Below are 55404 nucleotides of genomic sequence, written 5' to 3' on the forward strand. Positions count from 1 at the left end.
ATATTGTAAGATGCCGACATGGTACAGCGGCAGCCGTTTAGCTCCTTCCGCAAACAATAATAGCGGCAAAGCCGTCAACACACCGGCAAAAAAGAGAAGCATCCAAGTCCCGCCGCTTCCCGCACCCGCGGGATGGATATGGCCGCTCAGCAGCAAATACCCCAAAGCAATCGGCATAATCATGAATGTTTCCAGCGTTAAACCAATAGCGCTTGACAGGCTTGTTCTTTTTTTGCTGAACCCGTACAGCCCGAAGCTGAATGCGAGCAGAAGCGCAACATAAGGAATGGAGCCGTATTGGAATGCTGAGATGATAACGCCGGCCGCCGCAATCGAAACCGCCATCAGTTGCAGGCGATTCAGCTTTTCCTTTAAAAATAAAATACCGAGGAGCACGGATACAAGCGGATTAATGTAATAGCCAAGACTAGCCTCAAGCAAAAAGCCATGGTTGACGGCCCATATGTATACAAACCAGTTAATCGAAATCAGGATGGAAGCGAGAAGTAAAGAAAGGATGCCGCCCTTGTTTTTCAAAGTGCGCAGCTCCTGCCACCCCGTTTTCCATTGACGCAGGAAAAAAAGCACGATACACATAAAAACAAAAGACCATATGATACGGTGAGCCAAAATATCAAGTGCCGGCAGCTGTTCGAGAAGCTTCCAATAAAGCGGAAACAGCCCCCACATGATAAAGGAAACGGCTGTGAAGAGAACACCTTTTTTAGTTTCTGAATATTGCATTGATATCCCTGCCTTTCTTTAGAGCATCTTAGATTATATCACGTGAAAGATCGGGTGGGCATATACTATTTTGTCCGTGAAGAAAGGGTGTGACGACGATGTTTGAGTGGAACAAGTACTTTCCTTTCCACAATCAATTTTCCAAGGAAGCATTAAAAAAAGCAGATCCAAAAGAAGTTGAAACATATGTAAATCGTGTAATGGAAAGTGTGTTCGGCAGTGATCATGCGGCGCAATTTCCTTTCCGCGATCCTCTCCCCAAAAAAGACCAGCCCGCCAAGTCTGACGCTAAACCTGATATCGATCTATTTGAAACAACAGACCATGTGTTTGTAAAGGTGCCAATCAGTGAAAGCCAGCTGGAACAGGTGAAAATTAAACACACTTCTCACGCATTAATGATAGAAAATTTCCCGAATCTGGACCATCCCAAAAAGATAAACCTGCCTTGTTTAGTCAAACGCAAAGGAACAAAAGCCGTCTATAAGGACGGCCTTCTGGAAGTGATGTTTCAGAAGCAGCATGACTACAATATGTCCGAGGTAGAAATCATTCGATAAAAAACGGCCTGCACCGATGCAGGCCGTTTTTGTTAATAGAAACCGGGGTATCCGCCGTATGGCACGCCGGCACCAAAACCGTACGGTGCGCCTCCGTAACCGTAAGGGCCAGGTGGATAAGCATAGGGACGAGGATAGTTAAACAGAGCACTCCCGAGAAAGCCGCCTAATAAACCGCCGACTAAAGGAGCGCCAAACAAGAAAGGACTTCGCGCCGGGTATCCGGCTGGACCTGGATTCCCGCGATAATAGGAATGAGGGTACATGATTTTTCCTCCTTTATGTCTGCCTATATGTAAGATATTCAACAAAGAAGAAAAACGATTGGGCTAAGACCTGAATCTAGGTATTGTTACATCACAAGCTCTGCCAATAACACACAGCCAAGCCCTGTTACTGAGAGAACTGTTGTAAGCAGCGGTCAAGCTTGAAATTTCTTTCATGCTCAAACCGAAAAATCCCTTCACCTCCAAAATCCAGCATCTTTTACATGACATGCGATGACATCCCGCTCCTGTTTGCAGTGCCATTAATGCCGGATTTACACTGCCCGCCCCCATAAGCTGCCATTCCCGCTTCAATTGAAAGAACGATTGTATTGATATCCATCCCAAGTCCGATGGCTACTAAAAATAAAACTACAATAAGTGAGACAAACGGATTTCATTTTACTTTCATAATGAGAAATAACAGAATCAGCACTCCAGGAAGAAAGCGCTTTCACTAATAACTAAAAAAATGTTTTGGCGATATGATTATTATCTTTTGGTTAAATGACATATTCAAACTAATCTCCTAATCTATGTTTTGTCAATCATACTATGAGTTTTCCTCAATCCCCTTTCACCTATCCAAATGATTTTTAGTTATATGTTGATTAACTTTTGGTTATATGTTATGTTTTTTTCAAGTTAGCCCAGTCTTTATATCTACTCATTGTCTGGAAGCAAACATGTGAAAACAGACAGACACAACTTCACAAGAGGAGGAAATTCACATGCCATTATTACGTTTTGATTTAATTGAAGGCCGTGATGAAAAAGCATTGCAATTGTTATTAGATACTGCTCACCAAGCGATGGTCGAAGCGTTCGGTGTTCCGGAAAGAGACCGTTATCAAATTGTCCATCAGCATCCGGCAAACGAGCTTATCATCCAGGACACAGGATTAGGATTTCAAAGAAGCAAGGATCTGGTCATTATCAGTATGACAAGCAAAACAAGAACAGAAAGCCAAAAGGAAAAATTGTATGCCCTGCTGGCTGAAAAGCTAGAAGCAGAATGCGGCATTTCCCCAGAAGATTTAATGGTTTCAATTACCGAAAATGGTGACGCCGACTGGAGTTTCGGTCTTGGTGAGGCGCAATTTTCGAATGGAAAACTATAAGATAATGAAAATGGCATAAAGTTTGCATGTAACAACCGGCTGCTCCATAGCAAAAAAGAGAGAGTTTCATCAGATACTCTCTCTTTTATTCACTCATTTCTTTTTTATAAAAGCGGAAATCACCAAGAAGAGGTATAGCGAAGTAATCCAAATGTGGTTGATGGAGCCTGGCTTCCCTTTTTTAAAATCCAGTTTCGATCCCAATGTAATTCCAATGGAAGCTGGTTGGGTTTTGAGCGTAAATATAAAATTCAGGCAGATAGAGTTCCGCTTTACTGATGTGCAAAACGAGATAAAACATCATCCCCATTAATCATAGGTTAGCTGCTAATAACTTTGTCACGCAATGATCATTTCCTATTTTTGTATATCATCTTCATATTAACCTTTTGCAAATCTGCAAAAGCTTATTCTAACGAATATAAAAAGTCATGTAAACGGCACGAACCGCCCCTCATATGACTTTTTCATTGAACATAGGGTCTTTCCTGGATGCCTCTTTCCTTATTTCTCTTCTTCGCACACTGTTTCACCGGGCTCGCAAAATTGATCGGCCCACGCCTGCATCTCTTGGAATACAGCTTGAAGCGCTGTTCCTTTTTCAGTCAGCGTATAAATGACTTTGACTGGCGTTTCAGGAAGAACCTGCCGTTCGACAATCTCGTTTTGTTCAAGCTCCTTAAGGCGCTCCGCCAGCATTTTTTGGCTGATCATCGGTATTGTTTCCGTTATCTCTTTAAAGCGTTTCGGCCCATCCATTAGCACATGGATGATCAGACCGTTCCATCTTTTTCCCAGCAATGAGAAAGCAGATTCCATTTTAGGGCACATAGTATTTCCCACAAGTCCTCATCCCTTCATCTATTGTTTGACATGTATTCGATGATCCATTACAATAATCTTTCAAGTTACATTTAGTAAGTTTCTAACTTTTCTATTATCATACCACGTTTATCCGAAGGAGGAAACACTATGACGAATACTCTGGATGTTTTAAAAGCACGTGCATCCGTAAAGGAATATGATACAAATGCCCCTATCTCTAAAGAGGAGCTGACTGAGCTATTGGACCTTGCCATTAAAGCGCCTTCAGCTTGGAACCTTCAGCATTGGCATTTCACAGTATTCCACAGCGATGAAGCAAAAGCGGCGCTTCTTCCTGTAGCCTATAATCAAAAACAAATCGTTGAGTCTTCTGCTGTTGTTGCCATTTTAGGCGATTTAAAGGCAAATGAAAACGGTGAAGAAGTATACGCTGAATTGGCAAACCAAGGCTATATTTCAGATGAAATCAAACAAACATTGCTCGGCCAAATTAACGGTGCCTACCAAAACGAGCAATTCGCTCGTGATTCCGCTTTCTTAAATGCTTCTTTAGCCGCTATGCAGCTTATGATTGCCGCAAAAGCAAAAGGTTATGATACTTGCGCAATCGGCGGATTTAACAAAGAGCAGTTCCAAAAGCAATTTGATATCAGTGAGCGCTTTGTTCCGGTTATGCTTATTTCAATCGGCAAAGCAGTAAAACCTGCCCATCAAAGCAACCGCTTGCCGCTTTCAAAAGTGTCAACTTGGCTGTAAGGATATGAAAAACCTTAGTCCGAATGACGGACTAAGGTTTTTTTATACAATCGCATCTTTGTACCATTCGCGAGCCTGTTCAGCTTCATGCTGCGTCAGCTGATGACCCCCACCCTGCCAGAAAACGGAGGCTGATGCCCCGCTGTCACGTAAATAGCGGTGAAGCTCTTCTGATTCTTCCTTCGTGCAGAGAGGGTCGTATTTCCCGGCACCGATAAAAACAGGGAGTCCCGTCATATCAGGCAGCTCGATACCGCGAATCGGAACCATCGGATGATGGAGAATGGCCCCTTTTAAGACATCTTTATAATGGAAAAGCAGGCTTGCCGCAATATTTGCGCCGTTTGAATAACCGACCGCAATCACTCGGCCGCGATCAAATTGATGCGTTTCTGCAGCCTCGTCGATAAAATCTTTCAATTCTCTTGTCCGCTCCACGAGGTCCTTTTCATCAAAGACACCTTCACTCAGACGTTTGAAAAATCGCGGCATTCCATTTTCAAGCACAGATCCTCTGACACCAAGCAAATGGGCATGAGGGTCTATAAACCGTCCCAATGAAAGCAGATCGTGCTCATTTCCGCCGGTGCCATGCAGCAGCAGCAGTACGTTGTCAGATGTCCCTTTTTCATAAATATGCTTCATCGTAAATTCCCCCTTTTAAAGTTCAGGCAACATGTCTGTTAACTGTTGTCTATGTTTCTCCAGCCATTCAGGCAGTTTCAATGAGGTCCCCAGCTCAGCAAACGTTTCATCTGTCATAAAACCCGGTTCATCTGTGGCGATTTCAAATAAGATACCGCCTTTCTCCCTGAAATAAACGGATGTAAAGTATTCTCTGTCAAGGATTTCTGACGAATGCTGTGACGTGATGCAATCCTTCTGTTTTTATTTTCCCACTCCTATTTATCTCGATTTCGAGATATTTATTATTTTAAACCTTTATTAAGCAGGATGCAAATGATGTGTATTGATTAAATAATTCAAAAAATCATTTTTTTCTAATAATTTCTTGTGATCTTTTCTTACAACTGCTATTATAGTGAGAATTATCATGTTTCAGGAGGAAAGTAAATGGTTAAAAAAGCACTTATTGTTATTCTCATTCTTTTGCCATTCGTTCAGCTTGCGCTATTGCCGCTTGTGAATCGAATTGAACCGATTATGTTCGGCCTTCCGTTTTTCCACCTTTGGCTGCTATTGTGGATTATCATTACGCCGTTATGCTCGTTTGGCATTTACCAAATGCAAAAAAAAGATGGAGGGCTTGAATAATGCAAGGGAATCTCACTGCACTTCTCATTACAGCTGTTATCGTTTTATCCGTTGTCTGTATCGGATTTCTCGCCGGAAGAGACAAATCCTCACGCGCCTCGGTGGAAGAATGGTCTGTCGGAGGCAGACGCTTCGGCGGCCTTCTCGTCTGGTTTTTAGTAGGCGCCGACCTTTATACGGCATATACTTTCTTAGGGTTAACCAGTACGGCATTTACGGGTGGAAGTGTTGCGTTTTTCGCCATTCCTTATTCTGTTTTGGCCTACTTTATCGCCTACTTCTTCCTGCCGAAACTTTGGAAAGTTGCGAAAACTCATAAATTAACAACACTGGCGGATTACGCCCGGGAACGGTTTGACAGTAAGCTTTTGGCAAGCCTTGTTGCCATTGTCGGTGTGCTTATGCTTATTCCGTACATATGCCTTCAGCTGAGCGGCATTCAAGATACACTTCAGGTTGCCGGCACCGGATTTATTAACGTAAAATTCGTTGTGATCATCTCATTTATTCTTGTTGCTCTTTACACATTCTTCAGCGGGATTAAAGGGCCTACATTTACAGCCATCATTAAAGACATTCTAGTGTGGGTCATTATGCTGTTTATGGTAGTGTCTCTCCCTCTCATTCATTTCAACGGCTGGACGCCGATGATTGACACGTTAGTGAAGGAAGCGCCGCAAATGCTGACGATACCGGCAGAAGGGCCAAAAGGCATTCCTTGGTTTATCACAGCGTCTATTGTTTCCGCCCTGGCACTTTTTATGTGGGCACATGCAGCAACAGGTGTTTTTACAGCGAAAAGCGCCGATGCAGTAAGAAAAAACAGCATGTTTTTGCCGCTTTATAATATTGTGTTAATTTTGGTCATTTTTCTTGGCTTTATCGCCTTCCTTGTCCTGCCGGAAGATACAGATCCAAGACTGGCGCTCCTGCATTTGATTCAAACATCTTACGGCGGGGTGGCACAAGGTTTTGCATATGCCACTATTGCTCTTGCTTCATTGATTCCTTGTTCCATCATGGCAATCGGGGCATCAAATTTATTTGCCAATAACCTATATCGGGATTTGATTCATCCGAATGTGTCCCAAAGCAAGCTCACCCTTGTCACACGTTCAATGGTGTTTGTTGTTATCGGCCTTGCACTTCTGTTTGGAATGCTGTTCCCGACTGCCCTAGTGACACTCCAGCTGTTAGGCGTATCCGGCATGGTGCAAATCTTCCCGGCGATTGCTGTCAGTCTATTCTGGAAACAACAAACGAAAGAAGCGACGGTTATCGGATTATTAGCCGGTCTTGCGGTAACGTTTATTGTGTATACCACTCAATCTGCACATGGCATTTATGAAGGATTCTGGGGATTATCAGCCAATATCATCGCTGTGGTGATTCTCAATCCGCTGTTCGCCAAAAAGGCAGGGTCCAATCCTGTTATTGAGGGGTTATTTGGTAAAAAACAAGCGCCTAATCCAAATCAGAGGGGCGCATAAAAAACCCCCTGCGCGGCAGCCGTGCAGGGGGTTTTTTACATTTCTTTTTTCAGAGTTTCAATTGCTTTCTCCATTTGCGTATCATTATTTGACAGCTTCTTTTGAAGTTCTGTCATTAATTTCGTTGTTGTATCGCCAGTCAATACGCCTGTTTCTTTTAGCTTCTCTTTTTGCTGGAACTGTTTGACGACAGATACAAAATCCTGATTATACGTACTGTTAATCTTTACCTTGTAGCCAAGTGCTTTGAACATTTGCTGAGCCACTTTGACGTTTGTGCCTGAATCACCGGATTTATACGTTTTATCCGCGTCCAAATACGGGAGCTTCGCGTAATCAGGCAGCTCTGCTTTCATCTGGGGCTTGATCCCCTTTTTGTGAATCCATTCACCGTCAGCAGTCAGCCATTTGGCGACTGTCAGTTTGACGGTAGAGCCATCATCATATTCTTTTGCTGTCTGTACCGTGCCTTTGCCAAAGGTCGTTTCCCCGATTAACGGTATGCCTGACGATTCATGAAGGGCAGCGGCCATAATTTCCGCGGCGCTGGCTGTGCCGTCATTTATTAAAACGACGGTAGGCTTGGTCACTGTTCGTTCTTTTTCGGCCTTCATCACTTCTTTAGAACCGTTTTTATATTGAACCTGCATGATGTTTTTTCCTTTATCAATGAACAGGTTGCTCATTGTAATCGCCTGCTCCATTAAACCACCCGGGTTGCCCCTCAAGTCTAAAATAAAGCCTTTGGCGCCTTTTTTCTCTAAACTATCAATGGCATTTGTCAGCTCTTTAGCAGTTGTTTCAGAGAAAGAAGTAATTTGGATTTCGCCGATTTTGTTGTCTTTCATCTCGGAATAGACGGTCTCTACAGGAATGGTATCGCGCTTAATGGAAAGATCGATATGTCCGACTCCCGCTCTATTCAGCTCAAGCTTCACTTTTGTGCCCTTTTTTCCGCGGATTAAAGCGACGGCTTCATTTACATTCATGCCTTTGACGCTTTTTCCGTTCACCTTAAGGATTTGGTCCTTCGGTTTGATTCCGGCTTTTTCAGCAGGTGAACCTTTAATTGGCGACACAATAAGGATTTCACCGTCTTTCTCCTCTACTTGTGCTCCGATCCCTTCAAAGGATGCAGAAATTGTTTCGTCGAATGATTTTGCTTCCTCTTGATCCATATATGTGGAATACGGATCATCCAGAGATTCAATCATTCCTTTAATTGCTCCGTCTACTAATTTTTCATCATCTGTCTTTTGGTAGTAATCACTTTTGATTTGCTCATACGCTTTATTTAACTTGTCGAACTGGCTGTCTCCCGCGCTAATTGATTTCTGGCCCAGGATACTGGAATTGCCCGTAATAAATAAAGTAAGCGCCGAAGCGACAACCGCAGTGATCAGCACAATAAAAAACAGTTTAAATTGCCGTTTCAATTAAACACCACCTTTTTCTTCTTACATTATTATCATGGACGAATTCTTATTCGTCAACTCGGAGCAAAAATGAAAGAGAAACGCCCTTCTTTCGCTTTTCATAAACCTATGTCTTTATACGACATATGATAAAGAAAAAGGAGGATTCGAGATTGAGCCGATATTTAGAAATGCTGTCCTTATTCGGTGTCGCAGGAGCTCATCCAGGCGGGCTGGCTTTTTCAAAAGCGGTCTTGCAAAAAGCTGCGCCCTCCCCCGATCAGCCGATTCTTGATGCCGGATGCGGAACAGGACAAACAGCGGCTTATTTAGGACATTTGCTGTATCCTGTAACAGTTGTTGATAAAGACCCTATCATGCTTGAGAAAGCGAAAAAAAGATTTGCAAATGAAGGGCTTGCCATCCCTTCATATCAGGCGGAGTTGGAACACCTCCCGTTTTCTTCCGAGTCCTTTTCATGCGTTTTGTCAGAGTCAGTCCTCAGTTTTTCCCATCTGTCATCCTCTCTTCAGGAGATTTCAAGAGTATTGAAGCCCGGCGGGATGCTGATTGGTATTGAAGCAGCTTTAAAAAAACCGATGCCACCTGCAGAAAAAAAGCGAATGATGGATTTCTACGGTTTTACTGACTTACATGAAGAAGCCAAGTGGCATAAACTCCTAAGGAGTTATGGCTTTCAAAAAACGGAAGCGATGTCACTTCTTCCCGACGACATGGAATTTGAACCAACCACTGAAATGGATTTATCGCAAACGATTGCTCCTATCTATTACGATACGCTTCAAACACATTATGAACTTATGCAGATCTATAGTGAGTACATGGGTCATTGTATCTTTATCGCGAATAAGTAAAACGGCGTATCACCCCCTGTTTTCGTCCAACCTTTTTATCCTATCTATCATATGCTGATAGAAAGTCAGTATAGGAGGGAAACAATATTGGAGAGATATTACCATCTTTGCAGAAACCATCAAGGTAAAGACGTCAGAATTACAGAGAGAGGCGGGAGAGTTCACGTCGGCAGAATTACCCGTGTAACAAGAGACAGAGTTTATATCGCTCCTCCTGTCGGTGCAGGGCCTAGAGGTTTCGGTTACGGCTATTGGGGCGGCTATTGGGGATACGGAGCAGCTTACGGTATTTCCCTCGGTTTAATTACAGGAGTGGCTCTGGCTGGTTTATTCTTCTGGTAAGCATAGAATCATTGTCTGACCAAATGCTAGATTCACCAGACACAATGAAGCCCGCTTACCAATTGTAAGCGGGCTTTCTCTTTTAGATTTTCTTCACTTTTTCAAAGTACTCTTCCAGCGTTAAATCATTGTCGTGGATGTCCTTTGCGGCCTTTTTGCCTACATAACGCAGATGCCATGGCTCATATTCATATTTTGTGATATCTTCTTTATTTTTAGGATAGCGAATGATAAAACCATATTTATAAGCATTGTCTTGCACCCATTTTCCGTCGGACGTGCTTCCGAACGCTTCATTTATCTGAAAGCCATTACTCCGGCTCGAGATGTCCATCGCCAGGCCTGTTTGGTGCTCGCTTTCACCCGGGTAAGCGACCGCTTCTCTTGCCTTCTTTTCCCCTTTTAGGTTTACTTCATTGTTAAAAATGACTTTCTGTCTGTCATACGCACGGTACCCCGAGACAGCTGCCAGTTCATAGCCTTCCTTTTTCGCAGCATCGAACATCGTTTTTAATGCGTCGGCCGCTTCCTTTCTGATGTAACGTTTTTGAATCTTTTCTTCAAAAGAAAACTCTACATCAGGTATAACAAGATCGCTAGGTTCATAGTTTTCAGGCAATGCGTATTGTTTATTGACAAGGGCGAGGATGTTTTCTGGATTTTGAATGGTTTCCAAACCGTCTACTTGTTTAATATCATTGAAATATTTGCTTTCCAATGAAAACTCACTGTCCTGAGTGTTTGCTTTTTTGCTGTCAGCTGTTTTTTGTTCTGTTTGCTTCGTTTCTGCTGTGGTTTTCGTATCCTTTTGAGCATCTCCGTTCGATATGCTGCAGCCGGCTCCGACGATTGCCGTTACACTCAGAGCGGCAGCCAGTGAGAACCATTTACCGGACTTTTTCATTTACATTACCTTCCTTTTATTAATCGTTTCCGCATTCATAAAGAAGAGGCTGCCGGCACCCAGCACGCCTCTTGATTTATTTTACTGTGATACGGAATGTAAAGCCACTTCTATCATATCATGAAATGTGGTTTGACGCTCTTCCGCTGTCGTTTCTTCTCCTGTTAATACGTGATCACTCACGGTGAGAATTGACAGCGCTTTTCTTCCGTGCTTCGCTGCTAATGTATACAATGCAGTCGTTTCCATCTCTACGCCCAGCACACCGTATTTTGCAAGCTTTTCGATTTGCGAATCGTCGTTGTAGAACTGGTCAGCTGTAAATACGCTTCCTACACTCACCGGCACGCCTTTATCCTTTGCGGCATCATAAGCATTTTTTAAAAGTTCGAAATCGGCGCAAGGCGCATAATCGATGCTTCCGAAAGCGACTCTGTTCATTTGTGAATCAGTGGAGGAGGTCATAGCCAAAATGACGTCCCGCACTTTGACATCTTTACGGATAGCGCCGCAAGAACCTACTCTTATTAGATTTTGCACATCGTAGCTTTGCATTAATTCATTCACATAAATTGAAATAGACGGAACGCCCATTCCCGTTCCCTGCACGGAGATTTTTTTGCCTTTATATGTACCTGTAAATCCATACATGCCTCTGACTTCATTGTAGCATTCTACATTTTCAAGATACGTTTCAGCAATAAATTTTGCTCTGAGAGGATCTCCCGGCAAAAGCACTGTATCCGCAATCTGTCCTTTTTCAGCACCTATATGTACACTCATCTCATATCCTCCTAAATCTAAATTATCATCCAGTCCGTTCATTTTACAACGAATGTCATGATGAAACAAACTTCAGCATTGATTATAAAGGAATATGGCGCAAAAAGAAATGTTCCGAGACCGTTTGGGCACTTCCTGAGAAAAACGGGATAATCGAGGTGTTTATTTGAAAACCTAACCGCAGGAAGGAGGGATGAGACATGGGTAAAAAACAGCGCAATCGGATCACCGGCCAAAAAAAGAACAATCACATACCTGCAAAAGATGTCATTGCAGCTGAAGAGGCGCACGAGAAAGAGTATTCCGCTGCCAAACGCAAGCCTTAAACTGCAGAAAACTGCGGGTTTCCGCAGTTTTCTTTTTGTTATGTCGTCTGCACAATCAGACGATTGATTTTCCTCCATCCGGCGGGAAGCAGTTTGTAATATGTTTTCCCTTTTCTGCCTTCATCAATCAGAATCACGTCTCCTGTGGCCACAAATCTCGCGTCATAATCACTTGGAACGGTGTCAAATACATTAAACAAAGAGAATGCTCTTTTCAGCACGTCTTGATGATCGCTCCCGTTCAGTTCAGTTCGATAGACGGCTCTGTAGCCCTTTTTTTCGCCAAACCGGGGTGTTTGAAATATTGTCACGTCATAGGAACAAGACTTCTTTTTGAACACGGATAACATCATCAAGATCCCCTCCCTTTTATTTCTTTAACATATTGGCGTTTTTGCCCGGTTTTCCTTTCTCTATTTTTGTCGAAACCGCTTAATCTTTTCGTCAAAACCTTTTACTAGGAAAAACAGAAGCAGGCCGAGACTAAAGCCTCCTAACACGTCAGAGACAAAATGCACCCCCAGATAGACTCTGCTTATGCCGACCAAAACAGTGATCACGCCTGCTATGGTATATACCATTTTTTTATGTTTGGACAAAAACGGGAGGTGCTTCACTAAAAAATAGGCAATGACAGGATAAACATAGGCAGCATTCATGGAGTGGCCGCTCGGAAAGCTGAAGGATGATTCATGAACCAGCGGTGCAAAATCAGGCCTCACTCGTTCAATCCATTCTTTTAAGACTTTATTTAACAGCCGACCTGCACCGAATACCAAGAACATCAATAGGCCGTCCCATGTTTTTCTGTAAAAAAACAGGCCCGCTCCAATGATCAGGATAAAAGGGAGGAGAAAAGAAGAAGCACCAAGGTGCGTGATCCCTGTCATGACCTCATTAAGCCATGGCTGACGGATCAAAATAGCCGCCCTGCTTATCGCTTCATCTGCAGATTGAACAGCATTTGTATGAATGGCCGCAGCTAAAAAAAGAAAAATAAGAAACAAGCTAACAGGCTTGTACAACATTTTAACCACCTCGATTTTCACAGAAGTCATAGAACATGAATAATAAAACCGGAGCTGACCACTCCGGTTTTAAGCCTCAATCATCTTCATCCAGCTCTTCATCTATCATACATTTTTCTATCAAATAATCAAAGGTAATGTCAGCGATTTCAAACAGCTCATCCTCACTAGGTATGTAGCCCCTCCGCGCAAGCTCTCTGTAAAAAAATTCAGCGATTTCTTCCGTATCAATCACAAGATCTATTTCTTTCATCTCCGTACCGCCTCCTTTTTTATGTTTTATGAAAAAACAGGCTGAATTATACCCAGTGTTCTAAACAATTCTTTCAGTCATATACATTGAATAAAAAAACAAGCCATGGGAGGCTGACACTATGATGTCTAAAATGATGGAAGCACTGGACGGAGACAGATTTGATATCTTAATGGAAAAAACGCTCAAAGGAATGACGCATGTGATGATTTGGGGCTGTCTGCCTTATTTTTTATATGTCTTAATCCGTATGTTCTCAAACTAACTGAAATGCTCTTTTAAACTTTCCAGAACAAACATCATCATATCTTTATATTCTTCATCTCGAAACATTTCGTACAGAATCTTGTAGTCATTATAAATATCCAGAAGCTCATCAACAATTGATACAGCAAGGATGTGAAGGGTATCTTGATCTTCATCATCGCCTTCAAACTGAAGAAGAGCAGACGATGCGATATCTTCGCCGATCTCATGGCCAGTTTCTCCGACATAGTGGACAAACAACATCTGGTGTACAAACTGGTCCATTTCATATTTTCTCAGCACCAGTGTGAGATCCTCTTCCTCCGTTTCAAGCCACTCTCCATCCTTTAAACGGGTCAGCTCATAAATGATATCTTCCCAGCCATCTTCTAAATATCTCCAAATTTCTGTTCTGTGACCGATAATGCGAAAGAGTTCTTTTCCATAATCTTTCACATAAACGACGTCCCCAATAAGGAATTCATACTCAATATCAAGCTTTTCCATGTCGACAATGACACCCTCATAATCTTTGTACAGCTGAATGGACGATTCAAAGTATAAGACTTCATTATGATTGACTTCATAAAGATAGTGTTTATCAATTTGGTGTACTTTAGTGACGGTGCCGACTGTTCCATACATAATGACGACTACGATATCCCCTACTTGGAATTTCGGTTTATTTTGCTTCATGGTGTCTCCCCCTCGCCGCAACATTTCTCATACGCTATCGTATGCCGGGTGACGCCAATTCGCATGGGCATGAAAACCAAAGGAAATATCCAATTATGGTGTGGATGAGGACATAAAAAAAATCCGCAATGATCTGCGGATAAACAGCTGCTATCTGCCGTGCACTTCAGCCTCGTATTGATCCCAAGCTTCATCAAACGTTGCCATCGTGTGCAGGTAATCAGCGCTTAGCTCCAAATATGAACTGATCTCATGATAATCGGTTGAGGTTTTCGGAAAGCTGTGATCCTCATACGCCTGATTGGCAAATTCACTGATGCTGTCCTGCGGCTTCGGCTGTCTGTATTTTAATAAATAGTGATAAAAGGATTTCATGGGTTTCCCCTCCTGATGTCTGTCTTTTGTTGTTCTATTATACAGTTCAAGTGTAAAATTACAACAAAAGAATACCGAAACATCGTTTAGGAGAAGTCAAAATAGTTGCGTTTCAGAATCCTTTCTGTCTCCATGAGCTGCTGATACGCCAGACTTCCAGGCAGGTTTTTGGTTTGAATCAAAAGCAGCTGATCCTCAATCTCCTTTATTGTGGTTTCCTCCTGATAGGTCATCCCGCAGGAAGCACACACCATGGCTGGTGTGTCAGTCAGCTCTATGGCTCTTGTTCCGTCAGGGAGCTCCCAGTACACCGTGTTCCTGCCGGGTACTGCTTCAAGCTCTCCGCACCAATCGCATGTTTTCATGAAGAATCCCCTCCGTTTTCAGCCTCTTTCTGTTTTTTCTGCTGCGCCAAAAATTTCTTTTCTTTTAGCTGATCTCTTTTCTCACGCCTATCTTTTAACGTTTCATGCTCCGGATTCGCTGTGAACGTCTCTCTCCTCTTGATTCTGGCCACGTTTTCCGGTGTAAATGAAACCTCTTTGTCAGCAAAAATAGCACTCAGCCCGATCGGCTCCTTTTTGTCAGCGGTTTCAGGGAAAACGGACTCAAAATAAGCGTCAGCCTGGTTAGGGATATAATTCTCCGGTTCTGGATATGACGTAATCACACCTTCAAAATTTCTTAAGATGACTTTGTCAGGGCTTTGCGACAATACATAGTTTGGCTGCAGGGCGATTTTACCTCCGCCGCCTGGTGCGTCAACGACAAAGGTCGGAACCGCATAGCCTGAGGTATGACCTCTCAGCCCTTCAATGATCTCCAAACCTTTGGAAACGGGAGCTCTGAAATGCCCGATGCCCTCTGATAGATCACATTGATAAATATAATAAGGACGGACTCTGATTTTCACCAAGTCGTGCATGAGCTTTTTCATAATTGGAACCGAGTCATTAATACCGGCTAGCACCACGGCCTGATTTCCGACCGGCACGCCTGCGTTCACCAGCTTTTCACAGGCCTCAACGGATTCCTCTGTCATCTCGATGCTTGTGTTAAAATGGGTGTTCAGCCAGACTGGATGATATTTTTTCAATATCTCGCACAGATGATCGGTAATGCGCTGCGGAAAGACGACCGGCGCCCTTGTTCCGATTCTAATTACTTCCAGATGCGGGATGCTGCGCAGCTCCTTTAAAATGTATTCTAAAATTTGGTCATTGATCAAAAGCCCGTCACCGCCAGAAATTAAACAATCGCGGATTTCAGGTGTTTCCCTGATATAAGCAATCGCAGCATCTAGCTGTTTTTTAGGAACTCCCATTCCGATTTGTCCGGAAAAACGCCTTCTTGTGCAGTAGCGGCAGTACATGGAACATTGATTCGTGACAAGAAACAGCACACGATCGGGATAGCGGTGTGTCAGACCGGGTACCGGTGAATCTTCATCCTCATGGAGCGGATCTTCCAGATCGTATTTTGTTTTGTGCATTTCTTCAGAAAGCGGTACAGACTGCATACGGACCGGGCATCTCGGATTATCGGGGTCCATTAAAGAAGCATAGTAAGGTGTAATATTTAAGGGGATCGTTTTGGTAGAAATTCTGACGCCTTCCTCTTCATCCTCGGTCAAGTTAATCACTTTTTTTAAATCATCTACTGTTCTTACCGTATGTGTCAGCTGCCAAAGCCAATCGTTCCATTTCTCTTCCGGAACGTCCTTCCATAACTCGATCTCCTTCCAATGCCGTTTCGGTTTATACCATTTGCTTGCCAAATGAATTCCTCCTCGTGCATTATTTGTCTTACAGGTGCTTGCTCCAAATATTCATGTTTTCAAGACCTTCGGCTATATAGCAATTATTGATCAGCCTTCCGCCATACTGATAACCAGAATGGTACAACACAGCATTCATCCCAAAAGACGCAGCACGGGCGAGAGAAAATACGTGAAAGATTTCCTTCTCGGCCATTTCTTTTTCTAATTCCTCGATTAATAAACTTGTCAGCGAATGGCCCCGATATTCCGGAAGCACAGCGCAGTCGGTCATTTCTGCATGCCCAAGCTCTGGATTCATGTCTGCGCTTGCTGCGCTGATCAGGCGGTCATGATCAAACATGACATAATACATCGTATTTTCATTCATCGTCTTTTCAATATATGCGGGATCAAAAACCGGGGTCGGGTACGTACGAAATACTTTTTTATACAGCATCGAAAGCTGGTACATGTCATTTGTTTCTGCTTTTCTCATTGTAAAGGATGGCCTGTTTTCAGTGCGGGGGTGAGGTGCTGTGCGATATAAGGCTTCGATCATCTCCTGTTCCTTTATATAAGAATCTGTTTGACTCCGTTTTTCTGTGAGGTAACGGACCATGACACAAGCCGGATGGCCGAGATAATAGCCCTTTAAATAACCCTCCGGCGCAAATAATTGTTTGGCAAGCACAGCCACATCATGCTGTTTCGTATAGATGATAATTTTTTCCGCGTCCTCTTCTTTTGCCGCCGCCACGATATCAGGCAGGGCCTTCTCTATGGCTCCGTCATAACGAACGACTCTCATTCGTTTATTAAAGCTGTCATGGTCCAGAACTGCTGTGACACCGTTACTCTTTATCGACTTGAGCATCCTCATTCTCCCCCTCCCCGCCTGTATAAAGCCCGCACCAATCCATAACAAAAAGTGCAATAATTTTAGCAGATTCTAGCATGGCTTCAATCTCAATGTATTCATTTGCCTGATGAGCTGTTTTTGTTTCCCCAGGCCCGAAGACAATCACTGGCGTATCGCCTGCATGGTATAAAAGCCCTCCGTCCGTTCCCCATGGCGAGGCTTCGATGATGGGCTCTGTCTGTTTCATTTTTTGATAAGCTGATTGCAGTACTGAAATTAAAGGGTGATCATCAGGTAAATCATTCGGGAGCCATTGAGCGCCGAACCACTCTACTGTAATCGGATGGCGTTTAAACCATTCATCACGGTAATCTAAATCCTTCAGCCAGTTTTCCAATTCAAGTTTAACTGCTTCTGGTTTTTCATAGGGCGCAATTCCGCATCTCCCTTCTATGACGACACGGTCTGCAACTGAAGATGGCCATGCGCCGCCTGAGATGGTGCCGATATTCACCGGTACCGGTATTGGGACATGATCATACAGCGGATCTGAGATTCTCGCATTGCGGACTTTTTCCAGCTCCTGTATGGCTGTGATCACATGCATGCTTTTTTCAATCGCACTTACCCCTTCATAGCGTGTGCCTCCATGTGCCGCTAATCCCTTCACTGTGATCCGAAACCACATCGACCCCTGCTGCTTGATAAAAAGTTTCATATTCGTCGGTTCCGGAATCAGCGCCCCGTCAGCCCGATACCCTCTCATGATGGCAGACAGTGTTCCCGCGCCGCCGCACTCTTCATCTACAACGCTTTGAAACAATACATCTCCCTTCAATTTAACATTGCAGGCGTGCAGGGCTTCTAAAGCAAAAAGAAGGGCTGTATTGCCGCCCTTCATATCCGTTGAGCCGCGGCCGTATATTTTACCGTTTTCTTCGACAGCTTGAAACGGTTCATACTTCCAATCCTTCACGCTTCCTTCAGGCACAACATCGATATGACCGTTTAAAATCAGCGACCGGCCCCCGCCCGCTCCCGTTTTTTTTGCAACGATATTCGGACTCTCGTCAAAATCGGAACGGTCTGATTTAAAATAGGGATGCTGTTTTAATTGCTTTAGGCTTGGCTCCCACACGTCAATGTCCATTTGAAATTGCCGCAGCTTCTCAAGCACAACAGCTTGGGCGTTAAATTCTGAGCCCAATGTGCTTTTTTCTCCAATCAGCCTTTTGAGAAGACGAATGGCTTTGGCCGAATGCTGATCGAGCCACCCGATTACTTTTCTCTCAATGTCTTGCATCCTCATTCCCCCTTTAAGAAAAAGGCATATCTATTTTGATTTCAGCTTCAGTCAGCCTCGTCACCTCGTCGATTGTCGAGCCATTCATCAGCTCTTTTAATATGAAATGATGGGCTCCGACTTCAAGAACCGCTTTTTCAGTAATGATCAAATTTACACAGCCTGCTGCAGTTAACGGAAGCGTGCATGTTTCTGTTAATTTAGGCCTTCCCTTTTGATCTGTATGACTCATGACGACAACCACTTTTTTCGCTTTTTGGGCCAGTTCCATCGCTCCGCCCATGCCCGGCACCTTTTTTCCCGGGACAAGCCAATTAGCCAAATCGCCTGACTGGCTCACCTGCAGGGCGCCTAAAATCGTAATGTCAATTTTGCCTCTTCTGATCATCGCAAAAGACATCGTTGTATCAAAATAAGAAGCACCTTTTACAGCTCGGACAGGAAATCCCGCTGCGTTGCATAAATGTTCATCCTCTTTTCCCTTTTCAGGGCTGTCACCAATGCCAAGCACACCGTTTTCAGCCTGCAGCATGACCTGCATGTCAGGCGGCAAAAAGTTCGGCACCAAGGATGGGATGCCGATACCGAGATTTACAATCATGCCCGGCTTGATTTCAGAAGCGGCCCGTTTTGCGATTTGTTCTCGCTCTGCTATTCCCAAGCCCATTTCCACTTCACTCCTTCGCTTCTCACAACCCCCTCGACAAAAACCCCCGGTGTGACAATCATTTCTTCTGAAATCTCCCCCATCGGGACGATACGCTCAGCTTCGACAAAGGTTCTACTTGCGGCCATTGCCATAAGCGGATTCATGTTCCGCGCTGTTTTGTCATACGTTAAATTGCCGAATTCATCCGCAATGTGCGCATTGATAAATGCAAAATCTGCCGTCAGCGCCTCTTCAACCAAATATCGCTTTCCAGCCACAGACACAATGTCCTTTTTTTCATAAACCATTTGATTCGCAATCCCGATGTCAGTTAAAATCCCGCCGAGTCCCGCTCCGCCGGCGCGAATTCGTTCTGCAAGCGTTCCTTGGGGTGAAAATTGAACCTCTAACGTCCCGTCTGTCATCTGTTTTCCCGCTATAGGATTAGAACCAATATGCGATGCAATCAGGGTTTTGACTCGCTGATTGACTATAAGCGGGCCGATCCCTATTTTCGGAAAGCCGGCATCATTGCAAATGACAGTTAAATCCGTTACACCGCTGTCCAATATAGCTTCAATCAATGAAGGAGGCGAGCCGACTCCGCCAAAACCGCCAAACATTAGGACCGACCCGTCCTGAACACCTGAAATTGCTGTTTCGACGCTGATTGTTTTTTGAAATGGCGTCATTTAATTTCAATCCCTTTTCAGTTTTTTTTCGACCGCTGCAACTGTTTCTGAAAAAATTGATATGAGCTCTTCAGCCTCGCCGTCTGACATGGTAAAAGGCGGAGCAATAATGACAGCATCTCCTTCCCCGCTGTCAATTCCCGCTTTGGCAGGATAAACAATTAGTCCGCGTTTTTTCGCTTCGCCGACAATACGCTGGGTAACCGCCTGCTCTGGCGAAAAAACGTTCTTCGTGTTCTTGTCTGCTACAAATTCAACGCCTAATAGCAGTCCTTTTCCGCGAACATCACCAATGATGCCGCTTTGAGACGCTGCCTCAACAAGCTTCTTTTTCAGTACAGCTCCCTTTTTTTCTGATTGCTTGATCAAGCCGCGCTTTAATACATACCGCAAAACTTCCAGAGCGGCTTTGGCTGAATAGGGATGTGCACTGTATGTGTGGCCGCTCATAATCACACCTGAACCTTGTTTTATCGTTTCAATAATAGAATCAGATACAACAGCAGCGGCAATAGGCGCATACCCCGCACCTAGCCCCTTCCCCAGTACAGCAATATCAGGAACGGTGCGCCAATGCTCTGTCGCGAGCATCCTTCCTGTTCTTCCAAGCCCTGTCATCACTTCGTCTGCAATAAAGAGCACTTCGTGTGTGCGGCATACCTCACTTAATCTCTCATAATATCCCGGAGGCGGGGTGATCGCTGCACCTGCGGCACCAATAATAGGCTCAGCCACAAAGCCGGCGATAAATTGGCTTCCGATTCTTTTAATCGCAGTTTCCAGTTCATCAGCGGCAGTCTGAACAAAGTCTTCATCCGTTCCATGATTCCGCCGATACACATGAGGAGCTGAAATAGCGGGATAGCGTTCAATGAGATGGGTGAACCGGTATCTCCTTTCATAAAAACCAGACAATGAAAGCGCTCCCAAAGTTATTCCGTGGTAACTGCTCCACCGAGACAAAAAGATGGATTTTTGTGTTTGCTTTTTTTCCTGCCAATATTGAATGGCGATTTTCATCGCTGTTTCTATGGCTTCTGATCCGCTGTTGACAAAAAAAGACCAATTCACATCTCCCGGCAGCTCCTGCGCCAAGAGAGCGGCTAATTGCTCGGCAGGCTCGCTTGTAAACTGTGAGCGGTAAGCAAAAGACACTTGATCTAGCTGTTCTTTCAGTCTCTCAGTCACATCACGAACCCCGTGGCCGATATTGCATGTCACCGCACCTGATGAGCCGTCAAGATATCTTTTTCCGGTCTGATCATAAACATATAAACCCTTCGCATAACTGACAACCGGATAGGCCGAACTAAGCTCCGGCTTAATCAAATAACTGCTCATGCTCCCACCTCAACAAACCTTTTAACATATTATATGAGTGTCCAAATTGCGGCATGACGTCCCCGCAAAAACTTTTCACACAAAAAAGAGCCTTCCTTAATATAGAAAGGCTCTTTTGGAATTTCGCCCTCTAGCAAATAAAAGCGGCTCCGACAATAATTAATAAAATGAACAAGACAACAATCAATACAAACGTATTTGTCCCGCAGCCAAATCCGTAACCGTATCCAGGGTATCTATGCATGCTGTTTTCATCCTTTCTTATCACGATATACGGCATTTTATGCGGGCCAAGTCCCAAATGGTTTGTGCAAACGCCTATTTCATGTAAGGAAATAATGAAAAACAGTATGCACCCGCTCATATTTTTTAAACGTCAGCTTTTCGTAAAAACGGGTTGCACCGTCAGTGCTTGTAGCCACTAAATAGGCTGCTTCCATTCCTAGTGATTTGGCAATGGACAGCATTTCTTTCACTAAGATACTGCCATAGCCCTTTCTTTGAAACTGATCCAAAATGGCGACTTCTTCAATTTTAGCCGTTTTTTCTTGCGGATGAATGAACAGCTCTCCGCATCCAATGGGAATCTTCTGTGATCGGTCGCTGTAACAAACAACAAGGATGATCGTCCCCGCTTCATAAAAGGGATATTTTCTTTTTAATTTTTGTTCAGCGATCGCTTCCCCAATATAAATGGAATCATAAATTTTCATGATAGAAGATCCATCGCTGAGGCTTTTTGCCGTTCCCCATGCCGTTAACGGATGTCCCATCTGCCCTTTCCAGTCACTAAGCTTCATGTCATACAACAGCTCATCCTCGACAACAAACCCGCTTTTGACAAGCGATTGCTTCAAACCGAGCGGAAAAACATGCTGAGGCGACGCTTTTAAATGGAGATAATTCGCATTAAGCAGCTTTGGTACGGATGGCAAAAAGTCCAGTAACCGCCGCTCTAACGGAAACGTATCATGAAGCTGAACAAAGTTATGAGAAAAAATTTGCGGAAGCTTCGGATCTTTATATACGCTGTAATGATCAAACGATGCCGATTCAGACGTTAACAATATATATTGCTGTTCCGTTTTTGAATAATGTCCTGTCATGAACGTCTCCTTTTTATGACCTATGCTTTTACTCAATTGCAATATTCAAATTCTTTATAATCTCATCGTACACTGGATAAAACGGCTTTCCAATTGGAAATTGCTGAATATTTCGGAAAGAAGCGGAGATTGGCTTATGATGTAAAAAGAATTTCCTTACTACTTGTTCACGAATCGGATGAAAAACGCCGTTAAGAAACAAAAACGGCTCGCGTTCTATGAAATAAAGCCTTCGGCCAGGCGGATTTTCGATCAAACCAGATCGTTCCCGCGTAATTGGCAGCCCTTCCGGCAGCGCCTCCAGTTCTTCTTTTTCAATGGTCAATATTTCTTTTCTTTTAAATTGATAAAACTGAAAAGCATACTGACCCAAAATGCGTCTTTTTTTTCCGGCTTCGATATAGAATATTGCAGGATGACCAGCTTCCTTTACTAAAATATAATTCGGAATCTTTAAAATGTTTCCAATTTTATATTGGAATAAATACGGGTCTGGAACGGCCACAGTCCGATTTAGATACAACGAATCCCACCTTTCCCCGACAGGATGCCTCACACCCTGATCAATAAAATATACGTTTTGACCTGAACCCTTTACAAAAGATCCGTCAATCAAATCGGCGGGCAGAAACCGATACGCATTTTGAAATGAATCGGGGGTTTTATAGGTTGTATCTAATACTTCATTTATCGGCAGAAATGGAGCAAAGTTGTTGATTCTGTCCCAAAAAATTGAGTCGCCATGATTCCAATGCTTCATATCATCGTCCCAATAGCTTCCATATATATGGTGAATACGATCAAGTAATGAACGGCGATGCATAACTGAGCAATGATCGACTTGAAAAGCGGCCTGATGAAGCACTTCATTGGCATTTCTATAGAAATGGGAGATTTCCTCTCCCCTTTCGTTTACTTGTACAACTTTTTGTTTTGAATAAACAGCCTGCGCCTCAGGATTATGTGAAAACATCTGCACCATACGGCTCAGCCGCTCAGGATGATACACAGTGTCATCAGTGAGATAGGAAATGTAATCGCCGCTGGTAAATGGGAGCGCGGTGTTAATTAATGTGGCATAACGGGTTGTTTTAAATCGAGCTGCGGGATCTACGAAACTGTTTTCATAACGAATGCGAGGGTCACGAAGGTACTTGTGAACCACCGCAGTTATTTCTTCATTAGAATGATCATCCATGATAAAAAGCTCCCAGAGATCATACGTTTGCTTTATGACGCTTTCGATCGCTTTTTGCAGATAAGCAGGTTTGTTATAACTCGTTAAAATAATGGACACTTTCTCTCCCATCTATACAGCCCCCTGTTGCAAACATAAAAACGGCTCCGCACAAGCAGAGCCTCTGTCATCATTTAAAAAGCATCCCAGCTTACAATACTTGAGAGCGCGACATGAGATCTCGTATGATTTAACGGGTTTTGAAAATAACCAAATCAGTCAGAACCTCTTTTACGATGACGTTTTGAAGCGTATCTCCATTCAACAGATGAAATGTTGATACCGGTACGCCAAGCTCTTTTACAAATACGAGCTGGCGTACTGAGATCAGATGGATTTGCTTCAGTAGCCGATTGACGAATGAGCAAAATCAGCAAAAGCGAAATAAAATGCAGTTCATCTTGATTCGCGTGTTTCTCTCAATCTAAACAATCGCTGACCTTTATACTCTCTGTTTCACAATATGAACTGACTTCGATTTATGGTATAGGCTATATCCACTCTTTTAAAAAATCAGCATTTTGCTTAAATATATGAAAAATAGGTCAGGTACGGCGTTCGACTCATACCAAATGGCAGCCATAAGAATATGATTAACGTGAGTTCACTATTGAATAGGAGGTGTATGTGATGAGCTCTGAAAATGCCCAATTAAAAAAGGATTTGATTAAGAGCCTTTTAAGCCCTTTATTCTCAACAGAAGGAGGAGTAAACGTGGATAATAATCTTAAAGAATTGCTTGAAGCTGCGATCGATCAAAAAGTAGATCAAAGTGAAATGATTACGGCTGAATCTACTTCCCTTCCGGCAAGATGGATTTTTGCCAGAATTACGCCAGGCACTACGATCAGCATTGTGACTGATTCGGGTGATATGATCGGTCCGGTTGTCTTCGTTGCTTTCGACCAAATTCACGGTATCGTATTTGTAACACAGGAAAGCTCCGTTACCCCGGAAGGCCAAGCTACAACATTAATTGATGTAGACAAAGTAGAAAGTGTTACGTTCTTTTCATAAGATCTGATGAAAGTTTTGTATATCCAGTCGGGATACGGAGGAATATACAGATATTTTGACCGTTGGGCTGAAGAATGTTTTCTGAATACTCATACAGAGTACATGTCTGCAGATACACTGGAAGCAGAATCTCTAATAAAGGCTGAAAAGTTCCAGCCGGACTTCGCACTCATGATGGTCGGAGACCGTGTTCCTCACGACTGGCTGACCTGGTTAAAGGATAAGGGTATTCCTGTGTTTGTTTGGCTGACCGAAGACCCATTTTATATTGATATCAGCCTTCGGGTGATAAAGCACGCTGACGCCATATTAACGATTGAACAAAATGCCGCTCTTTATTATCGGGAGCTCGGCTGCCAGAACGTCTACTATGTTCCGATTCCAGTTAATCATCGGCTGTTTAAAAAAATGGACACAGAACATTCTTTTCATTCAAATCTGCTTATCATCGGCTATCCTTATCCTAATCGGGTTCAGCTTATGAAAGAAGCGGTACATCTGCCTTTCACCGTTCGGGTAATCGGAAAGGAATGGAGAAAATACCTGCCTAAAAAAGTGCTCAAACAGCCGCATATTGATATCGTCAGCACATGGGTTCCACCCGAACAGGCCGTTCATTATTATAACGGGGCAGATATCGTGATCAATGCGCATCGCCCCTATCATTTTGCTTTCAATAAAAATAATATCCGCATCAAAAACGCCAGTTTTAATAACCGGACGTTTGATATCGCTGCATGCGAAGCATTTCAATTAACAGATTTACCCGCGGCACATCCTTTTTCATCCTTTATTTCTTATCACAGCACCAACGACTTTAAGGAAAAAGCCGCTTTCTATATCAACCATCCTGAGGAACGGCAAAAAGCTGCAGCATCCAATTACAAAGAGACCGTACCCGCCCTTACGTTTGATGAGCTTCCTGCAAAACTAAAGGCGATTCATCTGGCGCTTACTTGAAAAATCGTTCATTGTTATGAACGATTTTTTCATTCACAGAAAAAAGCAGCTGAATGAGCTGCTTTTTTTAGCCGTCAGAACGGTCCCTCATCTTCCTCGGATTCACCTGTTTATGAAGGTCAGGCTTTTCGCCTAGATGCTTTGCTATCTGTTTCCACGACACCATTTTGAAATTTTGATTGACGGCTTGTCCATTGTCAATATTTTCACCGTCCTGAGCGACAAAAATCCCGTACGGATATTTTGGGCCAAGTCCGAAACCGAGAACATCAATACCGTCCGTATCACTAGTACCGTCTATCTTTTCGCCATCTGCAATGTCAAAGTTGGCTACATAGCGATTGCTTCCCTGCCGTTCATACATTGCATAGCTGTTATTCCCTTGACTTGAGGCCATGAGATATCCTTTGCCGTCTGGCGCATAATAGATCGTCAGTCCTTCAATATCAGCTGTCAAACGTTCTCCTGTCGCACGGTCGACAACCTGCCCCTTTGATCCTCCGTCTGGCTCAGCATTAAATTTCCAGATGGCTTCGTTTTCCTCTGCTATATACAGGTTCCCGTACTCATCATCCGCAACAAGGCCTTCAGTCTGAGAATTCAATTTAAATTCACGCACTTTTTTCCCTGTTACATAACCCTTTCCATTGTCAACAATTTCATACTGCTCAAATTCTCCTTGTTTGCCTGTCACTAATGCGTAAAATGCTCCTGTTTTCTGGCTGTGATACAGGCTGAAGCCGTATACCTCAGAAATATCAGTTGAAATCGGATGGTTTGGGTCTGTAATGCTTTTCAACTTTCCTTTATCCCCGTCAATTTCATATACTTCGATTGTATTTTTTCCTTTAGACCGGTTTGAGGCGGCAGCAATATCAATTTTTTCTCCGTTCAATGGAAATTGATAACGCAGATCGACATTATTGAGCTTGCCAAACTCGTAAGATTTGAGCTGTTTGCCGTTTAAATCATACACGACTAGTCCTGACTTCTTATTTGTCGTGATCAACTTGCTTTTTTCCGGATGCTTTTCATGAACCCAAATGGCCGGGTCATCTGCTGCGTCCTCGCCAGTAGCGACAGGATCTGTCTCCGTTTGCGCCGTCACTTTAAAATGATGTTCCGCTTTCACGTGATGAGCCGACACCGAGTTAGTTGTCAGGCTAAGCAATAAACCCGCAGCAGTGCTTAGCAGCATTGTTTTTGAAACCTTCAATTTGGTCCCCTCCTTTTAATCACTATCAATCCTTATTGTAAAATATATACAGTCGTTTAATAGAGAGGAAAATGAACCTTTTTTTATAGTATTTCTGACTCATAAATCACTTTCCCCCTAAGAAGTACGTGAAATGGCTCCTCAAATTTACTTTTGAGGTGCGAAATAAAACCAAAGTGAATATTTAGTACATTGTTTATATAGTTTTATATTTTGTCTGTTACGTCTATCTTTCCATTTTCTATTAAAAAAGAACACTTTGTGACATGATCATTCCCCTAAATTTTGTTTTATTGGTTGCTTTCATTAACTCGATTACAAAGTTGAACATATGATGCATGGTAGAGAAACGAGAGTTGGAGGATAAGCCATGCCTAAACAGCAAACAGCAGAACTAGAACCGTTTTTCCATAACAAAACAGTTTTAGTCACTGGCGGAACAGGTTCAATCGGGAGTCAAATTGTCAAACGCCTTTTGCTGCTAACACCGAAACAGGTGATTGTATTCAGCAAAGACGACAGTAAACAGTATGTCATGAGTCAAAAGTATGCGGGGGATAAGCGGCTTTCATTTGTGCTCGGAGATGTGCGCGATCACAGAAGGGTGAATCAGGTGATGAAAGGCGTGGATATCGTCTTCCACGCAGCTGCGCTGAAACAGGTTCCGACATGTGAAGACCATCCATTTGAAGCGATCCAGACCAATCTCATCGGGGGACAGAATGTGGTGGAGGCCGCCCTATTACACCGGGTCCAGCATGTCATTAATATCAGTACCGATAAAGCTGTATCTCCTGTGAACACAATGGGTGCCACCAAGCTGTTATCTGAAAAGCTGTTTCATCAAGCAAACCGCCACGTTCAAAACAGAGGAACCGTGTTTTGTTCAGTCCGCTTCGGAAATGTTCTCGGCTCAAGGGGTTCGGTCATTCCAATTTTATTTGAACAGATGATGGAGGGTGAACCGCTAACCATCACTGACAAAAATATGACCAGGTTTTTCATGTCAATAGACGATGCAGCTACACTGACATTGCAATCAGCTGCTATTACAAAAGGCGGAGAAACTTTTATTTTTAAAATGGAATCACTGAAACTTGAAGAACTGATCCATGGGTTTGAAGAATATGCATCGCAGCACGGGCTCCCGCAGCCGTCTGCGGTAGAAGTCGGCAAGCGTTCAGGTGAAAAGCTTCACGAAGAATTAACATCCCCTCATGAAATTGATTCTCTGTATGAATGGGGCAATCTTTATGCGATTCTTCCAGAACCTGAAAAACATCCTGATTTTCGCAAAGTCCATCTGCCTGGATATCAATCAGATCAAGCTCCACTCATCACAAAAGACAGAATTGCCCAGATTATTGAGAAATTGCACCAAGAAAAAAAGGCATAAAAACAAGCCTGTCTATCCATTAGGCAGGCCTGTTTTTTGTGTTTATTTATCAAAAAGATGCAGATAGCTTTCGTATCCTTCTTCTTTCAGCTTATCCTTCGGCACAAACCGCATTGCCGCTGAGTTTATGCAGTATCGAAGCCCGCTTGGACCCGGTCCGTCATTAAATACATGACCAAGATGAGAATCGGCAGTACGGCTTCTCACTTCTGTTCGAATCATGCCGTGGCTCGTGTCTAGTTTTTCTTCTACTTCTTCTTCTTCAATCGGCTTTGTAAAGCTTGGCCAGCCGCAGTGGGAATCAAATTTATCCTTGGATGTAAACAATGGCTTGCCTGACACAATGTCTACATACAGCCCTTCTTCCTGATGATCCCAATATTCATTTTGAAAAGGCGGCTCCGTGCCGTTATTTTGCGTCACTTCATATTGCATGCGGTTTAGTGACTTGATTTTTTCTTCTTTATTGTGCCCCATTATTTCGCCCCCCAATGCTCGCTGATAAATCCGGCTCGTCCAGACCCCGCCTGGTAGCGCTGGTAATGTCCTGGATTCTTTTTATAAAAATGCTGATGGTAGCCCTCCGCTTCATAGAAAGGCTCAGCTTTTAATATGTCCGTTACAATCGGATCTTTAAAGATGCCGCTTTCCGCCAGACGCTGCTTGGAAGCTTCCGCAAGCTCCTTTTGTTTATCATTATGATAAAAAATGGCTGCACGGTAGGAGCTGCCGCGATCCGCAAACTGGCCGCCGGCATCTGTCGGGTCGATTTGCTGCCAAAACAATTCAAGCAGCTTTTCATAAGGATACACATCAGGATGAAACGTGATTTGAACGGCTTCACGATGTCCTGTCGTTTCACTGCACACCTCTTCATACGTAGGGTTTTCAGTATGGCCGCCTGTATACCCGGACACCACTTTTTCAATTCCCGGCTGTTCGTCAAAAGGTTTGACCATACACCAAAAACAGCCTCCTGCAAATGTGGCGATTTCTTTTTTTTCAGACATACTGGTGCCTCCTTTGTTCATACGTGGTATTATTATATTATAGCATGTAATAATAGAATGAAAATGATTCTGCTTTTCATAAAAACTATAGGTTTTAAGCAATATGCTTATGTAATGGAGGTTCACAAATTTGAAAGTAAGAACACAGATGATGTACGATATGGAGAATTTACTCCGTAAAGTCTTTAAACAAATACGCAACGAAATCAATGAAATTCTTGATAAAGAGCTGTCACGGAATGAATTTACCATTCTGCGGATCCTCAGTGAACAAGGGCCTAAAAAAGTCACCGAATTTGCGCCTATTTTAGAGGTATCAGCAAGCCACATTACAGCTGTGACTGATGCGCTGGTGGAAAAGGAATGGATTACAAGAATCAGATCGAAGGAAGACAGGCGTATCATCCGCATTCATATCACCGAAGCGGGCGAAAAAGTCCTTCAGCATTTCAACGAGAAAAAAACGGAATATTTCTTTAAACGCTTTGACTGCTACACTGATGCCGAACTGGCCTCATTAATCGAGCTTTTCAGCAAACTTGATAAAAAACGATGAAAAAAAGCACATACCGCTATACATGGGTATGTGCTTTTTGCAGCCCTTCATTTATTTTTCAGCGAACAGTTTCATTGTTTTCCATCTTCCGTATCTGTAATACAAAAACGCCGCACAGCTGCTTAATAAAAAACTCATTCCGATTCCGAGCCCGATTCCTTTCTGGCCAAACCATGCTGAAAATAGAGCCGTGAAAGGATATCTCAAAACCCAAAACGATATCAAATTTAAAACCAGCACCTGCAGCATCGCTCCCGCAGCCCTGACGATTCCGTTCAGCACGAAATTAATCCCGATAAAAGGGTAGAAAAACGCGATCCAACGCAAATATTGTTCACCAAACGCAACCGCATCAGGCTCGCTGATAAATAGTCTCATAAGGTATTTGCCAAATACCCAAATGATAACGGCAATCATCAGCATGCAAGAAATTACAACTATAACACCTAGCCTCGCAATTGTTCCCACTCTTTTATCGTTTCCGATTCCGATATTTTGCCCTGCCATACTGTTGACCGCCGTACCGGCAGCCATAGCGGGAAGCGTGATGATGCTGTCGAGCCGCTGCACCGCGCCGAAGCCTGACACCACATGCTCCCCGTAGGAGTTGACAACACTCATAATCGCCATCATTCCGCCTGTAATCACCATCATCTGCAGACCGGCAGGAATCCCAAGTTTCAAAACCAGCGCGGACTCTTCCCACTTGGGAACTCGCGGAATAGAGAACGGTACAAGCTTGTGTCTGATGACATAAAACAACCCGTACAGAAACGCAATGCCCTGTGACAAAATTGTCGAATAAGCTGCTCCCGCTATTCCCATGTGCAGCACAGAAATAAAGAACGGCGCCAACACTGTATTCAGCACAACTGCAAACGCAATAAACCGGAGAGGTGTCTTGCTGTCACCGAGCGCCCGAAGCACCGTACTGATAAAGTTATAACCAAACAAAAATAAAATGCCAATAAATTGAATTTGCAAATAGGTCTCGGCAAGCGGTATCATCGACTCCGGCGTTTTCAAAAGACGAAGCAAAAGCTCTGACAGAAAAAAACCGGCCGCGCCGAATCCGACACTTAGGCCTGTTAATAAAACGACAAAAGCGTTTATATACGACGCCATTCCTTTTTCATCATCTTTACCCTTTTGCTGTGACAAAATAGTTAATGTCGCATTGTTAAGGCCCAAAATAAAAGACAGCACGGTTAAAACAATCGTGCTTGATACCGCGGCTGCCCCAAGGGCCTTCGCCCCCAGTAAATTGCCGATCCACAAACTGTCTATAAATTGAAAGGAAACCTGCAATGCGTTTCCGAGCATAATCGGCATTGAAAACAGCACAAGCTGTTTCAGCACGTTCCCCTGTGTAAAATCGTATGCTTTCATTTTTTCTCCTTGTGGTCTTAAATTTTCACCGGATCACACGAAAAAAGAGACGTTGTTTCATGTCTCTTTTTTCATGACTTATCGGTTTTTTTTCGGTCTCTCATACCGAATGTTAGCACCATCACACTTAAGAACAAGGCACAATAGGAAATGTTCAAATACATTTGGTCCATATCTTCAGCGGCCAGATGATGATAAGCAAGCCAGCCGAAATACAGGGAAAATGTAAAGGATAATAAACTGAAATACTGGTAAATCCGTTTCATTTTCAGTCACCTCTATTGTTTAGGATGGTAATAGGAAAACTCAATTTCATCTTTTTCTAAATTTATTTTATCCGCTTTGACATACATTCCATTCGTTAAAGGCATTTCTGACAGACGCACTTCAATGCTTTTGTCGCCGGGATGAACGTGGACAAATGACGGCAATTCGTAAAAGCTGTCCATATAATTTAACACAAAGCTAATCGGGATACTCAATTTCCCTAACGAAAATTTCGTAACATTCAGCTCCACATCGCCATTTTTTTTCACAGTCGGCTCAAAAGCGACAAGCGCATCAATGGACGTGGAAAATGCCTTGATTTTCCCCGCGACATGAACATCATCATCGATCTCTACTTTATAATCAAGCTGGTTGGATGCTTTGTCTTTTAAATATGAGTTGACAAACGCAGCTAATGATTCTTTTGTGCTTGTCACTTGAAATCCATACTCGCTCTCAGATGAATCCTTTACCTGAGCTTGTTTTCCCGGCAGCATGACTAGTGTCACAAACCCAGCGGCGAGAATCAGATTGATGGCAAGCAATATAAAAAACAGTCGTTTCCACTTATTCATGATGTCACCCTACTCTTTCGGTAATCCTTCTTTTTCAATGGCTTGATAGACGCGCTTCGCGATAAGGGAATAACCCGTACCATTAGGATGAAAATCATCATCCTCAGAAATTCTGCTGCTGTCGCTTTTTTGATTGAATAAATCTTCAATATAAATGATTTTCGCAAACTTATCTTTTTTCAGCTCTTTTTCAGCTACTTGGTTCCAATCAGTAACAACACCGTTTATTTCATTTAATTCAGATAACGTAAATGTAAACGGATTATACATGCTGACATAAATCAGCTCAGCGTGATCATTCAGTTCCCTAATTTCAGAAATGATTTTTTTAAAACGCTTTTCATACGGTTTTTCCGCTTCCTGAAATGGTTCCATTGTTAATTGCAGAAAGTTTTGGCGAAGGACTTTCATCAAATCGTTTCCGCCAATTGTAAAAAAGACATAATCAGCGTCCTTTATGCCTTTTTGAACCTTTTTATCTTTTAATTTCTCTAATAAATCATCAGAACGGTTCCCTTTCACGGCATAATTTTTTACGTCTACCGTTTTGACTTTTTTATCTGACCGGATAGAATCCGCAACCATGCCGACATATCCCTTACCGGCGGGATCTCCGACACCTTCTGTCAGCGAATCTCCGACAGCCGCAATGACAATGTGCTCTTTCGTTTTCGGTTCATGATCTTTTTGTTTCCCCTCAGATGCTGTACGTATGCTCGTACAAGCAGCAAGAAGCAAAATCAAACTGGCCATGAGTGAAAAAATGCGCAGCTTCAATCTTGTTGCTCCTTCCCATTCTACTAGTGGAAAGTGTATCATGTTTTAGAAGATTTGCAAATGCCTAGTCTCCTAGTTTACTTGAGTGTACTGGCTGATTTCACATCAGCGATAATATCATCGTACGGTGTATTTTCCACTCCATTGTAATCTTTCAGCACCTTACCGTCCGGACCCACCAAATAAAATGAAGATTGATGAATGACTTGGTCTTTTCCCTCCGGTTTCTTCACAATCGCTTTGAAGCTCTTAAGCGCGAACGCCTCAATGTCACGCTGGCTGTATCCCGTGAGGAAATCCCAGTTATCAAAAGATAGCGGATAATTCGCCGCAAATTTCTTCAGCTGTTTTGGCTTATCGTTTTCTGGGTCAACACTAAAGGAGACGATCCGGACATCTATATTCTCGGCTTTTAGTTTTTTTTGCAAATCGGTCATATGAGCAGTCATCGGCGGACATACAGTCTCGCAATTCGTAAAAATAAAATCCGCCAGCCATACTTCTCCTTTTAAACTCTTTAATGAAACATTTTTGCCGTCTTGGTTTTGAAATGTAAAAGGCTCCACCTCATAATTGAGCGGATCTTTAATTTGTTGTCCTCCGCAGGCACACAAAAGCAGAAAAAACAGCCCTGCCGCTAAACCCTTGATCACCTTCATGACATTCACCCTTTCCAGCCGGTAAAAGCGCATTCTAAAACCGTCCTTGCCTGCTATATCCTCTATTTTATATTTATATTCGGTACCGGCAAAAAAAATCCTGCATGCCTCCCAACCAACGGTTACAAAGGGAGACACACAGGTAAAAACGGCATATTACGCGTTGTACTTTAACACCTCTTGATGAAAAACAGCCTGATAATCTGCCCATTTCATCCGGCGCTTCATATAATGTCGGAAAGAATACACTTTTGCCCTGCTGTTTGATGAAAACACTTCTTTTAAGTAGAACTGCAAATGGTGATGTAACATAAAGAAATAGTGCTCATCTTCCTTTAATACAGGTATTTCTGTCACTTTCACCTGAATCCCGTCACTGCGTTTGAACTCTAGGCTTTTGAGTAACAAGCTATCAATCCTCTTTTTTTGTTTTTCTTCTATTATATACAATGTCAGCCGGACTGTCTGTCATTTTACGCGGTTGTGCGAAAAAATTAAATCAGCAAATGGAACAAGTCCTCATCCTTATTCACTTCTACATAATGAAACGCTTTTTTGTCCATTCGTTCAATCAGCGGCCCATAGTCAGCCTTGTCCTGCAGCTCGATGCCGACAAGAGCAGGTCCGTTGCTTTTATTATTTTTCTTCGTATACTCAAACCTTGTAATGTCATCATTCGGCCCGAGGACTTCGTCAAGAAATTCGCGGAGCGCCCCCGCTCTTTGCGGAAAATTGACGATAAAATAATGCTGAAGTCCTTCAAAAATCAAGGATCGCTCCTTCATTTCCTGCATCCTTCCGATATCATTATTGCCTCCGCTGACTACGCAAACCACATTTTTTCCTTTTATTTCATTCTTGTACAAATCAAGCGCTGCGACAGATAGAGCACCAGCCGGTTCAGCAACAATCGCACATTCGTTATATAATTCAAGAATGGCTGTACATACTTTCCCTTCAGGAACAAGGAGAATGTCATCCACGACTGATTGCAGTGTCTGGAACGTTTCCTCCCCAATTTTTTTAACAGCCGCTCCATCTACAAATTTATCAATTTTATCCAGTGTGACGACATGCCCGGCTTTGTTTGATTCAAAATAGGATGCCGCCCCTTCCGGCTCAACAGCAATGACCTTTGTTTCAGGAGATACATTTTTTAAATAAGTGCCTACCCCTGAGAGAAGGCCGCCTCCTCCGACACTTGCAAAAAGAAAATGCGGTTCTGTATCAATATCGTTTAAAATTTCGACCGCCAGCGTTCCCTGCCCAGCCATCACATCCGGATCATCAAACGGATGAATAAACGTTCGTGATTCCGCCTCACAGCATTCAACGGCGCTTTTATACGCATCGTCAAACGTATCACCTGTCAAAATAATATCGATAAACCCTTTTCCGAACAGTTCAACTTGAGAGACTTTTTGTCTCGGTGTTGTAGACGGCATAAAAATTTTCCCGTGAATGCCAAGATGTTTACATGAGAACGCCACACCTTGAGCGTGGTTTCCGGCACTGGCACATACAATTCCGTTCTCAGTCTGCTCGCTGGAAAGCTGTTTCATTTTATGATAAGCCCCTCTGAGCTTAAAAGATCTAACAACTTGCAAGTCTTCACGTTTCAAATAGATATTGCATTCATATCTCTCAGAAAGTCTGTCATTCCTTTGCAAAGGTGTGTGAATCACAACGTCCTTTACGTTTTGATGAGCCTTCAAAATGTCTTTCACTTGGATGAGAGAATTTTCTTTAAGCAACGGTTTCATGTACAGATTCCTTTCTTGTTTTAAATCCCTATTTAATATGCCATTATAACACGAATATTCAAAAAATAAGACAATTATTTTTATTAAATATTTAAAAAATACAGACCGCGTTCATAATATGCCCTGATAACACCTGCGTCACCAGCATTCAGCAGACCTAAGAAAAAAGATGCTCATAAATAAAAGGTGTTTTGAGGTAAAAGGCATGATATAATAAAACCAATTAGAACCAAAAGGAGCCAATTGATGAATAGCGCACCAATACTCAACACGTTTCATAACCTGATCGGAGAACATCAAACATTCCTGGACGCGAAACGAATCGCCAAGCAGTTCTCATTATCGGAGCTTCCTGTCCTAATAACAGGAAAAATCGGAGCAGGAAAAGATCATTTTGCACAAGCGATACACCAGGAATCCTCGAGAAACAGCGAACCTTTTATTAGCGTCAATTGCAGCATCCATTCAGAAGAAAGCCTTATGCTTGAGCTTTTTGGCCATGACGGTAACACAGGTGCGTTTAAAAAAACGGCACAAGGGACCCTTTTTCTTGATGAAGTTTGGCGCATGCCTGCTTCTGTACAAGCTCAGCTGCTAAAAGCGCTTGATTCAGACACGGAAAAACCGCGAATCATCTGTGCTTCTGCAGGCGAATGCGCGGAACATACATTCAGGCAAGACTTATTTTACAGACTGAATATTTTAACACTCACACTGCCCGAATTGTCTGAACGAAAGAGCGATATACCACTTTTGACACAGTATTTTCTCTCAAACTCCGGCCAGCAATTGTTCATTGATCCCTCAGTCTTTTCGATGCTTGAGCAGCACACATTCGAAGGCAATGTCAGGGAATTAAAAAACGCCGCAGATTATATGGCCGCAGTGTCAAGCGGAGGAACGATTCATCCATATGATGTGCCGCCATACATTAGGGGCCCAATAGACGGAAAAGCATTGAAGAAAAAAGCAAAGCTGCTGACTTTAATGGAAAAAGCTGAGTTTTTGTTTATTTTGGAAACAATAAAAGCGTTAAACGAAAAAGGAGAACCGGCCAGCAGACGGATCATTTCGGAACACAGTAAAAACACCCAAACCTCGTTAACCCCGCAGCAGGTCAGAAGCCGTCTCGATTATTTGGAGAAAAAAGATTATGTCACAAAAAGCCGCGGACGCGCCGGCACTAAAATTACTTTAGAGGGTTTGAGCTTTCTGGAAACGCTGAAAAATCAAATGATCTAGCGATCGAAAGGAGAATGCACTTGTTTACAATCAAAGAAGAGATCGCCAATGCGATAACACACGGCATCGGTGTACTCTTATCCATACCAGCATTAGTATTTCTGATCCTATTTGCGGCTAATTACGGGTCCGCATGGGACATTGTCAGCTTTACAATATTCGGTGTCTCTATGCTGCTGTTATATTTAAGCTCCACACTGCTTCACAGCATCACACATAAAAAGACGAAGGATATTTTGGAGATTATTGATCATAGCGCCATTTATGTACTGATCGCCGGAACCTATACGCCTTTTTTGCTGGGGCCGCTGAAAGGCACACTTGGCTTCACCCTGCTGGTTATCGTATGGTCTCTTGCATTAGGCGGAATCGTTTTTAAAATTTTCTTCGTGAAACGCTTTATCCTATTGTCAACCTTCGTGTATTTGATTATGGGATGGCTGATGGTTATAGCGGTTAAACCTTTATACGCTTCGCTGAGCGGAGCGGGATTCAGCCTCCTTTTTCTCGGCGGCATTTTATACTCGGTCGGAACCATCTTTTATATTTGGAAAAAGATCCCCTTCCATCACGCCATATGGCATAGCTTTGTATTAGGCGGAAGCGCTGCGATGTTTTTCTGTGTGCTGTTTTATTGTGTGAAGGTGCCGTTTATTTCGTAACAGAAAAGCGCAGTCTTTGGGACTGCGCTTTTTTATGCACGTAATTGTTTTTCATTTGCTGGTATATAAGCTTTTGAAAATGACAATTCAATGTCTGCTGGTTTTAAGCGTTTAAAAAACGATCCCTTTTGCAGGTCATCTGTTCCTTTCGTTTCCACCATCACCAATGGAAGATGATAGCAGGCCGCAAGTTCAACAGGATCTATAGAACCATCTAATGAAAGAATCAGGCTTTGTCCTTTTTCCAACTGTTTCGTTACATCTTCATATACCTTTTCTGAGTCGCCGTCTGAAATCACATCCATCCGATCTAGCCATTGACCTATTAAAGGAAAGCGAAATCCTTTTGGATTGGCAATAAAGCCGGCCGGTTCCTCAATATACCCAGCAATTAAGGCCAGTTCAGCCAAACGCAAACGGGGATGCACATACAAAACAGGACCGTGCGGTATTGGCTCAGGCTGATGGATCGTCACAATTGAACCGGTGATGCCGACACAGCCTTCCAAAAACGCCTTTGGCTGCTCGTAGACAAGAGTCATCTGTTTTTTGTATGACAGACGGGGGTCAAGCATCCTTTGATTAAATAATTGTTTCATATTTTTTAACAGCATATACACGATATAAATCACTAGCAAGCTGTAGCGAACCAATTAAAATCCTCCCGCTTCAGAAGAATTCTTTTTTTCATACATCAGAAATTCGTAATCGTACGGGTTTTTTTCGTCCTTGATCCCCCGCTCAGAAGAAACCAGCTTCCAATTGGTTTCATCAAATTCGGGGAAGTGGCGGTCACCCTCAAACTTATGATGAATTTTCGTCATATACAGTCTGTCCGCATAAGGAAACAGCGCTGTATAGAGCTGAGCTCCTCCGATCACAAAGCATTCCTCAGAGCCTGAACAAATGTCCAGCACATCCTTTAACGAACTGACAACCGTACATCCCGGAAATTCTGAAGCCGTCGCTGATGTGACGACAATATTTTTCCGGTTTGGAAGCGGACGTCCAATCGATTCAAATGTTTTCCGGCCCATAATGATGGAATGGCCAGAGGTTACTTTTTTAAAGTATGCAAGGTCATTGGGCAAATGCCACGGCAAATCATTGTCTTTGCCGATCAGCCTGTTGGCATCCATCGCAAAAATGAACGAAATCATACGCTGACCGCTCCTTTAATATGAGGATGCGGATCATAATCCTCGATGATAAAGTCCTCAAACGCAAAGTTGAAAATAGAATCAACCTCTCTGGCGAAACGAAGCTTCGGAAGCGGGCGAACATCCCTCGTCAGCTGCAAATTGACCTGTTCAATATGGTTCTGATAAATATGGACATCGCCAAATGTATGAATAAACTCTCCCGGTTCAAGCCCAGTCACATGAGCAATCATCATAGTTAACAGGGCATAAGAACCAATATTAAACGGCACACCAAGAAAAACATCAGCAGAGCGCTGATACAGCTGGCAGGACAGCTTGCCGTCAGACACGTAGAATTGGAACAGACAATGGCACGGCGGCAATGCCATTTTATCAATTTCACCGACATTCCAGGCGCTGACGATTAAGCGTCTGGAGTTCGGATTTGTCTTAATATCTTCAATAAGGCGGGAAATTTGATCAACGGTTTCTCCGTCAGCTCCCCGCCAAGAACGCCATTGGGAACCGTATACAGGTCCGAGTTCACCGTTTTCATCAGCCCACTCATTCCAGATCCGCACTCCGTTTTCCTGCAAATAGCGTACATTGGTATCCCCTTTTAAAAACCAAAGCAACTCATGCGCAATCGATTTAAAGTGGAGTTTTTTTGTTGTCAGCATCGGAAAACCTTCCTGTAAATTAAATCTCATTTGATATCCGAAGGTGCTGACTGTACCGGTCCCTGTCCGGTCTCCCTTTTTTTCGCCATGCTCTAACACATGTCTGCATAAATCCTTGTACTGTTTCATCTTTTCCATCCTTTAAAAGTAGTCTTCTAGTAGTGTAACACAATAAAAAATCATTTCTGAACCCAGAAATGATTTTTTTATCAGTCATCTGACGACAGGCTTTTCATCCTGTTCTTTTTCTTCATCTTGCAGATCCTGATGCGTATGGGCAATTCTGCTCGCAGCGGCTGCTGCAAGTGCTGCCACGATATCATCCAAAAAGGTATGAATACCGTCCGGGCTTTCATCAAGTTCTTTAATGATTCCAATCTTCTCTTTATCCAAATAACCGAAGTTGGTCAGGCCGATCGACCCGTATACATTAACGATTGAAAGAGGGATAATTTCATCTATGCCGTAAAGCGGTTCATCCGTTTCAACAAGGTGCTGCAGCGGTTCCGGAAGAAGTTTCTGCTCAGCGAGCTGATCAAGCGCAAGGCCTGTTAAAACAGCATGAATAATTTCACGTTTGTTCAGCACTTTTTCTACATTCTCCATACATACACTGAGTGGCAAATTTGGATTGTATTTTTCCTGAAGTTTTTGAACAATCCGCGCAATATCTTCGATCATAACGCCCCGTTTGTTCAGCATATCTTTTGTTATATCGACCATTTCATTCATTGTGTACTTTTTCATGTCTAATGGCATCTCCTTTACGCACTCATCCAGTTGGGAGGCGTGTTGCGGTCCCAGTATATGCTTCCAAGCTCATGATGTGATTGAAATCCATCTTCTGCTGTATGATAATGAAAATTAAACCAGTAGCCGTCATGAGGCGGGTGGTCTCTGCGCACATGAAATCTGATGAGATCTTTTCCAGTCGTCCGATTGTAAACGTTGAAAATTTTTTCCGTTTTGCCCGCTGAAGGCATGCTTGAGATCACAACATCTTGATACGCCTCATCCTCTTGCAATGTCGCCAAATAATCACTAATCACATTTTCGATTTTCGGCATGATCTCTTTCCGATAGTCATCCTCAATGACCGGAGCGATTTTGCTGCCGAATTTCACAAAGGACTGATCCTCAGCGCTGTCAAGGAGCTGTTCCTTGTACGTTTGAAAAAGCAGTTCAGGATTTCGCCTGTCTTCCGACTCATCATCGTACAGGTCATGCCCATCATAAAAAGCGGTGTAATCATTCTGCTCAAGACTGCTCGGCTGTCCGGAGGGCTTGTCCGCCATAAGAGCAGCCGGAGGAGATACGAGCCCGAACGTTACGATGGTAAATAAAACCACAAGGGTCTTTCTCATCCACATTTTCATGATTGCTTATTCCTCTCTATTTTTTTGTTATGTTTCTCTTATTTTAGCACATCCGAAACATGCAAGTCATGTACGATATGAAACTGATATGCAAATTAGGAGATTCGTAACTTTGCGGTTTGTGTATAAAACGCTTACAATATTCTGTGAAAGGAGGCTTTCCACATGATTGACGCTCTGTTTGCCACAGTTTCACTCTTAACATTGTTATACTTTGTCGTCATGGAAGTCACCGATTAACAGAAAGCCCGTGATTCGTCACGGGCTTGTTTTACTTGCGGCTTGAATGACACCATAATGGAACAGCGCTGTTTTTCTTTTGGTGACGTTAAAACCAAACTGTTCAAATCGCGGGCTTTTCCAGTGGTCTTTCAGTACAACGCTTTTTCTGGCAGCGCGCACCGCTTCTTTGATACACCCTTCATTCAAAGCTGAATCCTCCGCAAAGTTCCGTAAAGGCGCGATGCCGTCAGACGTCTCTACAGGCTCATGAAACATTGGATCGAAATATATCACATCAAAAGAGTTGTCAGGAAGCTGCTTGATGTATTCATAGCAATCCCCATTCTTTACTTGGATTCTGCTCATTGCAGCTTGAAGCTCTTCTATGCCCGTTTGCCATGATTGCAGCCCCGTCCTCACCAAAACGGACACGAGATGGTTTTTTTCAATTCCAATCACAGAACCCGTTTCGCCTACTGCCATACTTGCGATAATGGCATCCGAACCCAGCCCGAGTGTGCAATCTAAAAACGTATCTCCTTCCGATAAACCAGCTGCCCGAAGCATCGGTTCCCGCTCGTCCCGTAGGAAGCGTTTAGCTCTGAACATCGCTGTATTCGGATGAAAAAAGAATTTAGCCCCTTGTTTCGTATAAAGTTCAAACCGTTCTTTGCCGACCACAAGCAAATCACGTTCAGCTGACTTCAGCAGGTTTTCAACCGTTTGTTTATTTCGGCCGCAATATGGCATATCAAGCTCTTTAGAAAGCAGTTTTGCGGTTTTCACGGTGTGTTCAGACGGTCTATAGCTTGTTGTTATCATCTTCAGTACTCCCAAAAAGAAAATGCCCGGAAAACGGGCATTTAGCAGTGTGCATCAAAGGCAGCGGTCAAATTTTTCATGATCTCTTCCATATCATGACCTTCGATTTCATGACGCGGAATAAAATGGACGACTTCCTTGCCTTTCAAAAGAGCCATTGACGGTGAAGAAGGCTCCTGTCCAGTAAAATACTCACGCATTTTTACAGTAGCTTCTTTATCTTGGCCCGCAAATACAGTCACTGTATTGTCAGGTGTTTTGTCATGCTGGAGGACTGCCTGTGTTGCCGCAGGACGCGCAAGGCCTGCCGCGCAGCCGCAGACAGAGTTAACGACAACAAGAGTTGTGCCCTCTGCCTTTTCCATAAAGTTTTCTACTTCTTCCGCTGTTGTTAATTCTTCAAAACCTGCTCCAGTCAGCTCGCGGCGCATCGGTACAACAAGCTGGCGCATGTATTCTTCGTAAGCCATTGACATAAAAAAAGCCCCCTCTATTATCCTTCATCTGAAGTAAAGGATACTATAGAGAGGGCCGGATTTCAAATATTCACGCCTTAAAATAGGAGAAAGCGTTCCCCGCTGTCTAGATTTTCATGATACCGCCGGTGTTGGCGCTTGTCACAAGTTTGGAATAACGGGCCAAGTAGCCGGTTTTCACCTTTGGTTCAAAACCTTTCCAATTTGCTTTCCGTTTTTCCCACTCTTCCTCTGGCACTTGTACATCCAAGATGCGTTTTTCAATATCAACAATGATATGGTCTCCGTTTTCAACAAAGGCAAGCGGTCCTCCCTCTGCCGCCTCTGGTGATACGTGGCCGATCGAGAGGCCTCGGGAGGCTCCGGAAAAACGTCCGTCCGTAATTAATGCCACTTTTGGTCCGAGTCCCATTCCAACGATCTGAGATGTAGGGGCAAGCATTTCCGGCATACCAGGTCCGCCTTTTGGCCCTTCGTATCTGATAATGACCACGTCGCCTTCTTTTACTTTACGATTGATAATGCCGTTAAGCGCCTCATCCTGAGACTCAAAGACGACAGCCGGCCCTTCGTGTCTCGTAATGCCGTTCTGTACGCCGCCTGTTTTAATGATCGCGCCGTCCGGAGCCAGATTACCGAATAAAACAGCGAGGCCGCCCTTTTCAGTGAATGGTTGATCCAGGGGATGGATGACGTCATAATCCTTTACTTCATGTCCGGCAATGGTTTCTCCGAGTGTTTTCCCTGTAACAGTCAGCGCGTCTAAATGAAGCGCCCCTTCTTTCTTGGAAAGCTCATTCAACGCCGCAGACACACCGCCGGCTTCATGAAGATCTTCAATATACACATCTGATGCTGGCGCCAGTTTGGACAAGTGCGGTACACGCTCGGCAACTTCGTTAATGCGTTCTAAAGAGTATTCCACGCCGGCTTCGTTTGCGATGGCAAGTGTATGGAGAACGGTGTTTGTTGAACCGCCGAGCGCCATATCGAGCGCAAACGCGTTATCAATCGCTTTTTCTGTCACGATATCACGCGGTTTGATATCTTTGCGAATCGTTTCCATTAATTGAGCAGCTGATTTTCTGACAAACTCTTTGCGTTCCGGTGATGTCGCAAGAATGGTTCCGTTACCCGGCAAAGCAAGGCCGAGTGCTTCGGACAGGCAGTTCATTGAATTCGCCGTAAACATGCCTGAGCAAGATCCACACGTCGGGCATCCGAACTGTTCTAATTCTTGAAGTTCGTTTTCGTTGATTTTTCCGGCTTGGAAAGCGCCTACTCCTTCGAAAACTGAGGAAAGAGAGATTTTTTTTCCGTCACTTGTTCTTCCTGCCGCCATCGGCCCGCCGCTGACAAAAATCGTTGGAATGTTGATGCGCATTGCCGCCATAAGCATTCCCGGCGTGATTTTGTCACAGTTCGGAATACAGACCATACCGTCAAACCAGTGCGCGGATACGACCGTTTCCACAGAGTCTGCGATAATTTCACGGCTCGGCAGCGAATACCTCATCCCGATATGCCCCATCGCGATGCCGTCATCTACTCCGATTGTATTAAACTCAAACGGTACGCCCCCAGCTTCTCTGATTGCTTCTTTTACGATTTTCCCAAACTCCTGCAAGTGAACATGACCGGGAACGATATCAATGTATGAATTACAAACCGCAATAAACGGTTTGCCAAAATCCTCTTCTTTTACACCTGCTGCACGGAGCAAACTGCGGTGCGGAGCTCTATCGATTCCTTGTGTGATCATGTTACTGCGTAATTCTGCCATGGTGATCCTCCTAAATACTTTTAATTGTTAGACTGGATTTTATTTTAACAATTTTCAGTTTATTTTCGGGCTGTTTTTGCAAACAGATGACATTCAGGCCGCCCTTGCCTTGATTGTTTCCTTCATGTTTTTATATTTATATAGCTTTCTGTCGATGTAAACCCTCCAACTATTAATATTGTTACTTACTATAAATAGTTTTCGGATATTTTTCAACAATATTCGAAATAATTTTTATAAAAAGTGAATTCACAAAAAAAGATGCAGGATCTGCACCTTTTTCATTCTTTTATTCGCCCTTTTTTCTGCTCTCTGTCATTTGTTTCCAAACAGAACCTTTTGCTTCTTCTCCATGCTCAATACGTTCAAGCGCCATTTTCACTTGAAGGCTGACCTCAAATTCGGGATCATTTTCGGCAGTGCGTAAAGCTTCAATGGCACTTTCATCGCCGACTTCGTACAGGAACATAGCCGCACGCCAGCGGACAAGCTTGCTGGAGTCGCTTAACGACTTGATCATAGCAGGAATGGCTTGAGAGTCGCCGATATCTGACAGGCAGTCTCCTGCCGTTCTTCTGACTGAGACAGCTTTGTCCTCAAGTGCTTTGTATAATAAAGGAAGAACATCGGATATTTCAATCATTCCTAAATATACGACAGCCTGTCTTCTGATAGACACCTTGGGATCATCCAATGCCTTCTGTAAAACCGGGATATCCTCCTCTTTCGGATCCATCTGCTCCAAATGCGCATAACGCTTTTTCCAGTCCTCATCATCCAGCATGTCAAGCGTTACTTTATACGCTTTGCGCTGTACAGCTTGTTTTGCTTCGCCTTTTCCTTGAACGGCTGCTTCTGTCAGCCGTTTCAGCCGCTCATCACTGTAAGCGGCCTGAATCTCTTCTGTCACGTCATGACCGATTTCATTAAAATCACCGAATCTGACGCCTTGTTCTTTCCAGGTCCGCTCAAACACAACATTTGAAGCTTCAGATCTGAGTTTTAAGATCGCCTGCTGAAAGCGTTCCGGTAACCCGAAGCGCTCTTCCCGCTCCCCATCAGTTAATTTAACCTGCATAGGAATGCCGCTGAACATCTGCACAAAAACTTTCACCTCTCCATAAGACTCTTGTTCAGAGCGATTTCCCTCTGTATTTTCAGCACTTTCCATCCCAAATGCAGAGCGGACTTGCGGTAAAATGTCTTTCCAATCGTATCTCGCGTTCCGTTCAACAGCCAGAAAATCAGCGACATGATATACGCCTTTAACGCCTTCTATTTTAAGGATTTCCGCTATAACAGGCGGTGCGCCTTCTGCTTGATCCGGTTTATAGTTATTGCTTTTGCCCGCCGGAAGCTCTTCCGTTAAGATGACCTTCATTGTATTGGGACTTGGCGTAGGTTCAATTGATTTTATCTTCATGATCGTCCTCCTATAACATATCTGTGACTTATTCTATCATAGTCGTTCCAAGCCTTCTATTACGACGTTTCGGCATTAATCCCGGGTACGTCTTTTTCTAATTGGCGGACAAACTGAAGCATAAAATCATGTCTTTCTTCTGCCAGTTTCCGTGCGGTGTCTGTATTCATCATATCTTTCAGCCGGAGCAGCTTATGGAAAAAATGAGCGTAGGCGCTTTGATCATTTCCATAAAGGCTGTGCCCTTTTGCGCCCGCAAACATAAAAGCTCTGGCAATCCCTACAGCACCGATGGCATCAAGCCTGTCAGCATCCTGTACGGCTTTTCCCTCAATTGAGTGCGGCTCTATCACCAGCTTATCCCTATCCCGAAAGGACATTCTTGTGATGATGTGAATCACTATGTCAGCATCCTCTTTTCCAACTCCGAAAAAAACGAGCTGATCATATACTTCGCTCACTGAAAACCTAAACGCGTCAGGCATCTTGACATCAATTAAATCATGAACCAAAGCCGTGATTTCAACTATGAACAAATCCGCATTTTCCTTTTCTCCAATATACAAAGCAAGATCTGCAACTCTTGATACATGATGCCAATCGTGTCCAGAGCTTTCGCCGGTCAGCACAGACTGGACCCATGCCCTGATTTGCTCTATCCGCTTCAATTCCTTCACAAAAACACCCTCTTTATTGCCCTAACAGCTTCACGATAACGTCTTCCAGCTCTTTCGGATTTGTATTCGGAGAATAGCGGCCAATGATTTCTCCGTTTCTGTCCACTATAAACTTCGTGAAATTCCACTTGATTGCCTTAGTTCCCAGCATCCCTTTCGCATGCTCTGTCAAATACACAAACAGCGGGTGGGCGTTTTTTCCGTTTACTTCTACTTTTGAAAACATAGGAAACGTAACACCGTAATTTGTTTCGCAAAATTCTTGTATATCTGCCTCATCACCAGGCTCCTGGCTCATAAATTGATTGCAGGGGAACCCTAAGATCTCCAGTCCCTCCTGCCGATATGTATCATATAACTCCTGAAGCTGTTTCAATTGCGGCGAAAAGCCGCATTTGCTCGCTGTATTCACGATCATCAATACCTTTCCGGCAAAAGGCTGAAGTGTCATCTCTTTTCCTGTTATTGTACGTACCTTCATATGATATATAGACATGTAAGTCCCTCCTATGTCACTGCTGCTGATTATTTTACCGTTTTTATATCTCAATTCAAAATAAACATCTTTTATCAGAACTTATAAGAGCAAAGTCAAATAAACCTGATATGCCGACTGTATATTGCAAAGGAGTGGCTTGTGTTCAAAATAATGTTATATACACATGCGTGCTGCTTTTGTTATCTTAACCATTTCTATAAAACATGACAGTTCCCTTCTGGGATAAATCATCGAAAAAGCATTTTCCAGTGAAACCAAAAGGCGTATCTATGCGTTTTATTTAAAGAGTTTTCTGTTGTTTCCCCCTCAAACACTAATAGATAGATTGAAAATTGGCGTGAAAATTCCTATAATGAAGAAAATTAAACGGGGAAATAATGGAGGTGGCACGTTGCCTATTAATATACCAACACACCTGCCGGCAAAACAGGTGCTTGAGAGTGAACATATATTTGTAATGGATGAAAGCAGAGCATTTCACCAGGATATCCGGCCGCAAAAAATTATCATATTGAATTTGATGCCGAAAAAAATCCAAACAGAGACACAACTTCTCAGATTGCTTGGAAATTCGCCTTTACAGGTTCATTTTACATTCTTAATCCCAAGCACACACACGCCGAAAAATACTGCAAGAGAACATCTTGACGAATTTTATACGACTTTTTCCAATATCCGTCACAAGAAGTTTGACGGCATGATTATCACCGGTGCGCCGATCGAGCATTTGGCGTTTGAAGATGTTTCATATTGGGAAGAGCTCAAAGAGATCATGGAGTGGAGCAAAACGAATGTCACTTCAACCTTGCATATATGCTGGGGCGCTCAAGCAGGTTTATATTACCATTATGGTGTGGAAAAAATTGAAATGCCGAAAAAAATCTTCGGTGTGTTCGAACATACAGTACTTTCAAAACATGAAAGATTGGTAAGAGGTTTTGACGAGCTATACTACGTGCCGCATTCCCGGCATACAGATATAAATATGGAACAGCTTCAAGCAGTGACTGAGTTGAATATTCTTGCCGCATCTAAGGAAGCTGGGGTGTGCTTAATTGTGTCAAAAGACGAAAAACAAGTCTTTTTAACAGGGCACCCTGAATATGATACAAATACGCTTCTTCAAGAATATGAAAGAGATCTGGAACGCAACCTTTCTGGTGTCGAGGCGCCTAAACATTATTTCGCTGAAGACAGCAAAGAGCCCGTGAATCGCTGGAAAGCGCATGCGACACTATTGTTTATGAACTGGCTGAATTATTACGTTTACCAAGAAACTCCTTATGAATGGGACTAATTTTTCTATTTTAGTGATACGCTGAGCAAAAAATATGATAAAATACATCTGATTCAGTCTGCGTATAACAAAAATTAAAAATACTGGAATCCAAATCTTTTAAAATTAGCTTAATTTTTTCACTGCATTAATAATTCGATTATGTATTTGTGTTATGTTTATGTATAGACAATAACTCCTTACGATGCATGAAGCTTGCTTGTTGTTGATTACATTGAGGTGAATTTACTTGAATACCAATAAAAGAGTATTAATTTTGACTGCAAATTACGGAAATGGGCATGTGCAGGTAGCCAAAACGCTTTATGAGCAATGTGTTCGGCTCGGCTTTCAGCATGTAACCGTTTCTAATTTGTACCAAGAGTCAAATCCGATTGTTTCAGAGGTAACTCAGTACCTTTATTTAAAAAGCTTCTCAATCGGGAAACAGTTTTATCGTTTGTTTTATTACGGAGTTGACAAAATCTATAATAAACGTAAATTTAATATTTACTTTAAAATGGGGAATAAACGATTGGGCGAACTTGTCGATGAACATCAGCCCGATATTATTATTAATACATTTCCGATGATCGTCGTACCGGAATACAGACGCCGAACAGGAAGAGTCATTCCTACCTTCAACGTGATGACTGATTTTTGCCTTCATAAAATTTGGGTTCATGAAAACGTGGATAAATATTATGTGGCGACAGATTATGTGAAGGAAAAACTGCTGGAGATCGGCACTCATCCAAGCAACGTAAAAATCACTGGAATTCCAATCAGACCGCAATTTGAAGAATCCCTGCCGGCGGAGCCGTTATATCAAAAGTACAATCTTTCACCAAACAAAAAAGTGCTTCTGATCATGGCAGGCGCACACGGTGTATTAAAAAACGTAAAAGAGCTGTGCGAAAACCTTGTCAAAGATGACCATGTGCAAGTGGTTGTCGTGTGCGGGAAAAATACGGCTTTAAAAGAATCTTTAAGTACGCTTGAAGCAGAAAACGGTGACAAATTAAAAGTTCTTGGCTATGTGGAACGCATTGATGAGCTGTTCCGGATCACAGATTGCATGATTACAAAACCTGGCGGCATTACTTTGACAGAAGCAACTGCCATCGGTGTGCCTGTCATTCTGTACAAACCCGTGCCCGGCCAGGAAAAAGAAAATGCGAACTACTTTGAAGATCGCGGAGCTGCCATCGTCGTGAACCGTCACGAAGAGATTCTCGAGTCAGTCACTTCCCTTCTCGCAGATGAAGATACCTTACAGCGCATGAAGAAAAACATTAAGGACCTTCATTTAACAAACTCCTCTGAAGTGATTTTAGAGGATATCCTGAAGGAATCAGAAATGATGATGACAGCTAAACAAAGAGCCAAAGCGCTATCGTAATGATGTTCATAGAGAGCACGCGAAAATCGCGTGCTCTTTTTATTTTATTCACCTATTTATAAGAGCGGTTACATTTTTTTGTGAAACTTTCCCTTCTTTTTAAAAATAAGCAGTTTCGGAACTTGACGGGGTGCTCCCAGATGGTGTATAGTTGAACCATCATTTAACAATGAATCAAAGTTAAATGGTGACAAAATTTTTTTTAGCACACGGGTGCTACAGTACTAGGAGGAATTAAGCAATATGCAAAACGGTAAAGTAAAATGGTTCAACAACGAAAAAGGATTCGGCTTCATTGAAGTTGAAGGCGGAGACGATGTATTTGTTCACTTCACAGCTATCGAAGGAGACGGATACAAATCATTAGAAGAAGGACAAGAAGTTTCTTTTGAAATTGTCGAAGGTAATCGTGGACCTCAAGCTTCTAATGTTGTAAAACTCTAAACTCAATACATGATGACAAATAGAGGAGAGGCAAATGCCTCTCCTATTTGATTTTCATCTGAATTTCAATGGCCAAAATATTTTGTTTGCACCTCTGTTCAATCTCTTCGACATGTTTTTCCATTGACGGCTTCCCTTTTTTCGCGATATCCGCGAGTTCTTCTAAATCACTGTATATTTCTATAAATGTTTTGTGAAGGATCGACCTCAAGTCTTTATCATCCATAGCTTCGTTCCCCTTCTCTGCCAAGATACCTCAAATAGTAAAACAGTCCTATTTATTCTGGTTCAATGGTTATATCGGCTTATTTTTCATTTTATTTTCTATTTTGGTACATAAATTTCAAAAAACCTCTGCAAAATAATTGCGGAGGTGTTTTTTATGACATCAGAATTTCATGAAGAGGAGCAGACTGGCTTTACGGATAAGCGGCAGCTGGAACTAGCGGTGGAAACAGCTCAGAAAACGACAGGAGCTGCGACGAGAGGCCAAAGTAAAACATTAGTCGATTCCGCATACCAAGCCATTGAGGATGCAAGAGAACTATCACAATCTGAAGAACTGGCAGCTCTCGATGATCCTGAATTTGTAGAGCAGCAACAGCAGCTGCTGGATGATAGCCAGCATCAGCTGGATGAATTCAAAGAATAAAAACCGCAGCTTCTGCGGTTTTTATTCTTTAGTGATTGGTTAAGACATCGCCGTATGCTTTCAGCTTTTCACCTACTGTACATTTATTAATACAAAATGAATGTGCATAAGTTTTGCCAAAATCTTTACGAAACTGTTTCTTAATAAAACAGTCCTTGCAATATTCATCTTGCAGTTCTGTCAGTTCTTTAAAGATCATTTTCTTATCCAATATCGTCATCTCCGTTACGGTCTAATTTCGTATGGCTTTCTACGAATTGATGGGATAGAATTTTTTTAGCGAGTCCGTCAGCTTCCTGGTTGTCTTTCCGCTGTATGGTTTCGTAAGTTGGAGTGAGCTTCAGCGATTCAAGGAGTGCTTCTATTTTGTCCAGCCATTCATTATGAGACGGATCATAGCAAGGCCAGCTGCCGTCAAGCTGATTCAGCACAACAAGCGAGTCCCCTTTGATTGTAATTGAATTTCTGCTAGCCCCAATCTCTCTTACTTCTCTTATTGCTTCATAAAGCGCCGCGTATTCAGCTTCATTATTGGTTTTCAGCCGGAAGCTTTTATTTTTTCTCAAGCGATGCCGGCTTCCTCCCAATGAATAATAAATGACGATTCCGAGTCCTGCCAGTTCGCTTTCCTTATCGAAACTGCCGTCAAAATAAACAGTAATGTCATCAGGCTCTTGAGCAAGCTCCTCTGTCAGCTTTTCCAATTCCTTCAGCGTCCAGCTGCCGCCTTTCTCGTCTTCGAACTCGAGCTCTTTCATATATGGAAAACGGCCTAGTTCTCTGGCGAGCATACGTGCCTGTTGAGCAGTCAGCCAGTCTTCGCCTAAAAATGAGACGGATCCCGTCCCTTTTGCTTCTATCTTCATATGCGGTCTGAGCTTCATTATGATCACCTTACCATTCATTAGTTGCCGGGCATGTGCTATAATCAAACCAATCTTATCCCGGAAAGGAAGCTTTTTCATTTTGTTTAACAATTCATTTTGGATCATTTTTGCGATCATTCATTTTATCATTGTTCTTTTATTTTATAAAGGATTTGGCAAAATGGGACTGTTTGTTTGGATTGGTTTTGCGACAGTTTGTGCCAACCTTCAAGTCGTCAAAACAGTCGAACTGTTTGGCTTAACAGCAACGCTCGGGAATGTGATGTACGGCACAATCTTTTTTGCGACAGATGTGCTGAATGAGAAATACGGTCCGGCGGAAGCCAGAAAAGCGGTATGGCTCGGATTCTCAACGCTCCTGACGCTGACATTTGTCATGCAAGGCGTGCTCCTTTTCGAACCGGCTTCCAGCGACATATCGCAAATAGCGCTGGAAACGATTTTCGGATTCCTTCCGCGAGTCGCGTTAGGAAGTCTGCTTGCCTTTATCTTCAGCCAAACGCTGGATGTTTATGTATATTCGTCAATCAGAAGGATATTTCCTTCTGATCGGCTTTTATGGCTCAGAAATGGCGGCAGTACAGCAGTCAGCCAGCTGTTTGATACATTGATATTTACTGGTGTCGCTTTTTTCGGCGTTTATCCGGCAGGAATTTGGCTTCATATTTTCATTTCCACATATTTGATTAAGTTTGCGGTATCTTTGATTTCACTGCCTTATGCTTATGCAGCAAAAAGAATGGTACCGAATGATGAGAGGAGTTCATAATGCCTACAGAAATTTATGTAGACGGTGCAAGCGCCGGTAATCCCGGACCATCCGGCATCGGCATTTTTATCAAACATGAAGGACAAGCAGAGTTTTTCTCTATTCCAATCGGAATGCATACAAATCAGGAAGCGGAATTTCTTGCTTTAATTGAAGGGATGAAGCTTTGTGTAAAGCGCGGGTATCAATCTGTTTCCTTTCGCACCGATTCAGATATTGTGGAACGAGCCGCTGAGCTTGAAAAGGTTAAAAATAAAACGTTTCACCCGTATGTGGAAGAAATCATCCAATTAAAAGCGGCCTTCCCTCTTTTTTTCATCAAATGGATACCGGGAAAGCAAAACCAAAAAGCCGATCAGCTGGCAAAAGAAGCGATTCGGCTGAATGATAAGAATTAAAACTCGATCATTTGTTCATCCTAATGTGGAGGTGAACAAACATGAAAAAGAAAGATAAAGGCCGGCTGACCGGCGGTGTAACTCCTCAAGGCGACCTGGAAGGCAATACACATACTGACCCTAAAACAGAGCTTGAGGAAAGAGCCAAAAAAAGCAATACAAAACGCTAGAGAAGATCTACACGATCTCTCTAGCGTTCAGCTTTTCAAGCATACGTTCAATTCCTTTGATTTGGTGGCGGCGAAGCATGCCAGCCGCCTGCTCCATTTGCAGTGTAAATAGAGCGTCTTTCAGCGTGCAGGCCAGCGGCACCGAGCAATGAATTTCCGCAAGCTTCCTGGACATCTCTAAATCGCTCAAACCTTGCTGAATTTTCCCCTGCTGCCCCTTGGGAAGAAGAGAAAGATTTTCTAATAAACGGTCAATCGTTTCGTATTCACGAATCAGTTTATAGGCTGTTTTTTCTCCAATCCCTTTAACGCCAGGATAGTTATCACTCGAATCACCCATAAGCGCTTTAATATCAATCAAAGCTTTCGGAAGAACGCCTGTTTCTTCATAAAAAGTCTCTTTTGTATAAACTTTATAATTTCCGATTCCTTTTTGGAGCAGGGCCACACTCACTTCATCCGTTAACAGCTGAAGTAAATCTCTGTCTCCTGTTACGATCGTAATGTCAGCTTCATTCGCATACAAAGCGGCAAGTGTTCCGATACAATCATCTGCTTCATACCCGGCAAAGCCGATATTCATGATACCAAGCTCAGCGGCCGCTTCCTTTGCCAAATCAAACTGCGGGATCAGCTCCACAGGCGGTGCGTTGCGGTTCGCCTTATAATCTTGGAACAAGTCATTTCGGTACGTTTTGCTTCCCATGTCCCAACAGCAGACGACGTGTGTCGGCTGGAATGTTTCCACCGCTGTAATCAAGTGCTTTAAAAATCCGTTGACACCGTTCGTTGGCACCCCGCTGTCATTTATCATAAAGTTGCGGTGCACGGCCGTGGCAAAAAACGCCCGAAATAACAGAGCCATACCGTCAACAAGCAATAGTTTATTATGATTCATAAGATAACTCCCTTTTCTTTCATTCCTTCTATATTACCATAAAGCAGTGCAAATAAAAAACAGCATCTCTTCGATTAGAGATACTGTTTTGTGTATCATCAGTCGTTGTGTCTTTTGTTGCTGGCGATCAGCTTTTCAGCTTCGCGTCCTGCGTAAGAGTCAAAATGGGTTTGAAATCCATTTTTCTTTTTGGCATTGTTATTCGCCTGTGCGTTTCTGTTTCCCAGCTTTGTTCTGCCCAACATGAATCCCCCCTTACGTCGGATACATATAGTATATGCTTTTGCAGGGTATTCACTCGCGACAGGATCATCCAGCTTACATACGGCTTACGTATTCTCCGACCATTTCTTTAGATACAAGGCGTCTTGTCGGCACGATGCCCTGTTTGGCAAGCTGATTCATTTGCTCGGTAACTTCATTAATCGCGTCTGTAGTAAAAGGCTCATCGTTTTTGCATTTTGAAACCGCTTCTTCAATGGCCATTTCACGCATGTTTTCAAGACGCATAAATGTTTTGATATGCTCGTGCTGTTTTGATGAATGTGCTGAAATTGCTTTATGTACCTCTGACATGAATCCTTCATCTCGCTTTTTTCTATTTAGTCTATCATGACTTGAAATACAATCCAACTAAATTTTACATTTTTATTGTATGGTCTGATCTTTGCCAAGAGATGCACGCTTGGTATGCCTTTTCAATCTCTTTCGCATGTTCCCCTTCCGCATATCCTTCTACATACGTATCTTTTTGATCCTTTATTTGTTCCATTGCTTTTACAGCCATTTCTTCCTGTAAGCGACTGAGATGATCTGTGTAATGAGTGATAAGGCTTTCTTCTTCATTTCTCACCCAAGCCTCTGTGATTTTCGTGAGTTTCATCCGTACAGCTTCGATGAAGGCCGCTTTTCCTTTCTGTTCAAAAAACTGCTTCGGTGATTTGACTTCTTTTTGTTCCTGCTCGAAGGCGCGTTCATCTAAATCCGGTTCAACCTCCATCAGCTGTATACTGTTGGAATGCTGATCACCCGCATAAATGGAAAAATAACCGTCTTTATTTAATGTTTTTTGAAAGCTTTCCAGCCATTCTTCGGCAATATGCCGCTCGATGAAACCGCTCATGCGAACATCAAGCGTTTTAATTTCCTGAACATATTCAAACTGATATTCATGTAAGGCGGTTTTCATCGCCTTAGCGACGGTCTTTTTCCAATCTCCATTCTGAAGCCCGGGATGAAATGCCGATTTTAATAGATCATTGGCAAAAAAGGATAATCGCTGTGTAATGTGATAAAGCTGCTCTTTGGTGTCTTTTTTTACTTTCTCAATGATGGTTTCCGAGTTCCTCCGTTTCTCGATCTCAGCTGCAGTCCGCTCAAATGACAGCATAAGGCGCTGTTTCTGCGCTTCCTTTTTTTCCTTGGATTGATGCTGGGACTGGTGAAGCTGGAAAACAGTTTCGCATAATTTGTCTGCTTCCGAACTGAGCTGTGCAGCTGACGTTTTTTTCACATCAACTTCGATAAACCAGTCTAAATGTTTTCTGACGTTTGGGAACTGGTTATAAAATGATTCCGGTTTTCCGAGCAGTTCCTCCTTGCTTGATACGGTAAAGAGCTGCGGATCATGAATCCCTTCTTTTACAAGCTCTGCGCTGACATAATCGGTCACTGTTTCAAGCTCTGTTTTATCTTTCGCAAGGTCTGCTGCATTAATAATGAAAAACATTTTATCCATACTGAGCGATTCTTTTACCAGTCCAAGTTTTCGCAAAAATGAACGGTCTCCTTTCGAGAAGGAGTGTTGATAATAGGTCATATAAAAAAATGCATCGGCATCTTTAATATATTGGAACGCCAGCTCTGTATGCCGTTTATTCATGCTGCTTGCGCCGGGCGTATCAACGATTGTAATCCCTTTTTCAGTGAGCGGGCACGTATAATAAACCGTTACCTCTTTCACAGCGCAGGCCGTTGTCTCCTCTGCCACATACGGCTTTAATTCAGACAGCGGAACCGTTAACTTCTTTTGTTCCTGTATATATGGCTGATACTGTTCGTAGGCAAGCAAGAAGTGATTGATCAATTTGATGTGTTCTTCCTGCAGACGGCTTTTTTTGGCTGCCTTTTCCCACTTCTCTGTAAAAGAACTGCCTGTTGGCTCTTTTTGTATTCCGGTAAGCTGCAAAATGTCTGACGTTATGTCAGCCTCCGTCTTAAAGACCACATCCGCTGTTTTATTGATGTTGCCATTGGTTGGTTTTGTGATTTTGTTAATTGTGGCTGTGGTTGGCGTTGGTGAGGACGGAAGCACCCTTTCGCCGACAAGCGCATTTGCAAATGATGATTTCCCAGAGCTGAATCCTCCAAAAAGCGCAAGTGTAAATTTCTGTTCCTCAAGCCTTTTAATCCTTTCCCGAAAGGCTGAGTTTTGCTTTGACAGCATGCTAATTTCACCTAAAAGGTCAGACAATATGTGAAAGCGTTTGATCTGGTCATGAAGCGGCAGTTCTTGCTCCATTATTTCTGGTTTTACATTTCGCTGCCGTGTCTGTTGACTTTGGTTTCGTTTCTGTTCCGGAGCCGCCACTGTTTTTTTCTTCGTTTTAAACCAGTCGGTGTTTATGTGCATTGGACATGCGGATTCCTCTTCCCAAATGGCCCGCATGCGATCGGCTTTCTCGCGGGCATTA

The 55404-nt window shown here is 43.0% G+C and carries 72 protein-coding genes and 4 pseudogenes (2 of these 76 running past the window's edge); 23 read left to right on the forward strand and 53 right to left on the reverse strand.

Annotation, left to right across the window (positions count from 1 at the left end):
• On the reverse strand, positions 1-744 hold the 5' portion of the coding sequence (gene rarD / locus V6D44_RS11085; RefSeq protein WP_087990424.1) for an EamA family transporter RarD. The gene continues 153 nt to the left of window position 1, outside the view; the window shows 744 of its 897 coding nt (coding positions 1-744); its start codon is at positions 742-744; its stop codon lies beyond the left edge, outside the window.
• Positions 745-842: 98 nt separating this feature from the next.
• Here rarD and V6D44_RS11090 point away from each other — a divergent pair, with 98 nt between their 5' ends.
• Positions 843-1304: an Hsp20/alpha crystallin family protein gene (locus V6D44_RS11090; RefSeq protein ID WP_202327479.1), complete on the forward strand. Its 462-nt coding sequence runs from the start codon at positions 843-845 to the stop codon at positions 1302-1304.
• A 32-nt stretch (positions 1305-1336) separates the two neighbouring features.
• Here V6D44_RS11090 and V6D44_RS11095 read toward each other — a convergent pair whose 3' ends face one another.
• Entirely contained in the window at positions 1337-1570 is a 234-nt protein-coding gene (locus V6D44_RS11095; protein ID WP_087990426.1) for a hypothetical protein, read from the reverse strand.
• Between the two features lie 86 nt (positions 1571-1656).
• A pseudogene (locus V6D44_RS11100) lies at positions 1657-1867 on the reverse strand (GntT/GntP/DsdX family permease); the annotation flags it as partial.
• Positions 1868-2301: 434 nt separating this feature from the next.
• Here V6D44_RS11100 and V6D44_RS11105 point away from each other — a divergent pair.
• Positions 2302-2691, forward strand: coding sequence for a tautomerase family protein (locus V6D44_RS11105; RefSeq protein ID WP_087990427.1), 390 nt, complete (start codon positions 2302-2304; stop codon positions 2689-2691).
• Between the two features lie 504 nt (positions 2692-3195).
• On the opposite strand, the gene yodB is transcribed toward V6D44_RS11105, so the two are convergent.
• Complete coding sequence (gene yodB, locus V6D44_RS11110; protein ID WP_003220087.1) at positions 3196-3534, reverse strand: transcriptional regulator YodB; 339 nt, start codon at positions 3532-3534, stop codon at positions 3196-3198.
• A 129-nt stretch (positions 3535-3663) separates the two neighbouring features.
• Here yodB and V6D44_RS11115 point away from each other — a divergent pair, with 129 nt between their 5' ends.
• Positions 3664-4272, forward strand: coding sequence for a nitroreductase family protein (locus V6D44_RS11115; protein WP_087990428.1), 609 nt, complete (start codon positions 3664-3666; stop codon positions 4270-4272).
• Positions 4273-4314: 42 nt separating this feature from the next.
• On the opposite strand, the gene V6D44_RS11120 is transcribed toward V6D44_RS11115, so the two are convergent.
• On the reverse strand, positions 4315-4917 hold the full coding sequence (locus V6D44_RS11120; protein WP_202327477.1) for an alpha/beta hydrolase: 603 nt from the start codon (positions 4915-4917) through the stop codon (positions 4315-4317).
• Positions 4918-4932: 15 nt separating this feature from the next.
• A pseudogene (locus tag V6D44_RS11125) lies at positions 4933-5130 on the reverse strand (ring-cleaving dioxygenase); the annotation flags it as partial.
• Between the two features lie 216 nt (positions 5131-5346).
• Between V6D44_RS11125 and V6D44_RS11130 the strand changes: the two are divergent.
• Positions 5347-5547, forward strand: coding sequence for a DUF3311 domain-containing protein (locus tag V6D44_RS11130; RefSeq protein WP_087990430.1), 201 nt, complete (start codon positions 5347-5349; stop codon positions 5545-5547).
• A complete protein-coding gene (locus V6D44_RS11135; RefSeq protein WP_253268386.1) occupies positions 5547-7037 on the forward strand; it encodes a sodium:solute symporter family protein in 1491 nt (496 codons plus the stop codon). Before V6D44_RS11130 ends, V6D44_RS11135 begins: the two co-directional genes overlap by 1 nt.
• Before the next feature lie 35 nt (positions 7038-7072).
• On the opposite strand, the gene ctpA is transcribed toward V6D44_RS11135, so the two are convergent.
• Positions 7073-8473: a carboxy-terminal processing protease CtpA gene (gene ctpA, locus V6D44_RS11140; protein ID WP_333516517.1), complete on the reverse strand. Its 1401-nt coding sequence runs from the start codon at positions 8471-8473 to the stop codon at positions 7073-7075.
• Positions 8474-8625: 152 nt separating this feature from the next.
• Here ctpA and V6D44_RS11145 point away from each other — a divergent pair, with 152 nt between their 5' ends.
• Complete coding sequence (locus V6D44_RS11145; RefSeq protein ID WP_333516518.1) at positions 8626-9327, forward strand: class I SAM-dependent methyltransferase; 702 nt, start codon at positions 8626-8628, stop codon at positions 9325-9327.
• Between the two features lie 87 nt (positions 9328-9414).
• Positions 9415-9669: a hypothetical protein gene (locus V6D44_RS11150; RefSeq protein ID WP_087990434.1), complete on the forward strand. Its 255-nt coding sequence runs from the start codon at positions 9415-9417 to the stop codon at positions 9667-9669.
• An 82-nt stretch (positions 9670-9751) separates the two neighbouring features.
• Here the strand turns inward: V6D44_RS11150 and ldcB are convergent, their stop codons facing one another.
• Complete coding sequence (ldcB, locus tag V6D44_RS11155) at positions 9752-10573, reverse strand: LD-carboxypeptidase LdcB (protein ID WP_087990435.1); 822 nt, start codon at positions 10571-10573, stop codon at positions 9752-9754.
• Positions 10574-10654: 81 nt separating this feature from the next.
• Positions 10655-11356, reverse strand: coding sequence for a purine-nucleoside phosphorylase (gene deoD / locus V6D44_RS11160; protein ID WP_148961570.1), 702 nt, complete (start codon positions 11354-11356; stop codon positions 10655-10657).
• Between the two features lie 200 nt (positions 11357-11556).
• On the opposite strand from deoD, the gene V6D44_RS11165 reads away from it, so the two are divergent.
• The gene (locus V6D44_RS11165) at positions 11557-11682 is read left to right on the forward strand and encodes a hypothetical protein (protein WP_003241588.1); all 126 of its coding nucleotides are present in this window, start codon (positions 11557-11559) and stop codon (positions 11680-11682) included.
• A gap of 38 nt (positions 11683-11720) precedes the next feature.
• Here the strand turns inward: V6D44_RS11165 and yodL are convergent, their stop codons facing one another.
• The 3 genes from yodL to V6D44_RS11180 all read right to left on the reverse strand — a co-directional run bounded on the left by yodL (position 11721) and on the right by V6D44_RS11180 (position 12963).
• On the reverse strand, positions 11721-12035 hold the full coding sequence (gene yodL, locus V6D44_RS11170) for a shape determination protein YodL (RefSeq protein ID WP_087990437.1): 315 nt from the start codon (positions 12033-12035) through the stop codon (positions 11721-11723).
• Between the two features lie 60 nt (positions 12036-12095).
• A complete protein-coding gene (locus V6D44_RS11175) occupies positions 12096-12707 on the reverse strand; it encodes a phosphatase PAP2 family protein (RefSeq protein ID WP_087990797.1) in 612 nt (203 codons plus the stop codon).
• A gap of 79 nt (positions 12708-12786) precedes the next feature.
• Entirely contained in the window at positions 12787-12963 is a 177-nt protein-coding gene (locus V6D44_RS11180) for a YozD family protein (RefSeq protein WP_003241581.1), read from the reverse strand.
• 121 nt (positions 12964-13084) lie between these two features.
• On the opposite strand from V6D44_RS11180, the gene V6D44_RS11185 reads away from it, so the two are divergent.
• The gene (locus V6D44_RS11185) at positions 13085-13228 is read left to right on the forward strand and encodes a hypothetical protein (protein WP_087990438.1); all 144 of its coding nucleotides are present in this window, start codon (positions 13085-13087) and stop codon (positions 13226-13228) included.
• Here the strand turns inward: V6D44_RS11185 and V6D44_RS11190 are convergent.
• The 13 genes and pseudogenes from V6D44_RS11190 to cgeC all read right to left on the reverse strand — a co-directional run bounded on the left by V6D44_RS11190 (position 13225) and on the right by cgeC (position 23621).
• On the reverse strand, positions 13225-13905 hold the full coding sequence (locus V6D44_RS11190) for a hypothetical protein (RefSeq protein WP_087990439.1): 681 nt from the start codon (positions 13903-13905) through the stop codon (positions 13225-13227). The two genes, V6D44_RS11185 and V6D44_RS11190, sit on opposite strands and share 4 nt — an antisense overlap.
• Positions 13906-14055: 150 nt before the next feature.
• Entirely contained in the window at positions 14056-14280 is a 225-nt protein-coding gene (locus V6D44_RS11195) for a YozE family protein (protein ID WP_087990440.1), read from the reverse strand.
• 86 nt (positions 14281-14366) lie between these two features.
• Complete coding sequence (locus V6D44_RS11200) at positions 14367-14645, reverse strand: YokU family protein (protein WP_087990441.1); 279 nt, start codon at positions 14643-14645, stop codon at positions 14367-14369.
• Complete coding sequence (gene ablA, locus V6D44_RS11205; RefSeq protein ID WP_087990442.1) at positions 14642-16057, reverse strand: lysine 2,3-aminomutase; 1416 nt, start codon at positions 16055-16057, stop codon at positions 14642-14644. The genes V6D44_RS11200 and ablA overlap by 4 nt, the downstream gene beginning before the upstream one ends.
• Positions 16058-16085: 28 nt before the next feature.
• The gene (gene ablB, locus V6D44_RS11210) at positions 16086-16913 is read right to left on the reverse strand and encodes a putative beta-lysine N-acetyltransferase (RefSeq protein WP_087990443.1); all 828 of its coding nucleotides are present in this window, start codon (positions 16911-16913) and stop codon (positions 16086-16088) included.
• A complete protein-coding gene (locus tag V6D44_RS11215; RefSeq protein WP_087990444.1) occupies positions 16891-18207 on the reverse strand; it encodes a peptidase in 1317 nt (438 codons plus the stop codon). The genes ablB and V6D44_RS11215 overlap by 23 nt, the downstream gene beginning before the upstream one ends.
• A gap of 7 nt (positions 18208-18214) precedes the next feature.
• Positions 18215-18868, reverse strand: a complete 654-nt coding sequence (locus V6D44_RS11220; protein ID WP_087990445.1) for a 3-oxoacid CoA-transferase subunit B — start codon at positions 18866-18868, stop codon at positions 18215-18217.
• Positions 18853-19542, reverse strand: a complete 690-nt coding sequence (locus V6D44_RS11225; RefSeq protein WP_087990446.1) for a CoA transferase subunit A — start codon at positions 19540-19542, stop codon at positions 18853-18855. Before V6D44_RS11225 ends, V6D44_RS11220 begins: the two co-directional genes overlap by 16 nt.
• A 6-nt stretch (positions 19543-19548) precedes the next feature.
• Positions 19549-20883, reverse strand: a complete 1335-nt coding sequence (locus tag V6D44_RS11230) for an aspartate aminotransferase family protein (RefSeq protein ID WP_333516520.1) — start codon at positions 20881-20883, stop codon at positions 19549-19551.
• 130 nt (positions 20884-21013) lie between these two features.
• Positions 21014-21247 carry a YjcZ family sporulation protein gene (locus V6D44_RS21125; protein WP_141113370.1) on the reverse strand — a complete coding sequence of 78 codons (234 nt, stop codon included), beginning with the start codon at positions 21245-21247 and terminating at the stop codon, positions 21014-21016.
• Positions 21207-21989 carry a spore maturation N-acetyltransferase CgeE gene (cgeE, locus tag V6D44_RS11240; RefSeq protein ID WP_087990448.1) on the reverse strand — a complete coding sequence of 261 codons (783 nt, stop codon included), beginning with the start codon at positions 21987-21989 and terminating at the stop codon, positions 21207-21209. The genes V6D44_RS21125 and cgeE overlap by 41 nt, the downstream gene beginning before the upstream one ends.
• Before the next feature lie 28 nt (positions 21990-22017).
• Positions 22018-23298, reverse strand: a complete 1281-nt coding sequence (locus V6D44_RS11245) for a glycosyltransferase family 2 protein (RefSeq protein ID WP_087990449.1) — start codon at positions 23296-23298, stop codon at positions 22018-22020.
• Between the two features lie 62 nt (positions 23299-23360).
• Positions 23361-23621: pseudogene (gene cgeC, locus V6D44_RS11250) on the reverse strand (spore maturation protein CgeC).
• 235 nt (positions 23622-23856) lie between these two features.
• Between cgeC and cgeA the strand changes: the two are divergent.
• Both cgeA and V6D44_RS11260 read left to right on the forward strand, forming a co-directional pair.
• Positions 23857-24243 carry a spore crust protein CgeA gene (gene cgeA / locus V6D44_RS11255; RefSeq protein WP_087990450.1) on the forward strand — a complete coding sequence of 129 codons (387 nt, stop codon included), beginning with the start codon at positions 23857-23859 and terminating at the stop codon, positions 24241-24243.
• 6 nt (positions 24244-24249) lie between these two features.
• On the forward strand, positions 24250-25203 hold the full coding sequence (locus tag V6D44_RS11260; protein ID WP_087990451.1) for a CgeB family protein: 954 nt from the start codon (positions 24250-24252) through the stop codon (positions 25201-25203).
• 67 nt (positions 25204-25270) lie between these two features.
• Here V6D44_RS11260 and V6D44_RS11265 read toward each other — a convergent pair whose 3' ends face one another.
• Positions 25271-26419 (reverse strand): phytase, encoded by a 1149-nt coding sequence (locus V6D44_RS11265; protein ID WP_087990452.1) that lies wholly within the window; start codon positions 26417-26419, stop codon positions 25271-25273.
• A 370-nt stretch (positions 26420-26789) separates the two neighbouring features.
• On the opposite strand from V6D44_RS11265, the gene V6D44_RS11270 reads away from it, so the two are divergent.
• Entirely contained in the window at positions 26790-27815 is a 1026-nt protein-coding gene (locus V6D44_RS11270) for an SDR family NAD(P)-dependent oxidoreductase (RefSeq protein ID WP_202327468.1), read from the forward strand.
• Positions 27816-27857: 42 nt separating this feature from the next.
• Here the strand turns inward: V6D44_RS11270 and msrB are convergent, their stop codons facing one another.
• Positions 27858-28292 (reverse strand): peptide-methionine (R)-S-oxide reductase MsrB, encoded by a 435-nt coding sequence (msrB, locus tag V6D44_RS11275; RefSeq protein ID WP_087990454.1) that lies wholly within the window; start codon positions 28290-28292, stop codon positions 27858-27860.
• On the reverse strand, positions 28292-28825 hold the full coding sequence (gene msrA / locus V6D44_RS11280) for a peptide-methionine (S)-S-oxide reductase MsrA (RefSeq protein ID WP_087990455.1): 534 nt from the start codon (positions 28823-28825) through the stop codon (positions 28292-28294). Before msrA ends, msrB begins: the two co-directional genes overlap by 1 nt.
• A gap of 130 nt (positions 28826-28955) precedes the next feature.
• Between msrA and V6D44_RS11285 the strand changes: the two genes are divergently transcribed.
• A complete protein-coding gene (locus V6D44_RS11285; protein WP_039074221.1) occupies positions 28956-29381 on the forward strand; it encodes a MarR family transcriptional regulator in 426 nt (141 codons plus the stop codon).
• Positions 29382-29432: 51 nt separating this feature from the next.
• Here the strand turns inward: V6D44_RS11285 and V6D44_RS11290 are convergent, their stop codons facing one another.
• From V6D44_RS11290 to ilvA, 7 genes are all read right to left on the reverse strand, one after another.
• The gene (locus tag V6D44_RS11290; protein ID WP_087990456.1) at positions 29433-30770 is read right to left on the reverse strand and encodes an MATE family efflux transporter; all 1338 of its coding nucleotides are present in this window, start codon (positions 30768-30770) and stop codon (positions 29433-29435) included.
• Positions 30771-30841: 71 nt separating this feature from the next.
• Positions 30842-31036: a protein YpmT gene (gene ypmT, locus V6D44_RS11295; RefSeq protein ID WP_087990457.1), complete on the reverse strand. Its 195-nt coding sequence runs from the start codon at positions 31034-31036 to the stop codon at positions 30842-30844.
• 12 nt (positions 31037-31048) lie between these two features.
• A complete protein-coding gene (locus V6D44_RS11300; RefSeq protein WP_087990458.1) occupies positions 31049-31612 on the reverse strand; it encodes a YpmS family protein in 564 nt (187 codons plus the stop codon).
• Between the two features lie 9 nt (positions 31613-31621).
• Positions 31622-32389: an SGNH/GDSL hydrolase family protein gene (locus V6D44_RS11305; RefSeq protein ID WP_333516521.1), complete on the reverse strand. Its 768-nt coding sequence runs from the start codon at positions 32387-32389 to the stop codon at positions 31622-31624.
• Positions 32390-32466: 77 nt separating this feature from the next.
• Complete coding sequence (gene scuA, locus V6D44_RS11310; RefSeq protein WP_087990799.1) at positions 32467-33048, reverse strand: cytochrome c oxidase assembly accessory protein ScuA; 582 nt, start codon at positions 33046-33048, stop codon at positions 32467-32469.
• A gap of 156 nt (positions 33049-33204) precedes the next feature.
• On the reverse strand, positions 33205-33456 hold the full coding sequence (locus V6D44_RS11315; protein ID WP_087990460.1) for a DUF2535 family protein: 252 nt from the start codon (positions 33454-33456) through the stop codon (positions 33205-33207).
• Positions 33457-33542: 86 nt separating this feature from the next.
• On the reverse strand, positions 33543-34811 hold the full coding sequence (gene ilvA / locus V6D44_RS11320; protein ID WP_087990461.1) for a threonine ammonia-lyase IlvA: 1269 nt from the start codon (positions 34809-34811) through the stop codon (positions 33543-33545).
• Positions 34812-35057: 246 nt separating this feature from the next.
• On the opposite strand from ilvA, the gene V6D44_RS11325 reads away from it, so the two are divergent.
• Both V6D44_RS11325 and trhA read left to right on the forward strand, forming a co-directional pair.
• Positions 35058-36053: a sigma 54-interacting transcriptional regulator gene (locus V6D44_RS11325; RefSeq protein ID WP_253268390.1), complete on the forward strand. Its 996-nt coding sequence runs from the start codon at positions 35058-35060 to the stop codon at positions 36051-36053.
• Between the two features lie 20 nt (positions 36054-36073).
• Positions 36074-36715: a PAQR family membrane homeostasis protein TrhA gene (gene trhA / locus V6D44_RS11330; protein ID WP_087990463.1), complete on the forward strand. Its 642-nt coding sequence runs from the start codon at positions 36074-36076 to the stop codon at positions 36713-36715.
• 32 nt (positions 36716-36747) lie between these two features.
• Here the strand turns inward: trhA and V6D44_RS11335 are convergent, their stop codons facing one another.
• From V6D44_RS11335 to V6D44_RS11385, 11 genes are all read right to left on the reverse strand, one after another.
• Positions 36748-37368, reverse strand: coding sequence for a hypothetical protein (locus tag V6D44_RS11335; RefSeq protein WP_087990464.1), 621 nt, complete (start codon positions 37366-37368; stop codon positions 36748-36750).
• A complete protein-coding gene (dfrA, locus tag V6D44_RS11340; protein ID WP_087990465.1) occupies positions 37369-37875 on the reverse strand; it encodes a dihydrofolate reductase DfrA in 507 nt (168 codons plus the stop codon).
• Entirely contained in the window at positions 37872-38666 is a 795-nt protein-coding gene (locus V6D44_RS11345) for a thymidylate synthase (RefSeq protein ID WP_087990466.1), read from the reverse strand. The genes dfrA and V6D44_RS11345 overlap by 4 nt, the downstream gene beginning before the upstream one ends.
• A gap of 84 nt (positions 38667-38750) precedes the next feature.
• Positions 38751-39284 (reverse strand): phosphatidylglycerophosphatase A family protein, encoded by a 534-nt coding sequence (locus V6D44_RS11350; protein WP_087990467.1) that lies wholly within the window; start codon positions 39282-39284, stop codon positions 38751-38753.
• A gap of 17 nt (positions 39285-39301) precedes the next feature.
• Positions 39302-39913, reverse strand: coding sequence for a YpjP family protein (locus V6D44_RS11355; RefSeq protein ID WP_087990468.1), 612 nt, complete (start codon positions 39911-39913; stop codon positions 39302-39304).
• A gap of 258 nt (positions 39914-40171) precedes the next feature.
• A complete protein-coding gene (locus tag V6D44_RS11360) occupies positions 40172-40957 on the reverse strand; it encodes a class I SAM-dependent methyltransferase (RefSeq protein WP_202327461.1) in 786 nt (261 codons plus the stop codon).
• Positions 40958-40998: 41 nt separating this feature from the next.
• Positions 40999-41433 carry a bacilliredoxin BrxA gene (brxA, locus tag V6D44_RS11365; RefSeq protein ID WP_148961540.1) on the reverse strand — a complete coding sequence of 145 codons (435 nt, stop codon included), beginning with the start codon at positions 41431-41433 and terminating at the stop codon, positions 40999-41001.
• A gap of 106 nt (positions 41434-41539) precedes the next feature.
• On the reverse strand, positions 41540-43216 hold the full coding sequence (gene ilvD / locus V6D44_RS11370; protein ID WP_087990471.1) for a dihydroxy-acid dehydratase: 1677 nt from the start codon (positions 43214-43216) through the stop codon (positions 41540-41542).
• Positions 43217-43505: 289 nt separating this feature from the next.
• A complete protein-coding gene (locus V6D44_RS11375) occupies positions 43506-44639 on the reverse strand; it encodes a conserved virulence factor C family protein (protein WP_253268391.1) in 1134 nt (377 codons plus the stop codon).
• A gap of 59 nt (positions 44640-44698) precedes the next feature.
• Positions 44699-45316, reverse strand: coding sequence for an HD domain-containing protein (locus V6D44_RS11380; protein WP_253268392.1), 618 nt, complete (start codon positions 45314-45316; stop codon positions 44699-44701).
• A gap of 13 nt (positions 45317-45329) precedes the next feature.
• On the reverse strand, positions 45330-45812 hold the full coding sequence (locus tag V6D44_RS11385) for a glutathione peroxidase (protein ID WP_148961536.1): 483 nt from the start codon (positions 45810-45812) through the stop codon (positions 45330-45332).
• 394 nt (positions 45813-46206) lie between these two features.
• Between V6D44_RS11385 and metA the strand changes: the two genes are divergently transcribed.
• The 4 genes and pseudogenes from metA to cspD all read left to right on the forward strand — a co-directional run bounded on the left by metA (position 46207) and on the right by cspD (position 48937).
• Positions 46207-47112 carry a homoserine O-acetyltransferase MetA gene (gene metA / locus V6D44_RS11390; protein WP_087990475.1) on the forward strand — a complete coding sequence of 302 codons (906 nt, stop codon included), beginning with the start codon at positions 46207-46209 and terminating at the stop codon, positions 47110-47112.
• Between the two features lie 229 nt (positions 47113-47341).
• Positions 47342-48493 carry a diglucosyl diacylglycerol synthase gene (locus tag V6D44_RS11395; RefSeq protein ID WP_087990476.1) on the forward strand — a complete coding sequence of 384 codons (1152 nt, stop codon included), beginning with the start codon at positions 47342-47344 and terminating at the stop codon, positions 48491-48493.
• A gap of 80 nt (positions 48494-48573) precedes the next feature.
• Positions 48574-48721: pseudogene (locus tag V6D44_RS11400) on the forward strand (hypothetical protein).
• Positions 48722-48736: 15 nt separating this feature from the next.
• On the forward strand, positions 48737-48937 hold the full coding sequence (gene cspD, locus V6D44_RS11405) for a cold-shock protein CspD (RefSeq protein ID WP_003230776.1): 201 nt from the start codon (positions 48737-48739) through the stop codon (positions 48935-48937).
• Positions 48938-48980: 43 nt separating this feature from the next.
• Here cspD and degR read toward each other — a convergent pair whose 3' ends face one another.
• Positions 48981-49163, reverse strand: a complete 183-nt coding sequence (degR, locus tag V6D44_RS11410) for a transcriptional regulator DegR (RefSeq protein ID WP_010327956.1) — start codon at positions 49161-49163, stop codon at positions 48981-48983.
• 156 nt (positions 49164-49319) lie between these two features.
• On the opposite strand from degR, the gene V6D44_RS11415 reads away from it, so the two are divergent.
• On the forward strand, positions 49320-49589 hold the full coding sequence (locus tag V6D44_RS11415; protein ID WP_087990477.1) for a DUF2564 family protein: 270 nt from the start codon (positions 49320-49322) through the stop codon (positions 49587-49589).
• A gap of 28 nt (positions 49590-49617) precedes the next feature.
• Here the strand turns inward: V6D44_RS11415 and V6D44_RS11420 are convergent, their stop codons facing one another.
• The gene (locus tag V6D44_RS11420) at positions 49618-49800 is read right to left on the reverse strand and encodes a zinc-finger domain-containing protein (RefSeq protein WP_087990478.1); all 183 of its coding nucleotides are present in this window, start codon (positions 49798-49800) and stop codon (positions 49618-49620) included.
• Positions 49793-50473, reverse strand: a complete 681-nt coding sequence (locus V6D44_RS11425; RefSeq protein WP_333516523.1) for a ribonuclease H family protein — start codon at positions 50471-50473, stop codon at positions 49793-49795. The genes V6D44_RS11420 and V6D44_RS11425 overlap by 8 nt, the downstream gene beginning before the upstream one ends.
• An 82-nt stretch (positions 50474-50555) precedes the next feature.
• Between V6D44_RS11425 and V6D44_RS11430 the strand changes: the two genes are divergently transcribed.
• The 3 genes from V6D44_RS11430 to sspL are packed head-to-tail and all read left to right on the forward strand — an operon-like array spanning position 50556 to position 51813.
• On the forward strand, positions 50556-51245 hold the full coding sequence (locus tag V6D44_RS11430; RefSeq protein WP_333516524.1) for a queuosine precursor transporter: 690 nt from the start codon (positions 50556-50558) through the stop codon (positions 51243-51245).
• Positions 51245-51643, forward strand: a complete 399-nt coding sequence (locus tag V6D44_RS11435; RefSeq protein ID WP_333516525.1) for a reverse transcriptase-like protein — start codon at positions 51245-51247, stop codon at positions 51641-51643. The genes V6D44_RS11430 and V6D44_RS11435 overlap by 1 nt, the downstream gene beginning before the upstream one ends.
• Positions 51644-51684: 41 nt before the next feature.
• Positions 51685-51813: a small, acid-soluble spore protein L gene (gene sspL / locus V6D44_RS11440; protein ID WP_010327950.1), complete on the forward strand. Its 129-nt coding sequence runs from the start codon at positions 51685-51687 to the stop codon at positions 51811-51813.
• 7 nt (positions 51814-51820) lie between these two features.
• Here the strand turns inward: sspL and exnP are convergent, their stop codons facing one another.
• The 4 genes from exnP to V6D44_RS11460 form a co-directional block, all read right to left on the reverse strand.
• Complete coding sequence (gene exnP / locus V6D44_RS11445) at positions 51821-52711, reverse strand: 5'-3' exonuclease ExnP (protein WP_202327453.1); 891 nt, start codon at positions 52709-52711, stop codon at positions 51821-51823.
• Positions 52712-52809: 98 nt separating this feature from the next.
• On the reverse strand, positions 52810-52956 hold the full coding sequence (locus V6D44_RS11450) for a hypothetical protein (RefSeq protein ID WP_003230761.1): 147 nt from the start codon (positions 52954-52956) through the stop codon (positions 52810-52812).
• A 73-nt stretch (positions 52957-53029) separates the two neighbouring features.
• A complete protein-coding gene (locus V6D44_RS11455; RefSeq protein WP_087990483.1) occupies positions 53030-53287 on the reverse strand; it encodes a YpbS family protein in 258 nt (85 codons plus the stop codon).
• A 64-nt stretch (positions 53288-53351) separates the two neighbouring features.
• A protein-coding gene (locus V6D44_RS11460; protein WP_333516527.1) for a dynamin family protein crosses the window boundary here: on the reverse strand, positions 53352-55404 show its 3' portion. Its footprint extends 1526 nt past the window's final position; only the last 2053 of its 3579 coding nucleotides appear in the window; the start codon falls outside the window, past its right edge; it ends in the stop codon at positions 53352-53354.

The organism is Bacillus sp. 0209A (assembly GCF_036765095.1).
GTDB classification, from domain to species: Bacteria; Bacillota; Bacilli; order Bacillales; family Bacillaceae; genus Bacillus; species Bacillus subtilis_G.

Coding starts and splice junctions, on each gene's coding strand:
- V6D44_RS11200 (WP_087990441.1), bottom strand. CDS start 14,645: ATGAAAACATGCGATTGGTGCGGAGAGCTTGAAGCAGTACCCGGCAGG.
- V6D44_RS11230 (WP_333516520.1), bottom strand. CDS start 20,883: ATGAGCAGTTATTTGATTAAGCCGGAGCTTAGTTCGGCCTATCCGGTT.
- V6D44_RS11325 (WP_253268390.1), top strand. CDS start 35,058: ATGAATAGCGCACCAATACTCAACACGTTTCATAACCTGATCGGAGAA.
- V6D44_RS11120 (WP_202327477.1), bottom strand. CDS start 4,917: ATGAAGCATATTTATGAAAAAGGGACATCTGACAACGTACTGCTGCTG.
- V6D44_RS11095 (WP_087990426.1), bottom strand. CDS start 1,570: ATGTACCCTCATTCCTATTATCGCGGGAATCCAGGTCCAGCCGGATAC.
- V6D44_RS11105 (WP_087990427.1), top strand. CDS start 2,302: ATGCCATTATTACGTTTTGATTTAATTGAAGGCCGTGATGAAAAAGCA.
- V6D44_RS11130 (WP_087990430.1), top strand. CDS start 5,347: ATGGTTAAAAAAGCACTTATTGTTATTCTCATTCTTTTGCCATTCGTT.
- V6D44_RS11360 (WP_202327461.1), bottom strand. CDS start 40,957: ATGATAACAACAAGCTATAGACCGTCTGAACACACCGTGAAAACCGCA.
- V6D44_RS11260 (WP_087990451.1), top strand. CDS start 24,250: ATGAAAGTTTTGTATATCCAGTCGGGATACGGAGGAATATACAGATAT.
- V6D44_RS11345 (WP_087990466.1), bottom strand. CDS start 38,666: ATGAAACAGTACAAGGATTTATGCAGACATGTGTTAGAGCATGGCGAA.
- V6D44_RS11350 (WP_087990467.1), bottom strand. CDS start 39,284: ATGAAAAAGTACACAATGAATGAAATGGTCGATATAACAAAAGATATG.
- yodL (WP_087990437.1), bottom strand. CDS start 12,035: ATGATGTTATCCGTGTTCAAAAAGAAGTCTTGTTCCTATGACGTGACA.
- V6D44_RS21125 (WP_141113370.1), bottom strand. CDS start 21,247: ATGAGCGGGTGCATACTGTTTTTCATTATTTCCTTACATGAAATAGGC.
- V6D44_RS11115 (WP_087990428.1), top strand. CDS start 3,664: ATGACGAATACTCTGGATGTTTTAAAAGCACGTGCATCCGTAAAGGAA.
- scuA (WP_087990799.1), bottom strand. CDS start 33,048: ATGAAGGTGATCAAGGGTTTAGCGGCAGGGCTGTTTTTTCTGCTTTTG.
- V6D44_RS11375 (WP_253268391.1), bottom strand. CDS start 44,639: ATGAAGATAAAATCAATTGAACCTACGCCAAGTCCCAATACAATGAAG.
- ilvD (WP_087990471.1), bottom strand. CDS start 43,216: ATGGCAGAATTACGCAGTAACATGATCACACAAGGAATCGATAGAGCT.
- V6D44_RS11165 (WP_003241588.1), top strand. CDS start 11,557: ATGGGTAAAAAACAGCGCAATCGGATCACCGGCCAAAAAAAGAACAAT.
- V6D44_RS11450 (WP_003230761.1), bottom strand. CDS start 52,956: ATGTTGGGCAGAACAAAGCTGGGAAACAGAAACGCACAGGCGAATAAC.
- V6D44_RS11385 (WP_148961536.1), bottom strand. CDS start 45,812: ATGTCTATATATCATATGAAGGTACGTACAATAACAGGAAAAGAGATG.
- V6D44_RS11425 (WP_333516523.1), bottom strand. CDS start 50,473: ATGAAGCTCAGACCGCATATGAAGATAGAAGCAAAAGGGACGGGATCC.
- brxA (WP_148961540.1), bottom strand. CDS start 41,433: ATGTCAATGGCTTACGAAGAATACATGCGCCAGCTTGTTGTACCGATG.
- V6D44_RS11455 (WP_087990483.1), bottom strand. CDS start 53,287: ATGTCAGAGGTACATAAAGCAATTTCAGCACATTCATCAAAACAGCAC.
- V6D44_RS11245 (WP_087990449.1), bottom strand. CDS start 23,298: ATGGGAGAGAAAGTGTCCATTATTTTAACGAGTTATAACAAACCTGCT.
- deoD (WP_148961570.1), bottom strand. CDS start 11,356: ATGAGTGTACATATAGGTGCTGAAAAAGGACAGATTGCGGATACAGTG.
- V6D44_RS11185 (WP_087990438.1), top strand. CDS start 13,085: ATGATGTCTAAAATGATGGAAGCACTGGACGGAGACAGATTTGATATC.
- V6D44_RS11220 (WP_087990445.1), bottom strand. CDS start 18,868: ATGGGCTTGGGAATAGCAGAGCGAGAACAAATCGCAAAACGGGCCGCT.
- V6D44_RS11180 (WP_003241581.1), bottom strand. CDS start 12,963: ATGAAAGAAATAGATCTTGTGATTGATACGGAAGAAATCGCTGAATTT.
- V6D44_RS11415 (WP_087990477.1), top strand. CDS start 49,320: ATGACATCAGAATTTCATGAAGAGGAGCAGACTGGCTTTACGGATAAG.
- ablB (WP_087990443.1), bottom strand. CDS start 16,913: ATGCTCAAGTCGATAAAGAGTAACGGTGTCACAGCAGTTCTGGACCAT.
- ilvA (WP_087990461.1), bottom strand. CDS start 34,811: ATGAAACCGTTGCTTAAAGAAAATTCTCTCATCCAAGTGAAAGACATT.
- V6D44_RS11300 (WP_087990458.1), bottom strand. CDS start 31,612: ATGAATAAGTGGAAACGACTGTTTTTTATATTGCTTGCCATCAATCTG.
- V6D44_RS11355 (WP_087990468.1), bottom strand. CDS start 39,913: ATGAAAATGTGGATGAGAAAGACCCTTGTGGTTTTATTTACCATCGTA.
- dfrA (WP_087990465.1), bottom strand. CDS start 37,875: ATGATTTCGTTCATTTTTGCGATGGATGCCAACAGGCTGATCGGCAAA.
- degR (WP_010327956.1), bottom strand. CDS start 49,163: ATGGATGATAAAGACTTGAGGTCGATCCTTCACAAAACATTTATAGAA.
- V6D44_RS11090 (WP_202327479.1), top strand. CDS start 843: ATGTTTGAGTGGAACAAGTACTTTCCTTTCCACAATCAATTTTCCAAG.
- V6D44_RS11190 (WP_087990439.1), bottom strand. CDS start 13,905: ATGAAGCAAAATAAACCGAAATTCCAAGTAGGGGATATCGTAGTCGTC.
- cgeA (WP_087990450.1), top strand. CDS start 23,857: ATGAGCTCTGAAAATGCCCAATTAAAAAAGGATTTGATTAAGAGCCTT.
- ldcB (WP_087990435.1), bottom strand. CDS start 10,573: ATGAAAAAGTCCGGTAAATGGTTCTCACTGGCTGCCGCTCTGAGTGTA.
- exnP (WP_202327453.1), bottom strand. CDS start 52,711: ATGAATCATAATAAACTATTGCTTGTTGACGGTATGGCTCTGTTATTT.
- V6D44_RS11135 (WP_253268386.1), top strand. CDS start 5,547: ATGCAAGGGAATCTCACTGCACTTCTCATTACAGCTGTTATCGTTTTA.
- msrA (WP_087990455.1), bottom strand. CDS start 28,825: ATGTCTGAAAAAAAAGAAATCGCCACATTTGCAGGAGGCTGTTTTTGG.
- V6D44_RS11215 (WP_087990444.1), bottom strand. CDS start 18,207: ATGAGGATGCAAGACATTGAGAGAAAAGTAATCGGGTGGCTCGATCAG.
- V6D44_RS11270 (WP_202327468.1), top strand. CDS start 26,790: ATGCCTAAACAGCAAACAGCAGAACTAGAACCGTTTTTCCATAACAAA.
- V6D44_RS11435 (WP_333516525.1), top strand. CDS start 51,245: ATGCCTACAGAAATTTATGTAGACGGTGCAAGCGCCGGTAATCCCGGA.
- V6D44_RS11195 (WP_087990440.1), bottom strand. CDS start 14,280: ATGAAATCCTTTTATCACTATTTATTAAAATACAGACAGCCGAAGCCG.
- cspD (WP_003230776.1), top strand. CDS start 48,737: ATGCAAAACGGTAAAGTAAAATGGTTCAACAACGAAAAAGGATTCGGC.
- sspL (WP_010327950.1), top strand. CDS start 51,685: ATGAAAAAGAAAGATAAAGGCCGGCTGACCGGCGGTGTAACTCCTCAA.
- V6D44_RS11225 (WP_087990446.1), bottom strand. CDS start 19,542: ATGACGCCATTTCAAAAAACAATCAGCGTCGAAACAGCAATTTCAGGT.
- V6D44_RS11290 (WP_087990456.1), bottom strand. CDS start 30,770: ATGAAAGCATACGATTTTACACAGGGGAACGTGCTGAAACAGCTTGTG.
- msrB (WP_087990454.1), bottom strand. CDS start 28,292: ATGGGGCACAATAAAGAAGAAAAAATCAAGTCACTAAACCGCATGCAA.
- cgeE (WP_087990448.1), bottom strand. CDS start 21,989: ATGACAGGACATTATTCAAAAACGGAACAGCAATATATATTGTTAACG.
- ypmT (WP_087990457.1), bottom strand. CDS start 31,036: ATGAAACGGATTTACCAGTATTTCAGTTTATTATCCTTTACATTTTCC.